Here is a 57,671-nt window from a genome sequence, read left to right on the forward strand (position 1 = left end):
ACAATATTGCCATCAAAATGCCGGTTAATTGGCCCTTGGTTAATCTCTTATAAATAACGGGAATGTTTGTTAGCATTGCTCAAAGTTTAATTTCCCGGTACCCCTGCAAAGCCTGATACGCTTCGCCATGCCCGGTTATGATAATCGTCTTTTGCGGACTTATTTTGTTTAAAATGGAGATAAAAGATGCAACACTTGCCGGATCGAGATGTGTGAACGGCTCGTCCAAAATGATTATCGGGGATCTTTTGACCAATGCCCTTGCCAAAGCTATTTTTTGTCGTTCACCTCCCGAAATTGATTTGCCATCTTCTGCAACCCTGGTATCAAGCCCGTCCGGTAACCTTTCTAAAAGCGAAATAAGGGAAACGGGCTCTAAAACCTGCTGAAAGAGGTCTTTTTCCGGTAATGAACGACCCATTAAAATGTTAGAACGGATGGTACCCTGAAAAATGCTTGTTTGCTGATTGATCAAAGATATCTCATTAAACAGTTCTGCTTCGCCGATTTTTTCAACTAAACGGTCTCCAATAAGTATTTGGCCGCTGCAAGGAATCTGCCAACCTAAAATTAATTCGATCAGTGTAGTTTTTCCCGATCCATTGGCGCCGGAGATTTTAATTTTCTCGCAAGGCCTTATCAATAAGTTAAAAGAACTAAAAAGATCCGGGCCGCCGGGGTAAGCAAAATTTACATCTTTGAAGATAATTGGTAGCGCTTGATATCCATCAAGGTGCGTTTCACCGCTGACGGCAAGCGTTTCCTCATTGTTGCCCTGGTTGATTTCTTCTTTTAAAACAGGGGCCTGAAAAAAGCCACATTCTTGCAAACTGATAACCGCCCCCAGGGCCTGGGCCCGGTCATGGTAAAAATTCCCCAGCGTTTTTAACGCTATAAAAAACTCGGGGATCAACAGCAGAATGATCAGACCATTTTTTAACGAAGTACCACCATCAGGTCCATAATGAATATAATGAATCATGTTCAGACCAATAAATACAGCGCACCCGGCAATAATTATGGCACTAAAGAACTCCAGTACGGCCGATGAAAGAAAAGCCAGCTTTAAAACACCAATGACCAAACGACCATATTCTTTGGAGAAGATGCGAACCTGATCTGACTGCCTTTTTAATTGATTGAAGAGGTATAGTGTTGTTATCCCCTGCAACCGGTCAAAAAAATAAGATCCCATCTTTGAAAGATTCTCCCATTGTTCCCTGCTTTTAGCTTCGGTTCCCTTTCCAATGATCATCATGAATAATGGAATTGCCGGTGCGCAGAACAGAACCAGCAATGCACAAACCCAATTAATTGTTGCCAGGTAAATCAGAACGGACAAAGGAGCAATAACACATAACAACATTTGCGGAATATACCTGGTAAAATAAGGCGATATCACTTCGGTCTTATTCAGGAAGCTTAATGAGATACCTGCAGAATATTGATTTCTGAATTTGGCGATATAACCTTTATGAATATCATTCATTATCTCCGAACGAATACCAACTGTTACTTTTTCTGTTACAGCAGCAGCCTTTAAATCACTTAAATAATTAAATAAGGCCCTGGCTATTGCGCACAAACCCAGCCAGGCTAATAACCGGTAGCTATCTATAGCCCCTGATTTTTTTAATGCTAAACTGCTTACCAATTCAGCAATTATGATTAATTGCAGATTGAATGCAAGAATCCCCGTAAATCTTAAGGCGGTGATTGCCCAAATCTCCTTCTTCCATAAGCCCTGAAGCGATTTTAAAAAGTCAGCCGCTTTTTGGGATGTTGCTTTATCAGCATATGAAACAGATGATAGCATGTTAAAAAATAAAGAAGCGGTTAATTTTTATATTTGAAACAAGCAACTAAAAATGCGATAACGAAAATACCGATGGATAGCAGCGCAGGAAGATCACCCAGACATCCGATGGCGACGAAGAAAAATATTATGCCGGCAATCGAAATGATGATCCGCAAGGGCCATGACATTGTCATCTGCTTTATTACCGAGTCCTTATGGTCATTCAGTTTGACCGGATCTAATGCAAGATCTTCCGCACGTAAAACAGGTTCATAGTCCTTCCCATTTACCTTTCCCTTAAACACGGAATAGGAGTAAATTAAATAACTAAGGATGACAGGAATGACAATAAATGAACTGACCAATAAAATCGTATTTCCGTAAGCAGGCGAGCCCGCATCAAAAATTGTAAGATCAGGTGGAATAATATAGGGCCAGAACCCTGACACAATGTATAGCGCGGAAACCACTGTCATCAGTATATTGAGAACGAACGGGATCCGTTCCCTGCTGAAATAAATAGTCTGATAAATCCCCGCCATTAGTGCTAAAGTCAGCACATACCATATGACAGATGCGGCCGATAAAATGCTGCGAATCCCATAGGCGCCATATCTTGGTGCGAATATGCCCCAATTAAACCGGCCCCAAATAATAACAGCAAATAATAAAACCAGGATGACTACGATCCGGCTGGCATATATTTTAAACCTGTGCTGGAGCAAGCCGGTTGTTTTCAGGTTCAGCCACGTTGTCCCGATAAGTGCATAGGTAATGACCAACGAAAAGCCGATCAGGATAGTAAAAGGGTTGAGAAAACTAAAGGCAGGAATAGGATAATTGAAATCTTTATCGATTTTAATCCCTTCCATCAAATTGCCCAGTATGATGCCCTGGCAAAAGGCAGCCATGATCGATCCCAGTGCAAATGTTATATCCCACCAGGTTTTTCTCGTGGCAGACATAAAACGGAATTCCATGGCTACCCCACGTAAAATCAAAGAGAGCAGCATTAGGGTCAGGGGGATATACAGCGCAGGCAGCAGCACACTGTAAGCCCTGGGAAATCCCCCAAATAATCCTACACCCATTAAAATCAGCCAGGTTTCGTTTCCATCCCAAATGGGAGTGATCGACTCCACCATCGTATCACGCTGATCTTCGTTCCGCACAAAAGGGATGAGTATACCAACGCCCAGATCAAACCCATCAAAAATGGTGTACATTACCGCGGAAAAGCATACTACACATGCCCATAATACATGAATATCCATATTCTATTTATTTAACAGATAATTTAATGGTTTCCGGTAACCCGGAAATGAAGTTGTCTTTCTTGTGTTCCTCCGTCTTACTTGTTTCCTGGATGGTTTCAGGTCCTTTTCTGACTATTTTGCGAACGAACAGAATATAAGCAGTTAAAAGGACGGCATAAACGATCACAAACAACCCAAAAGAAAAGATCACCTGAAAATTACTCAGTGACGAGGAAGCCGCGGCCGTTCGGAGAAACCCATAAATAACATAAGGTTGTCTGCCTGTTTCGGACGTAATCCATCCGGCCATGGTAGCGATCACCCCGGCAGGCGTCATCCATAGACAAAGTTTCAGGAACCATCGTGTTGTAAACAGTTTGCCGGTAAACCGTAAGGCAACACTGGTTACAGCGACGAAAAACATAACGATAGCTATTAAAAACATGATCCTGAAAAAATAAAAGGTCATGGCGATATTAGGCCGCTCTGCTGCCGGTGTCCTTTTCAATCCGGGCACAGTGCCATGAAGATTATGTACGACCAGGACGCTTCCCAGGTAGGGTATCCCTAACTGCGTTTTGTTCCGCTCATTTTTAGAGTCGGGATTGATGAAGAGCAGGTAGGGCGCAGTTGACTGATCTTCCCAATAGCCTTCCATAGCCTGCACTTTCCCAGGCTGATAAACCGACATCTTTGCGGCGAGCGTATCGCCCACCCAAAGCTGGATCGGAATTAAAATAGTTATAACACCGATTGCAATGGAGAAACAGGTACGGGCAAATCCCGTATATTTCCCCTTTAACAGGTACCAGGCTGAAATGCCGGCCACGAAAAAGCTGGCAGCAAACATGGAGGCCAATAACATATGGGGGTATCTGAAATAAAAAGATGGATTAAATAAGGCGTGCCACCATTCAGTAATAAAATACTGCCCGTTACTTACCTTATAACCTGCCGGCGTATGCAGCCATGAATTTGCGCCAAGTATCCAAGTTGCGGAAATCAGTGTGCCGAATGCTACCATCAGGGTAGCAAAAAAGTGAACTTTTTTATTCACCCGGTTCCATCCCAGTAACATAATCCCTAAAAAACCGGCCTCCAGAAAGAAAGCAGTCATGACCTCAAGTCCGATAATACTTCCTAGCACCGGTCCGGCTGCGTAAGAGAATTTAGACCAGTTAAGGCCAAATTGAAAGGACATAAAAATGCCGGTCACTACTCCAACTGAAAAGTTTAGTGCAAAAATTGAAGTCCAGAATTTATAAATCCTAAAGTAATCGGCTTTCCCGGTTTTAAGATACAGTGCGTGGATCAACACCAGGAACCATGCCAGCCCGATAGAAAGTGCCGGGAACATGATGTGATAACACGCTGTAAATCCAAATTGAAACCGGGATAAAAATTCCGCAAAATTGTTCATAGTTAAATGGATATAGTGTCTATTATTTAATTGTAATCCGCTATTTCGCTTGTGTTGACTTGCCTTTAAATCCTATTATGAGGTCTCACTGGTTTCGGTATAGTGGTCGATTAGCTTTTTAACCTGGGGATTTAAGATAAATCCTGTGGGGATAGAAATTAAACAGCCGTGAATAAAATCAGGTCTCCACATGATGAAAAATTCTCTGTCAATTTCGTGATGGGTCCATAAAATTCCGAAACTAAGTATTGCAGTCGTGGCAATAGATACCAAAATGACGAATGCTGGTGCTGCTTGTTTTTTTGTAAGTCTCATGTTTCTCAAAGTAAAAATGTTGTGTTTTATCAGTGTATTTTTAGTCAAATCTCAGCTTAGTGTTGCGGTTGAGTTTTAAAAAACTCGCCGTCTGCTTTGATCATCACCTCTGTACTTATGTCAAAAGGATCATTAGGGCCGATACCAAAATCAACCCTGCTAATTACCCCTGTTAGTTGAAAACCTACTTTGGTTTTTTGGGGCATTGCGTCATCTACAGTCCCCCGGAACCACAAATCCATTGTAACAGATTTGGTAATACCGTGCATAGTTAAATCGCCAGTGATCCTGAACCTGTTTTTCATGCCTGTAGTATTCACAATTGAAGTGGATTTAAACGTCATGGTGGGATACTTAGCCACGTTAAAGAAATCAGGGCTCCTTAAATGATCGTCCCGCATTTTGACCTCCGTATTGATAGATGCTACATCCGTAGAAAGTTCAAACACCGCATCGCTGAAATCGGGTTTCGAAGAGGTGACGCTTGCATCGAATTTTTGAAATAAACCAAAAATGGACGAAAATCCCCTATGTGTAACTATAAATGTCAGCTTGGAATGGTCTGGGTCATCTTTCCAGGTGGTAGTCTGGGCAAACGAGTAGTTAGCCCAAATTAAAACGAATAAAATAGCAAGTAACTTTTTCATGAATTGGTATTTTTAAAATGCTGCCTTTTTCAATGTTTAACATAGTAGTCGTTGAAAAACTTATCCAACATTTACAAAATGGACGCCATACCAATAAATATCTGTTATATAGATAGTTAAATATCAAATTGAAATGTTTTTTGTTAATGGTATTTCGCAAATTTGCGATAGCGATAGTATTAAAATCACCAAACAATCGTCCTCTTAAAGAGAAGATCGCCTGGTATTGTAACCCGAAGATCGGCTTTACATGAATTGTTTAACAATGATTGCCCAACAAATAAAACAGGCACACCGCCGGTAAAAAAGGGCACTCCTTACTACCATTTACTATCAAAATGATACTTTGCTGCTCTCATTTTGAAATTAACTTAATAGCCATTATTGTCGGATACGGTATTTCGAAAAGCCCCAAGAGGTTTAAAATAGGTTTTTGAGGCGAATCAATCATTTGGCATGACAATAGCTATTGCACTTAGCCATTGCTGCTAAACAACACTACGGCCATATCTGGAACCTATCTGCCTGCGCTTGCTGATATTAGGAATACGCCAGCATTTTTTTAATACCAAATGTTTACCGGCTGTTATATCCGGCATGCCGGATATAACAGCTTTAATTTTATACTATATGAATACACAATCTCCAATTTTATTGATCGATGATGAGAGAAGATCGGGCGGCTGGCTGGGGAGGATCCTGCGCCTGGCTGGTTATACCTGCCGGCAGGCGGAAAGCGGTTCAGAAGGGATCCGCTTGTTGGAAAGAGAAAAAATACAGGTGGTAATGAGTGACGTCGATCTTCCTGATATGGATTTTACGGATTTTGTCAAAACGGTCAAGAAAAAAAAGCCTTTCGTGGAAGTGATCCTGCTGACCACGCATCCCAGTGTCTTTGAGGCGATCAGGGCCATTAAAAGCGGTGCATGCGACTATCTGGTTAAAGGGAGAGACAACGATGTGATTTTAACCGTGCTTGCGCAAGCCAAAGAAAAGGCCCGTATATTTGCCCAATAGTTTCATATTCCGGAGACCTTGTAAGGGCTGACCTTTTTGGTCAGCCCCAGGCGGTGGATTCAGTTATGCACCTATAAAATTTGGCATTCGTTTTTCAATAAAGGCTTGAGTACCCTCCTTAAAATCAGCGCTCATTAACGCCAATTTTTGATTTTCAGCTTCTACGTCCAGTTGCCGGGCAAGGTCATTGGTCAGCGAGGCAATCAAAGCTTGTTTAGTCAGGGCCAATGCTTTTGTGGGCATTTTTGCCAGGTGCGCTGTCAGGTCGTCCCTTTTTTGTAAGAATTCCGCCTGAGGGAATACTTTATAGATCATACCCATACGTTCGGCATCGGCAGCCGGAAGTTTATCGGCCAGCAGCATAAGTGCGGAGGCCTTTTGCCAGCCCACTAACCGGGGCAAATAATACGTACCCCCGCTGTCAGGGATGAGCCCTATTTTAGTGAAAGCCTGGAGAAAATAAGCATTGTCAGATGCGATGACGATGTCGCAGCACAACGCAATATTAGCGCCTGCACCTGCTGCCGGACCGTTGACCGCCGCTAACACCGGCTTTTCGAGTTCTTGTATGGCTTTGATAACCGGATTATAAAGTTCTCCCACTTTTTTGCCTAATTCTGCAGGGCTGCTGGTGGTAGCCTCTTCTAAGTCCTGACCTGCGCAAAAAACATCTGATGCTCCGGTCAGGCACACACATCTGATTAAGGGATCTTTACATTTATCAAGACTTTTTAGAAGTTCTTCTGCCAGAGCTTTATTAATAGCGTTCATTGATTTCGGCCTGTTGAGGATGATTAATCCTATTCCATTGGAAACGGAAAAAAGAACCGGAGAAGAATCTGTTGAGTTGGTATTCATAATTGTTTTTTTATAGTTTTCTTGTTGTTTGTCATCAACTGCTGCAAACGACGTCCATCAGGCAATAACACCCGCCAATTTCAGCTGCCCGGTTTCGGCATCATCATATCCCAGTTCTTTCCATATCATACTGGCATGCTGTCCCGGTGCGGCTACTGCACTTAACAAAAGTATCCTTTTAGTTAGGGCAGGGTCTTTGATATACAAACAATATGCTTTGAGAAACAAATAAGGAAACTTGTTCAGGTTGAAAAATCGATTTAATTTGGTAAATTCACACAAGAAAGTCCATTTTTGGCGCAATAATTCATCGCAATATTCCTGATGCTTATCGCATCTATGTTTTTAAATAAGGACTTTTTTTACCTGCCATTATTCACGCTGTAACATTTTTCAAATGAGATAAGTTATATGAGAAAGCTATCTGCAGCTGTTATATTATTATTTGCGCTCTGTTTAAACGGCTGTTTGTGTTTTGAAACAAGAGCACAGACTACAGCATTTCATAAGCCATCTGAATACAAGACCTCCTGGCAGCGCCTGCTTTTGCAGCTCAGCCCGGCATTTTACACGGCGGCAAAGGAAAACCAGGTCGACCTGGACAGCAGCCTTATCTATTGCGCACATTCACTTGGGCTGAGCCGACTGCCGGTGATTGCTGAGGGGATAGACGCCCCCGACCTGGACGGTCAGCTACGATGGATAGATAAAAGGGATCCGAAAAGCGGGTTGCGTTTGTTATCGGCAACGAAAGGCAAAAAGCATCTTGAATTATTGGTGTTGCTGGGTGCTTATTATGCTTTTGAACCGGATAGCTACCATCGTTATAAAGACAGTGTTTTATATTATTTGAACAGGGCCATCAGCGAAAGTAAGACGCAGCACGAACAGCAACTGGGCAGGCAGGCACGTTTGCTTATCGGTAAAATGTACGTTGATGGTTATGATTTTCAGCATGGCGATCCCATCTTTGATCAGCTGACAAAAGACTGCCAGGCAGCAGGTGATCACATAACCGAGGCAAAAGTATGGTTTTACCGGGGCCTGTATACCGGGTTTACACTTCCGACAACCCCTAAACGGATAGCTTATCTGCAGCAGGCCCGGCTGCTCTATCATCAGCAAAAAAATACCGAAGGCGAAATAAGCGCGCTAACGGATATCAGTTACCTGAACGTGCCCCTTTATCAAATGGATAATGCTTATAAAGCCTCGCTCGAAGCACTCCGCCTGGCCCAATCGATCCAATTCCCTTTTATACACTACAATACTGATGCAATAGCCATGATAACCACTTTTCAAGGCAAGTTTGGCGAACCTTTGCGATATTCCCTGGAAACGGTACGCGTAGCTGAGGCAGTGCATGACAGTATTGGATTGGGCGTTTTTTACAACCGTGTCGGGGTATTATACAGTAACGAAGATCCGAAGCATAAAGAAGCCCAAAAATGGTTGGAGAAAGCGGTATATACCATGATAAGGACGGGCAACGACAATGTTTTATATTTAACTCTTGCCAATTTAGTCTATTCTCTCAGCGCAAATGGTAATCGCAATAAAGCCTGGAATGTCCTTCTTGAAGTTTCAAAAAAAATACCGCCGAAAACGCCTGTAGATAAACTAAATTATAATCTGGCCTATTCATCGTGTTATATCTTGTCTAAAAACTACGATATGGCCGAAAAATGTGTGTTTAGGGCTGATAGTATTGAGCGGCAATTGGAAAAAAATGGATATAGTTTCAGACGCGCGTATGTTACTGTGGCTGTTGGAGATTTATATTTTTTTAAAGGTGAGTATGGTAAGGCCCGTATTTTTTATGAACAATACCTCTCAGACCCTTCACGTGCAGGCTCAGGATTGCCGAGTGAGCTTTACGCCCTGGACAATTTGATAACGATCGACTCGATACAAGGAGACAATGCATCAGAGGTGCGCCACTCCAGATTGTACAAAAAATTAGCCGACTCCAATTATGTCATTTCAAAAACAAGACAGGCCGAGGAATTGCAGGTTAAATATGCGACCGAAGAAAAGGAAAATCAGATAGCATTACTGAACCAAAAGGCAAAGTTGGAGCGGGCCAATTTAAATAAAGCCACGTTAATAAAAAATGTAACCATAGGTGGTATTGTTTTGGTGGTGATCATTGCCGGGTTGCTTTACCGGCAAGGCAGGCTCAGGAAAAAGAGCAACCAGGTTATCACCTATAAAAACGAGTTACTGGAGCGTTTGCTGACCGAAAAAGAGTGGTTATTAAAGGAAGTAAACCACCGTGTAAAAAATAATTTGCATATGGTGATCAGCCTTTTGGAGTCGCAGGCTATTTACCTGGAAAACGATGCATTAGAGGCAATGCAAAGCAGCAAGCACCGGATATTCTCCATGTCATTGATCCATCAAAAACTCTATCAGTCAGAAGACGTGAAAACGATTGATATGTCCGTATGTCTTCCTGAATTGGTCAGTTACCTTCGCGATAGTTTTGATACAGGAAGGTATATTCATTTCAACCTTGAAGTTGAACCTATTCAACTTAGTATATCGCAGGCCATTCCCCTGGCACTGGTTTTAAATGAAGCCATCACCAATTCTGTTAAATATGCATTTCCCGGTAACAGATTGGGAGAGATCAGCATCAAAATGCGGCAAACAGGTGAAAATATTGAGCTTATCATCAGGGATAATGGTGTTGGAATGGTAAAAGCTACGGAAGATCTTGATTCCCTTGGTTTAAAATTAATGAGAGGACTTATCGAAGAGATCAGCGGTGAAATACAGTTTGAAAATAATAATGGGACGATCATTACGATTGCCTTTAAGACCGACCTCCTGGTTGAACTTGAAAAATGATTTTTGATTGATAGGCTGCCTGATTGAATGATTTTTGTCTGCAATTACCTTACAATATTTCAAGTATAAAAAGGTGGTTTTGATTCTGAAATTGTTTTAATTTGATGAATTCACATAACATAGTCTATTTGATCGTAAGAACTTATGGCAACACACCACTGGTGCTTATCGCCTATATTTTAAAATAAGGACTTTTTTGCCTGCCATTATCCAAGTTGTAACATTCTCAAAAAAGTAAGTTATGAGAAAACTATCTATAGTTGTTATATTATTATTTACGCTCTGTTTAAACGCGAAGGCCCAAAACACATCTTCAGCTGATTCGACACGGCAATTACTTTCCGATCTGAAAAAAACAACAGCCGGCAGCGAACGTCTTGAAATATTAATAAAACTCGGTAGCTTCTACCTCTATAAACTGGGAGAATTTAAAAGCGATCTGGATAGCGCAGATCTGTTTCTTAGCCAGGCACAGGAACTTAGTGCAAAGTTAAAGTCATCTAAATTTCAAAATAAGACTTCATTGCTGAAAGCTGACGTACTTATTGAAAGGGGAGACCTGCCGAAAGCCCGGATTGCATACTTGCAGGTAATTGATAGCTATATGCGATCCGGTGAGAAGGAAGAAGCTGCGCACATATGGTTGTCGATAGCCGTCAGGACAATGTATTTGGATGATAGCACGGCAATGCGGGGATTGCGCGGCTTTGAACATGCGCTTAAGATATACACCGAACTTCATAATAAAGAAAAAGAAGCCGGGGTACTTAAATATATCGGTGATTGGCTTTTGCGGCAAGGCAAATTGGATGGGTCCGAAAATGAATTATTGAAGGCACTAAGCATTTACAAATCCATTGGCTATAAAAAACTGCATTACACTTATGATCGGCTTGTCCAGATAAATAATATAAAAGGCAATTTTAACAAAGCATTATATTATTCGCTCGAAATGATTAAAAGTGTGCAGGCTACCCGTGATACTGGCCAGGCATATTTTTTATATGGCAGGATAGCCGATGTTTACAATAATTTAAACGAGGACGACAAAAGTAAATATTGGTATAAAAGGGCTTTGGTTAACGGGGCTAAAGATCCGGAATTATTTTATGATGTCAACAATTCCCTTATTTCCCTGATGATAAAGGAAGGCAAAAAAAAAGAGGCCCTGGAATTTTTGCTGAAACTTATCAAAAAAAGACCACCGATTGACGAGTCGGACAATCTAACGGTAGCAACAAGACTCGGCGAATGCTATAGCTTACTGGGGAAGGACGATCTGGCAGAAAAATATTATCAGCAGGCCGTTACCATTGCGGAAAGAGTATCATGGAAACGTGATGGACTAATGGCGAATAGGAGAATGGCCGATTTTTATTTTTCCCATAAACGTTATGTCCCGGCCAGTATTTATTTTCACAAAGTGTTGGCTATCCAACGAGGGATCGGTGAAGTGGACACAATAAGAAATACTTATCTAAAGCTATTTAAAACGGATTCTGCAACAGGTAATTATCTGTCGGCGATCAAAAACTATCAGCGATATAAATTATTGACCGATTCCATCTTCACGGTTGCCAAGGCCAGGCAAATTGCCCAACTGCAATTGCAATACGAAAAAGATCGGAAAGTGCAGCAACTTGAAAACAAGGGTAAGTTGCAACAGGCGGAATTACAGCATGCCGGTACCGTATGGGATTTTACCATTGCAGGCGCCGGCCTGCTTTTTATTTCCCTGGTGCTGGGCTACCGGCGCTATCGTCAGAAACAACATAGCAACCGGCTGCTGCAGAAGCAACAGCAAGAGATCAACCTGATTAATCAAAGCCTTCAGCTTACAGTCGCCGAGAAGGACAGCCTGCTGATTGAAAAAGATTGGTTGCTTAAGGAGGTAAACCACCGTGTAAAAAATAATTTGCATATGGTGATCAGCCTTTTGGAATCGCAGGCTATTTACCTTGAAAACGATGCATTAGAGGCAATGCAAAGCAGCAAGCACCGGATATTCTCCATGTCATTGATCCATCAAAAGCTTTATCAGTCAGACGATGTGAAAACGATTGATATGTCCGTATGTCTTCCTGAATTGGTCAGTTACCTTCGCGATAGTTTTGATACAGGAAAACACATTCATTTTAACCTTGAGGTTGACCCTATTCAACTCAGTGTATCGCAGGCCATTCCCCTGGCATTGGTTTTAAATGAAGCCATCACCAATTCTGTTAAATATGCATTCCCCGGTAACAGACTGGGGGAGATCAGCATCAAAATGCGGCAAACAGGTGAAAATATTGAGCTTATCATCGGGGATAATGGTATCGGAATGGTAAATGCTACGGAAGATCCTGATTCCCTTGGTTTAAAACTAATGAAAGGACTTATCGAAGAGATCAATGGTCAAATACAGTTTGAAAATCACAAAGGGACGAAAATTACGATTTCCTTTAAGATTGATCGCCTTGTTGAAAATTATTCTTTATTGGAATAACCAATTTATCATCCGGGCGGTCTGCCGAAAGATCATATTCAACATATTTGTGAGGTGACTGATAAGGGTGAATGTAATTATCACATGAGCGGCATTTTCCAATAAAATCGCATAGTTCATGCTTTGCCGGTCCCGTCAACTGGCATTCTTGTACACAAAGGGTACAATCATTCTTCCATATAAAATCCTGATCATTCATATTGATATTTTGTAGCATAATTTCAAAATATAAGCCGCTATTTATTGCATTGGATATCAGACAATTGAAAATATTGCAGTTAAAATTTATGATTACATTTCGCCATTTTGATGAAAACTTAAGCGAAATATAAATACTGACGGGCTGGAAGGGTGATGTTTATCGTTTTAGCCCTGAGGCATTTAATTACTAAAAGGCAAAAATGTTGGGACACCAAAGGTAATCCAAAGAGTCAATTGGACAGCTTGTTAAAAAGGTCAAACCATATTGTTTTAACGTTCACTTGAATAGCTTACGTCACGCAGATTAGCTATAAAAATTATAGAAATAGGACATTTACACTCCTTAAGATGATATTTTGGGAGAATTTTAAAACTGTTTTTGATTGAATATTCACGGGTTATCATCAGGAACCCGATAGAAATATTTATCCATGGTGTAATATCGAAATAGAATTTCGCCGTTTCGTTAAATATCGTTTAAATCAAATTCGTGAAAAATGGATAACTCATTCATTATCAGAATAACTTAGTTATGGCATCAGTTTGGGGTAAGACTCATCACAAACGGACACCACATGAAGATTAATTTTAACCGTTTAGCTTTAGTTCAGAATTTCGTACTACTTTTTTTTCTATTTGGTTTTGCGATACAAGCACGCAGCGAGGGTGATGAAACAGTGATTACAGGAACGGTCACTGATGCCCGCACAAAGCAAACACTGCCCGGTGTCAGCGTAACACTGGAAGGCTCTGGAATCGGTACAAGTGCTAACGCAGATGGTAAATACATACTTCGTACGACAGGCGGCTATTCCCGGATCAGATTTTCCTTTATCGGTTACCAGGCAGTGGTCAAAGACATCACTGCCGGGACGAACCAGGTAGTGAACGTGTCGCTGCCGGAGGATAAGCATCTGCTCAAAGAGGTTACGATCAAATCTGGCCCGAAAGTGCGGTATCGGAACAAGGGCAATCCCGCTGTAGAGCTGATTAGACAAGTGATTGCCCATAAAAAGTTCAATAATCTTGACAGCTATGACTATGCTGATTACCATCAATATGAAAAGATGGTGTTCTTCTTTAGCGATCTGTCTGATAAGTTCAAAAACAAGCGAATGTTCAAAAATTATCAGTTCTTATTTCGCCAGCAAGATTCAACAGCTATGGGGGGCAAAAATCTGCTGCCAATCTATATGGAAGAAAAACTTTCAGATAATTATTTCAGAAAGTCTCCCTACGCAAAGAAGCGGATCATCACTGCGAATAACCAGGTGAAATACGACGAAAACTTCATCGACAACGATGGTCTACAGTCGATTTTCAACAAGATGTACCAGGATATTGATATCTATAGCAACAACATCAATCTGCTAGGCAATCAAATGCTGAGCCCTATCGCTGATGAGGCTCCAACCTTCTATAAATTTTTCATCACGGATACGATAAAGGATGTCAGCCCGTCGCTGATTGAGCTCAGCTTTATACCACGTAATCCGGCAGATCTGCTGTTTACTGGTAAGATTTACATTACTATGGACGGCAGATACGCTGTTGAAAAAACCGCACTGTCCGTCAGCAATAGCATTAATATCAATTTTGTCCGGCAGATGCAGATCCTGCTGACTTTTGATAAAGATGATGCAGGCAAATATCATCTGAGTCAGAGTGACCTGAAAGCTGACTTCGGACTTAACAGGAAAAAAGGCGGTGGGCTTTATGGTGAAAGACTGGTCACCATAAATAATTTTGCGGTTGGCAAACCGCAACCTGACGCCGTTTATTCCGGCGCTGAGGAAATCAGCAAGCCTGGTGCCGACAAAAAGGATGATTCGTTCTGGAAACAGAACCGGCCGGACACACTGAATTCACGTGATGCAAATATATACGCGAACATTGACAGCCTTCAAACGATCCCTTCGTTTAAAAGAACGATGAAAATAGTCTCGCTCTTACTGGCAGGGTACTACGATACCGGGCCGTTTGAGATCGGCCCAACCAATACGTTCTATAATTTCAATCCCGTGGAAGGCTTCAGAATGCGTCTTGGAGGCAGGACTACTGCTGAGCTGAGTAAGCGCTTTTACTTCGAGACCTATGGTGCCTATGGTTACAAAGACGAACGTTTTAAATACTTTCTGAGCGGCACCTATTCGATCAACGACAAATCGATCTATAAATTCCCGCAAGAATATATCCGTGCCAGCTATCAGTACGATACTGCAATTCCGGGGCAGGAGTTGCAATTTGTGCAGGAAGACAATTTCTTCCTTTCTTTTAAGCGCGGCATTAATGAGACCTGGGTATACAATAATATTTTCCGGCTTGACTATGTGCATGAGTATGTTAATCATTTCTCCTACAAATTTGAATTCAAAAACTGGAAGCAGGTGCCTGCCGGCCAGCTGTACTTTGCCGACTCCCTGAACAATCAACTGAACAGCGTGCACGACATTACTACTTCTGAATTATCTACGGAACTGCGCTACGCTCCAAATGAAAAGTTTTACCAGGGCAAGCTTTATCGCACACCGATCCCCGACAAATACCCGATCTTTACCCTGCGTTATCAGCAGGGCATAAAAGGACTGTTTGGCGGGCAGTACAATTACGAGAATATCACGGCAAATATCACCAAACGCTTTTACCTTTCACAACTGGGTTTTGCCGACGTAAGCACTGAGGGCGGTTATTTATTCGGACAGGTCCCTTTTCCTTTGTTGGATATACACCACGCCAATCAGAGCTACGCATTGCAACTTCAATCCTATAACCTAATGAATTTTCTTGAATTCGTGAGCGACCACTACGCCGCCATCAATATTGATCAAAACTTCAATGGTTTTATCTTCAACAAGATTCCACTGCTGAAGGAACTTAAGCTGCGGGAGGTCGTTTCATTTAAAGCTTTATGGGGAGGTGTCCGGTCAGAAAACAACCCGGCTGACAATCCGCAACTGCTTCAGTTCAATAGCCACGGCGGCGTGCCAACCACTTATAGCCTCGACTCAGGTCCTTACACGGAAGGCAGCGTTGGTATTGCCAATATCTTTAAAATACTACGTCTCGATTATGTGAGACGATTTAACTACCTCGATCATCCTAATGTCGCCCGGAGCGGAGTCAGGGCCCTGATTATCCTACAATTTTAGATTATTGGGTGGATAATTCTGACCCCATATTGCTTATTCGCTGATGTTGTTACCCACACCAGGTATGTAGTCCTTTAATCCTTTCACTAAACTCTGTGAGCCCCGCTTTTTAAGAAATTAAAAAGCCCGTGAATAGTTAATTTACGGGCTTTTATCGGTTTTTGATGATTTTATCAGCGGAGAGCTAGGGATTCGAACCCCAGGAACCTTTCACAGTTCAACAGTTTTCAAGACTGCCGCAATCGACCACTCTGCCAGCTCTCCGGGGGCAAAAGTACAAAACCGGGCCGAAATGGCAAATATGATGTTAAGTTTTTTTAAATAAATTGAAAATACTGCACAAGGTATTGACAGTTAATTAGTTAATTTTTATCAGCCTTAGGTTTCTCGGTACGAAATGAATTAAAACGCGGTTCAACGATCTTAATACTGCGTTTACCGAGTTCAATACTGGCGTTTAATTCGAAGCCGATGAGGATAATTAATGAGTTTAGATAGAGCCATATCATGATCACGATGAGTGTGCCGATAGAACCATATATCTTGTTGTAAGATGAAAAATTATTGATGTAAAATGTAAAACCCAGTGAGGTAAGTACAGCCAGTCCGGTTGCCATTACAGAACCGGGGCTCAGGAACTTCCATCTTTGTTTATGAGCCGGGCCATAGCGATACAGCAGGGACACCGTCACAAAAAAGATAATGATCACTATGATCCATTTCAATAAGGCTATAGCAATAAACCAAGCATGCGCCTTACTGTAAAAATGATGTTGTAAAAAGATTAATATTTTATGCCCGGCTATCATAATACTTACAGCCACCAGCATTGAAACGCAAATTACCACTGTAAGCACCAGTGCTACCCATCGTCTTCGCAAATAGGTTCTGCTTTCCGTAATTAATGAGGATTTATTAAAGGCCTGCATTAACCTGTTCACACCATTTGTAGCAAAGAAGAGCGTAGTTAAAAAGCCAAATGAAAACAGCCCGCCGCTTTTCTTTTTGACGACCTCAATAATGGTATCATGAAAGGCTTCATACGCATCATTTGGCATTATTTGCCCCATAATACCGAGCAGGTTATCCTGGAAATGCCGGATAGGAATATAAGGTATCAGCGTAAATAAAAAGATGGTCGCCGGGAACAATGCCAGCATAAAATTATAAGCTAACGAGGATGCCTTATTGGCCAGCGTACCCTGCTTAATTTCGTTAAAAAAGAAAACTGCTACTGTATATAAAGATAGTGGCCTGAAACCGGGGAAAGCTATGTATTTAGCACCTTGAATAAGGTATCTGTAAAACGCAAACCGGCGTAAAAAACGGTGAAGCCATTCCATCTAAACCAAATCTACTCAAAAAATGGCTTCAGTTTATCAATAAATTCCTTTGATGGGAGACAGGGGCGGTTAGTTTTCATGTTGACGAAAACAAGTAAAGTCTCTCCGGTATTGATTAGTTCGTCATTATGGTTATATAATTCATATCTGAAATGAATTTTCACACCTGGCAGTTTATCCATTATTACCTTAACGCTGATCTCTTCGTCGTATAATGCTGGTTTTAAGTATTTGCAATGTAATTCCAGTACCGGCATCATAATACCCGACGCTTCCATGCCACTGTAGGTCATCCCGAGGCTGCGCAGCATTTCAACCCGGCCAACCTCGTAAAACTCGGCATAGTTGCCATAATACATGTATCCCATCTGGTCAGTTTCACCGTACCTTACGCGTATTTTGGTAGTATGTTCGAACATTATTTTTTGATATTTCTTTCGTTAAGGGCTTGTTGAAATTTGTGAGCATTAACCAAATGATCTGCCATATTGGTAGCGAATGCATGATGGCCAGAAAAATCTGCATTGGCACACATATAAATATAATCGCTCTGTTTGTAATCAAGAACCGAATTTAAAGCATTTACCGAAGGCATCATGATAGGGCCGGGGGGAAGACCTGTATGAAGATAAGTGTTATAAGGCGAATCAAAAGAAAGATATCTGTTCAATACCCTTTTAATAGTAAAATCATTCTTGGCAAATATCACTGTGGGATCTGATTCCAGTTTCATGCCTTTTTTAAGGCGATTTAAATACAAACCAGCTATGGTTGGCATTTCATCATCATACAAGGCTTCTGCGTCAACAATAGAGGCTAAAACCGATACCTGGACAGGGGAGAGGTTAATGGCAGCAGCTTTCTGCTTACGCTCAGGCGTCCAAAATTTCTCGTAGTTAGCATACATGCGCTTAAAAAGCTTTTCGGGCGTAGTATTCCAATACAACTGGTAAGTGTTCGGAATAAAGACTGCGTAAACATTGTCAGTCGTGAACCCGTATTGTTCAACAAATTTTGATGAATCAAGCAATGCAATGATCTTAGCAGAATCAGGCTCTATCTTTTTGGATACAAAACCTGCAAATTCTTCCTTTAGTCTTAGATTATGAAAAGAAAGCGTAACAGGCTCCTGTGAACCTGACGCCAGCATGTTGATCAATCTGCGATTACTCATACCACTTTTTAAACGATACCGACCTGCTTTCACACGATAGGTATAATTCATATGCCCGGCGGCCCAGTTAAAGCTGCTGGTGTCTTTTACAATCTGTTCATCTTTTATGGTTTTATAAACGTCCTGGTAAGTGGCGCCGGTGTGGATGTAGAGGTATTCTTGTTTGTCGGTTACATTAGGTCCGAAATACCTGAAATAATAAAATGCTCCGGTAAGTCCGAGGGTAATAATAATGATAACAACCAGGGCAATGACAAACTTTTTAATTACGCCTGATGACTTCTTTTTCTGTTCCATTGTTATTTAATGGGGTGTTATTTCTGTTGAGTTTTCTGAAAGGCGATCAATCCGCCGGTTAAATTCCTGACATTTTCATAACCATTCAATTCCAAAATTGATTTTGCTGTAGCGCTTCGCATACCAACTTTGCAAATAACGATGATCTCGTCAGTTTTATTCCAATCGATCTCATCTAAATTATTTTCTAAAAGGGGCAGGGGAATATTCTTTCCGCCCACGTTAAAGGTATGGTATTCCATTTCTCCGCGCACATCAAGCAGGTTCAAATGTTCACCGCTTTTAAGGCGTGTAAGCACTTCATTTGCACTAATATCGGTCATGGTGTTTTCTTGCCCTGCGTAACGGTAACATTGATACGTGTGCCGTTGCTTACTTTAGTTACGGAATCTGTTTTGGCAGGTGATTGTGCTACTATAATCAGGTTAGTAGAGTCTGTGATAGTACCCTGATAAGTAATGGTACCTAACACCACACCACTTTGTTTGAGTACAAATCTGGCTGCATCCAGGTCCTGGTTAATAAGGTCAGGAATTTCAACTTCACTGGCTCCAGAACCATCGCCAAGCACAAGATCAACCTTAGATCCCTTAGGGATTTTTGTTCCAGGTTGAATTTGCTGGCCAGCAAATTTTATTTCAAGCACATGATCACGGGCTATATCTGATTTATAGGTAGTGTCGCCAATTTTTAAGCCGTAGTTAGACAGCGTAGCCTCAGCAGAAATATAGGGTGCATCCAATATATCAGGAAGTGCCACATTAGGTGCCTGATTTTTAACAATTTTAAGATAAATGACACGACCTTCTTTAACATTTGTTCCAGCGTCCGGGTCCTGTTCAATTACCGTTCCGGGTGCCTGGTCAAGTACATATACCGAATCAATGCTCACACCAAAGCCCTGCTCTTTTAGAGTACTCAGGGCCCTGTCTATATTTATGCCTGTGATTTTTGGAACGGGGATACCCGAACCGTGACGTGTATAATAACCTAAACTATAAAATGCTATTAAAACAACAACTATTACGGAACCGATTGCGAAAAGAATAGTATTGCGAAACGATTTAGTTTTTAAGTAAGCTACAAAATTACTCATTTGAATTGATCAGGGTATTCAATGCCTATTCAGCAAACATAGGTCATTATTTCGAAATTTCGAAAAGCGTAATTCCTATTTTGGATTTAACGTATTTTCCGCGGCAATTGTTAAGCTAAAAAATATAATATTTCTTATTGCACGGACTTTATACTTAATTTCGAAATCGAAATTTCTAATAAAATATGTCAAGAAAAAACATAGCCCTTTTGGCCGGTGGATTTACCGGGGAATACGAAGTATCTGTTAACAGTGCAAAAAACATTGCTGCTAACCTTGATGCTGCTAAATATCAAGTATATACCATTTTTATTAACCGTGATAGCTGGTTTTATACATCCGATAAGGGGAATATACCTGTTGATAAAAATGATTTCAGTATAACCCTGGATGGACAAAAAATAAAATTCGATTTTGCCTTTATTACTGTACATGGCACACCCGGCGAAGATGGTAAACTGCAGGGCTATTTTGATTTACTGGGTATACCATACAATACCTGCGATGCTACCACATCAGCAATTACCATGAATAAGGCTTATACTAAAGCTATTGTGCATGGTATACATGGATTAAATACGGCGCGTTCTATTCAATTATTTAAAGGCGGCATACATGAAGCCTCAAATGTTGTCTCATCTTTAAAATTCCCTTTGTTTATTAAACCGAACAATGGTGGCAGCAGTGTTGGCATGAGCAAGGTGCAAAATGCTGCAGGCTTACACGATGCTTTTGAAAGAGCCTTTAAAGAAGATGACCAGATACTGGTAGAAGAGTTTATAAAAGGGCGTGAGTTCAGTATCGGCATAGCCAGACTGCATGGAAAAATAACAGTATTGCCTGCAACGGAGATCATTAGTTCAAAAGAGTTTTTTGATTACGAAGCCAAATATACTCCTGGTGTTTCAAAAGAGATCACGCCTGCAGAGTTGAGTGCAGATCAAAATGAAAAGATTGCCGAAATAGTTACGGAAGTTTACCTGAGACTGAATTGCCGGGGAATGGTAAGGGTTGATTTTATTTTGCTTGAGGGTACACAAGATTTTTATTTTATCGAGATTAATACCACACCGGGCCAATCAGCAAACAGCTTGATACCACAGCAGGTGAGGGCAGCGGGGATGAATGTGGGGGAGTTCTATGGTGATTTGATTGAAGGAGGAATGCATTAATGGTGTGCAAATTCCAAATGTGCAGATATGCGATGATTTTCATTTGCACATCTAAAATCTGCACATTTACACATCAAATCAGGTAATGCTCAATAATATCCTGAGGCACTTTAGCAGATCTGCCGGTTTGCATATCGATCATGGTATAATCAAACCAGCCATCGCAACAGATTTTTTTGGTTGCTTTGTTAGTGATTGTAAACTTTACGCGGCAGCCTTTTTCGTCGATAGTATCAATACCGGTTTTTACAATAAAATAATCGCCCATAGTTAGGGCACGTTTGTAATCGACATATGCCGTGCGTACCACCCAGCCAAAGCCACGTTCCATAAATTTCCCCATAGCCATGCCATAACAGCGTTCCATCTGGTCGTACCGGGCAGCCAACACGTAATCAAAATATTTGCTGTTGTGCACATGCTGAAACATATCTATATCATCCGGGCGTACACGAAATTCTGATTCAAAGGTGGCGTAGTTTGACATTTAGTGAATTATTGAATGAGTGAGTTAGTGAATTATACTTGCAAATCTATCAATTAAGGCTATTCCATTCAAATTCACTAACTCACTCATTCACTAATTATTCCTGCCCTTCTATCAACTAAGGCTATCCATTCAAATTCACTCATTCACTAACTCACTCATGCACTAATTATTCCTGCATTTCTACCAATTAAGGCTATTCCATTCAAATTCACTAACTCACTAATTATTCCTGCACTTCTATCAATTAAGGTTATCCCATTCAAATTCACTCATTCGCTAACTCACTCACGCACTAATTATTCCTACACTTCTTGTAATTATCCCAGAATAAAATTACCTTTGCACCTCAATTAACAAAAGTATAAACGCTTTAATATTATTCAGGTAATGTATTTAAGTAAAGAAGCAAAAACAGAGATTTTTGCAAAACACGGCAAAGCAGCCACCGATACCGGATCGGCAGAAGGACAAATCGCTTTATTCACAACACGTATTGCGCATTTGACCGGACATTTGAAAACCAACAAAAAGGATTTTTCAACCCAGCTTTCGCTGCAAAAATTAGTAGGTAAACGCCGTGCATTGCTGGCATACCTATACAACAAAGACATTGAAAGATATCGTGCTATTATCAAAGCCCTCCAGCTAAGAGATATCATCAAATAAATCTTTTCAGTTTTTAAACAAAAGCCATCCGCCAAGTCGGGTGGCTTTTTACTTTTGCTAAGTAAATTTGCACATATAAAAAAACCGGTGCGCTCCGAAAGATGAAAAGCGCATCACAACAAAAAAAAGATGAGTTTAAATGTAATTAAAAAGGTTATTGATTTAGGTGACGGCCGCACCATTGAGATCGAAACCGGTAAACTGGCCAAACAAGCCGATGGCTCTGTAGTAATTAAAATGGGTGATACCATGTTGTTAGCTACAGTAGTTTCGTCGCCCGAAGCAAAAGAAGGTGTTGATTTTTTACCATTATCCGTTGACTACCAGGAGAAATATGCTGCCACAGGCCGTATCCCGGGTGGTTTTTTACGCCGCGAAGCGCGTTTATCAGACTATGAGGTTTTGATCTCACGTTTGGTTGACCGTGCATTACGCCCGATGTTCCCCGAAGATTATCATGCTGATACACAAGTGATGATCTCGTTAATTTCTGCTGATAAAGATATTATGCCTGATTGTTTGGCAGGTTTGGCAGCATCAGCAGCTTTATCGGTTTCTGATATTCCTTTTAACGGGCCTATATCAGAAGTTCGTGTTGCTAAAGTTGATGGCAAATTGGTGATCAACCCAACTTTAAGTCAATTAGAAACAGCTACGTTAGAATTTATTGTAGCCGGTTCTGAGCATGACATTAACATGGTTGAGGGTGAATCAAAAGAGATACAGGAAGCTGAATTGGTTGAAGCAATCAAATTCGCTCACGAAGCAATCAAAATCCAGTGTTTAGTTCAAAAGCAGTTAGCTGCAGAAGTTGGTAAAACTGAAAAACGTGTTTACAGCCACGAAGATCATAATGAAGAATTGAAGAAAGCAATTTACGCTGCTACTTATGAGCAGGTTTATGCTATCGCATCTTCAGCTTCAGCAAAAGATGAGCGTGCTGCTAAATTCAAAGAAGTTCGTGATACGTATATCGAAACTTTAGGTGAGATCGATGATGTAACTAAGTTCCTCGCTAAAAAATATTATCACGATGTGGAATATGATGCTATACGCAACCTCGTATTAGACGAAGGCAAACGTTTAGACGGCCGCACTACAACACAAATACGCCCTATATGGAGCGAAGTTGGTTATTTACCATCAGCACACGGTTCGGCAATATTTACACGTGGTGAAACGCAATCATTAACCACTGTCACCTTAGGCGCTAAGGATGATGAGCAAATGATAGATGGTGCTTTCATCAATGGCTACCAGAAATTCCTGCTTCATTACAATTTCCCTGGTTTCTCAACCGGCGAAGTTCGTCCGAACAGGGGAGCGGGTCGTAGAGAAATTGGTCACGGTAACCTGGCTATGCGTTCATTGAAACAGGTATTACCATCTGATGATGAAAATCCTTACACTATTCGTATTGTATCGGATATTTTAGAATCAAACGGTTCATCATCCATGGCTACGGTTTGCGCCGGAACTTTGGCACTGATGGATGCTGGTATTAAAATTAAGGCTCCAGTAACAGGTATTGCGATGGGCTTGATCACCAATGAAATGGGTACTAAATATGCTATCCTGTCAGACATTTTGGGTGACGAAGATCATTTAGGTGATATGGATTTTAAAGTTACCGGTACTGAAAATGGTATTGTAGCTTGCCAAATGGACTTGAAGATCAATGGCTTATCATACGAAGTATTAACAAAAGCTTTAGATCAGGCTAAAGAAGGCCGTCTGCATATCCTTAACGAAATTAAGAAGACCATCAGCGCTCCACGTGAGGACTATAAACCACACGCTCCGCGTATCGTTACTATTAAGATCGATAAAGAATACATTGGCGCTGTTATTGGGCCCGGTGGTAAGATCATCCAGGAAATGCAACGCGAAACTGGTGCTACCATCTCGATTGAAGAAAAAGACAACCAGGGTATCGTACAGATATTCGCTGATAACAAGGAATCGATTGATGCTGCTGTTTCACGCATCAGGGCAATTGCTGCTAAGCCTGAAGTAGGCGAGATCTACGAAGGTAAAGTGAAATCAATTATGCCATTTGGTGCATTTGTTGAGATAATGCCAGGTAAAGATGGTTTATTGCATATATCTGAAATTGATCACAAGAGATTTGAGAGTATGGACGGCATCTTTAAAGTTGGAGATGAAGTAAGGGTTAAGCTATTAGAGGTTGATAAGCAAGGGAAATTAAAGCTTTCAAGAAAAGCATTATTGCCTAAGCCTGAAAAAGCTCAATAAAAACATAATCAGTTACATACAGAACCCTCATCAGATAATAATCGGATGAGGGTTTTTTATTTAAATATTTTTTCACTTTTTTAAAACAATTTTCACTTTTTAGAACTTTGAAACAATAAATGCGTATTATGACCCTATCTGACCCTAATAAACAATGACACCAGCTAAGAATGAATTATTAAGTTTTCTTAATTATAAATCTTCCCGGCTGCCAGACAATACACAAACGGACATTGTACAGTCGCTGCTGTATGAGATTGTTCGGGTTAAAGATTTGATACGATATTATGAATCCATCCCAAATGGAGGAGGTCGGCTTGGCGCGTCTATCCTGAATGAACTGGTGTCAGAAGCCTATAACTCACTCGTTAACTACGATATCGTCCTGATAAATAAATATTACGATCTGTTGCAGAATTGCGATTGATTTTTGTTTAGTGATCAGTTATCTGTTACTAGTGATCAGTTGATTTATTTAATGTCAAAATCCGTTTTCAACTCTAAATTTCTGTGTAACTAATCACCGATCTCTAATCACTAATTACTATCTTCGAAACATGAACCACCTCATATCCCCATCTATTTTGGCGTCCGATTTTGGTAATTTGCAGCGCGATGTTGAAATGCTGAACAAAAGCGAAGCCGACTGGATACACGTTGACGTTATGGATGGGCTATTTGTTCCTAATATTTCCTTTGGTTTTCCGGTGGTGGAGGCAGTAAAAAAACATGCTAAGAAGCCTTTGGATGTACATTTAATGATCGTTGACCCAGATAGATATTTAAAAGAATTTCAGGAAAAAGGTGCAAATGGTATTACTGTACATTTTGAAGCCTGTACACATCTTCATCGCACCATACAAGGTATTAAGGAATTGGGATGTCGTGCAGGTGTCGCATTAAATCCTCATACACCTGTCGCGATGCTTGATGATATTATCGAAGATCTGGACCTGGTGCTTATTATGTCAGTCAATCCCGGTTTCGGCGGCCAGAAATTCATCAATAATACCTATAAAAAATTGCACGATTTGAAATCGTTAAGTTCGTCGCGGAATCCAAACCTATATATCGAGGTTGATGGGGGAGTTGGAGATCAAAATGTGAAAAAGCTGGTAGATGCCGGGGCAAATGTTTTGGTTGCTGGTAACTCAGTTTTCTCAGCGGCAGATCAGCCATTAGCTATTAAAAATCTAAAATATCCCCTATAAATTAGTACAATTATAAATTGTACTGTTAATACTGGGTTAAAATTGCTTTTTTAATATTCTGTCAATTTGCGACATTAATTAAATTTGCAATTTTGATAAAAAAATTACAAATATTCTCTGTGAATATTGCCAAATTGATTAGCTTTGGCCCAACCAAATACAAAGTTGGCAATTGACCAATTAAAATATTATAACCAAAAATAAAATGAAACACAATTTCGGTGCCGGACCTGGCATTTTACCTCACGAGGTACTAAAGCAATCTGCTGAAGGAGTTTTAAATTTTAATGGCACAGGGTTGTCGATATTAGAAATATCACACCGCTCGCCTGAATTTGAATCTGTTTTGGATGAAGCAGTAAACCTGGTAAAAGAACTTTTTAATGTTCCCGAAGGTTACTCCGTATTATTTTTACAGGGAGGCGCCAGCACTCAATTTGCATTGGCACCTTATAACTTGCTACCAGAAGGTGGTAAAGCTGCCTATGTTGAAAGCGGAGTGTGGGCCAATAAAGCACTTAAGGAAGCAAAATTCTTTGGAGAAGTTGCTGTTGTAGCAACTGCAAAAGAAAGTAATTTCACTTATATCCCTAAGGATTTTGAGATACCTAAAGATGCCGCTTATATTCATATCACATCTAACAATACCATTTATGGTACACAGATGCACAAATTTTTTAAATCACCAATACCTGTAGTATGTGATATGTCATCAGATATATTCAGCCGTAAGGTTAACGTGGCTGATTTTGGTTTGATCTATGCTGGTGCTCAGAAAAACATGGGTCCTGCCGGTGTAACATTGGTTATTGTAAAGGATTCGATATTGGGTAAAACCAATCGTAAAATACCTTCCATGTTCAATTACCAGACACAAATTGAAGGCGGATCGATGTATAATACTCCACCTGTATTTGCAATCTACGTTTCTATGCTTACGCTGAACTGGCTTAAAGCCAAAGGCGGCGTTGAAGCCATTGAAAAAGAAAACGATGCAAAAGCAAAAGCTTTATACACTGAGATTGACCGCAACCCATTATTTAAAGGCGTTTGCGTACCTGAAGACAGGTCACATATGAATGTTTGTTTTGTGGTTGAAAACCCTGAACATGAAAAGCCTTTCCTGAAGTATTGTGATGAAAAAGGCATTGTGGGCTTAAAAGGTCACAGAAGTGTAGGTGGTTTCAGGGCATCTATTTACAATGCATTGCCGATCACCAGCGTACATGTGCTGATTGACGCCATGCAGGAATTCCAGGAAAAGAATAAATAAATCTGTCAATAGTCATTGGTCACTGGTCATTCTTGACTAAAACCAATGACAAATGACTTAATGACAAATGACTAAAACCATGATCAAAATATTAGCTAATGATGGTATCGATCCGATAGGCAAAAAAATGCTGGAAGATGCCGGGTTCTTTGTAGATACCAATAATATACCGCAGGATGAATTGCCTGTGAAATTGCAAAACTATGATGCTATAACCGTACGTAGTGCAACTAAAGTACGTAAGGCATTAATTGACGCCTGCCCTAATCTGAAACTAATTGGTCGCGGTGGTGTAGGGGTGGATAATATAGACGTTGATTATGCTAAAGAAAAAGGTGTAGGCGTTTATAACACACCAGCTTCTTCTTCTTTATCAGTTGCTGAGCTGGTGTTCGCACAATTATTTGGAGGAGTTCGCTTTTTAGCTGATAGCAATCGCAAAATGCCGATTGAGGGCAATACCAAATTCAATGATCTGAAAAAGGCGTATGCTAAAGGGATTGAATTACGTGGCAAAACCTTAGGTATTTTAGGTTTCGGTCGTATTGGGCGCGAGGTGGCTAAAATTGCTATTGGTGTTGGAATGGATGTATTGGCTTATGACCTGTATCCGTTTAATCCTGAAGTAGAAATATTATTAGGAGGGGGCATTGCAGTAAACGCAAAGGTTACCATTGCTTCTTTGGAAGAAGTTATTACCGAGTCTGATTTCATTACACTGCATACTCCATTTGTTGACAAGGCATTATTAGGCGCTGCTGAACTGGCTCAAACTAAAAAAGGTGTTGGACTGGTAAATATCTCGCGAGGTGGCTTGATCGATGAGCTGGCTTTAATAGATGCCTTAAACAGCGGACATGTTTCATTTGCAGCGTTAGACGTTTTTGATAACGAACCAACCCCACGCGAAGAAATATTGAAACACCCTAAAATTTCGTTAACGCCGCATATTGGTGCCGCTACTAATGAGGCTCAGGAGAGGATAGGGGTTGAACTAGCGAGTTTGATCATAGGACATTTTAAGAAGTAAGGGGTTCGAGTCCCTTCTTCCGCACAAAAGCCGATAGCTGTTAGTTATCGGCTTTTTTTATTTAATTCGCTGACTATTTCACGCGCTCAGTATATTCTCCGGTGCGTGTATCCACCTTTATTTTATCGCCCTGGTTTACAAAAAGCGGCACCCTTATCTCGATTCCATTTTCTGTCGTTGCAATCTTAAGAGCGCCGGAAGAAGTATCGCCTTTAACAGCCGGCTCGGCATAGGTAATCTCCAGTTCTACGAAGTTGGGTGCTTGCGCCATAATGGGTTCTTCACTCTCAAAGGAAACGATCACGTTCATTCCTTCCTTCAGGAATTTCACAGCCGGACCGAAGAGTGATTTTGGAATATTATGCTGCTCAAAGCTGGTGTTATCCATAATAACCATAAAATCGCCATCCTCGTACAAATATTGAAAATCATTCGTTTCTACGCGGCAAATCTCTACTTGCTCGTCAGTCCCCAAACGGGCCTCAACAATTTTGCCGGTTTTAATATTACGAAACTTGTCCAGGTAAAACGCTCCACCTTTTCCCGGTGTACGATGCATCACTTCGGTAACGGTTACCAGTTCGCCGTTGAAGCGTAGTATGTTGCCCACTTTAATTTCGGATGCTTTTGCCATGAAGATATAGTTATAAAATTTGAGCCCAAAGATAGATTAACTTATGATAAACCATCATCTAAATGAATAATGCCATAACTGTTGGTAGTAAGTAAATTTTCCGGCCGATACTGATCAGATTGGCATTGCTACCAATGAGGCCCAGGAGAGAATAGGGTTGAGTTGGCTAGTTTGATAATAGGGCATTTTAAGAAGTAAGGGTTTCGAGTCCCTTCTTCCGCACTGAGGATGTTTGTTAAAACATTTAAATGGTTTTTTTGAGATAAATAGGATTATTTATTATCTGATATTTTTATTTCGCCATTATTCAGGATTACTATAGTACGTTTTTTGGAACCTAAATATTCGGTTGTTTGGTTTCCATGTGAATCTTCGTCCCCGTCTGTCCAATTCTGGTCTATTAGATGAATAGCGTAATTTTTATCGATGAAAAAATTTCTTTCCCAATCAGAATCTATGTAAAAGCTATTACTAACGTTAAGAACGGTAGCGTTAAAAGTTATCGGATCAAATAGGATGATATAACCAAAATCACTATAATTCATATCGACGCATGTATTTTTCATATAGTCCAACAAAGCATCTTTTGCAGTTGCAGCGCTTTGGTGATACATATAGTAGACTTGATACTTATTTATATTGGGAAATTTATATTTGTATTGTGTAAGTTTCAGTAAACTACTATCAATCGGTTTACCACTTGTACATATATATCCGTGTATACTATCTAAGTTAATGTACCTTGTACTTTTAATGATGGGTAGTCGAAATATTTTATCTGTAGCTCGAAATATTTTACCGGGTTTTGGCCATCCTTTTGACCAAAATGGTAACGATGTTATTTCTGGAGCACCATTTGTAAATAAGGTGTCCGATGCATTTTGTTTTTTATTTCTAATAGCATCAGTTTGATTATGTGTTACTTTAGAAATTTGTGCAATAGATTTATTTACCTTCTGTTTTTTTTCCTTACATGATAAGATAAGAGCGGAGAAAGATAAGATGGTTATTAATAAGCGTTTAGTCATTTTTGGACATTGCTTTAGCAATACATAATATGATTATTATCAAGAGCGCCAGAATACAAAATTATAATAATATAGTCGAATTTCTAAAGGGTATAACTCACGTCCTTTTCCGGAATAGACACCGGATACCCTTCTTCCTCCAAAGCATCAGATAAAGCCTGCATACTGGCTTCTTCGCCATGTACCAGGAAAATGGTTCTCAGCTTGTTCTTATCTTGCTGACGGGCTACATTCATCAGGTCTTCATGGTCGCCGTGGGCACTTAAAACATCGGTTTGTTTAATAGTAGCATATACTGATAATTCACGGTCTTTGATGTGAACGATGGGATCGCCGCGTAATAAACGATGGCCTAATGTACCTTTGGCACAATATCCAATGAAAAGAATGGTACAGTAGTAGTTTTGTATGTTATTGTATAAATGATCCTGTATACGGCCGCCTTCGAGCATACCGGCAGAAGAAATGATGATACAAGGTTCAAAATAATTGGAAACCTGGCGGCTTTCTTTCAGATTTTCAACATACTCCAGGTTATCAAATTCAAACTCATCGCCTTTGGCCTGGTAGAATGCACGGGCATCTTCATTTACAAGGTTATGGTGTTTGCGGAATACTTCAGTAGCTGTAACAGCCATTGGGCTATCCACAAATACTTTAACAGGAGGAAGCAAACCCTCGGTAAATATCTTGTTTAACGAATAAACCAATGATTGGGTACGGCCTATACTAAATGCCGGAATAATCAAACGGCCAGATTCCTTGATACAAGCTTTATCAATAGTTTCTATCAATGACTGCTCAACCGATCTGTCTTTAGTGTGCAGGCGCCCGCCATAGGTTGATTCACATACCAGGTAATCCACTTGCGGCAATTCCTGCGGATCATCTAATACAGGGTAATTTTTACGGCCTATATCGCCTGTAAAAGCAATAGTCTTTTCTTCGCCATGTTCATTTATCTTCAATACAGCTGCAGCGGCGCCTAAAAGGTGGCCTACGGGTATAAATGTTAGCTCAATATCTCCATTAATCCGGAAGGGCCTGTTAAATCCAATGGTCACAAAACGATCCATCGTATCCATCACATGCTTTTGCAGATATAAAGGCTGCTGTACCCGATCCTGACGTTTACGGTTATGCTTACGGCCCTTTTCGATCTTGCCCATAAATATCCGGACCGAATCTAATAGTAATAGTTCAGTCAGGTCTGCCGTAGCCGGGGTGCAGAGTATTTGTCCCTCGAAACCGAGACGAACCAGTGTAGGCAGATTCCCGGAATGATCGATGTGTGCGTGCGTCAGGACAACAACATCAATTTCCGCCGGATCAAACGGAAAGTTTTCATTCGATTGTACACTGCGGTCTTTTTCATAATCCAGTCCGCAATCTATCAATATTTTATATTGGCCAACCTCGAGCAGGTGCATACTTCCTGTAACTTGCCGGGCTGCTCCGTGTATGGTTAATTTCATTGTAAGGTTTTACGTAGTACGTTATAAGTAATACGTTTTATTTATAATTTCTACTATGTTAATGTTTTGAAGGTTTTTCAACGTACAACGTATAACGTCAAACTTAAAACTTTTTTACACTTCAAATTGTAATTGGCTCAGGTAGCGATAAAGTCCCTTTTCATTGCCCAACAGCTCTTCATGACTTCCGCTTTCAATCACTGTTCCTTTTTCCAAAACTATGATTTTATCTGCTTCGCGTATAGTTGACAAGCGATGCGCAATAATAACAGATGTACGGTTTTTCATCAACTCTTCCAATGCTTCCTGCACTAAACGTTCGGATTCAGAATCCAATGATGAGGTAGCTTCGTCAAGGATCAATATAGATGGATTTTTTAGTAACGCCCTTGCTATTGCAATACGCTGACGTTGACCACCGGAAAGTTTAACACCACGCTCGCCAACCACTGTATCATAACCTTCGGGGAAAGACATGATAAACTGGTGTGCATTCGCACGCTGAGCTGCCTGTATAATTTCTTCTTTGGATGAACTTAGTTTACCGTAAGCTATATTTTCCTGTATCGTTCCGCCAAACAACATTACATCCTGGGGTACAATAGCTACCTGGTTGCGGATGTCTGTTAATGAATAAGTATCAGATGGTTGATCATCAAATAAAATGGTTCCGCTTTGCGGATGGTAAAACTGTAATATCAAAGCTGCCATAGTTGATTTACCGGAACCGCTCGGACCCACTATCGCGATCTTTTGACCTCTTTTTGCTTCGAAAGAAACGCCTTTTAATACCTCGATCTCTGAACGGGAGGGGTAATGAAAATTCACTTTATCAAAAGCAAGATCGCCCGTTATTTTTTGTGTGATGATATTATCAGCTTCATTTATTGAAACGTCTTCACTTTTTTCTTCTAATATTTCCAATACACGCTCGCTTGCACCAACAGCCTTTTGTACGTTAGCATATAGTTCGGGAAAACTTCCCATGGCGCTACCTACAAAAACTGCATATAAAGCAAATTTGAATAGTTCACCAACTGTAAGCTCGTTATGGCTCACCAATATGCATCCGTAGGCAATTACAGCCACAATAGCACCAAACATACCAAACACTATAAAAGAAGCGAACAGTCCACGGTATTTTGCGCCCTTGATGGCTATATTGGCAACATCCCTGATATTTCTACCATACCTCCCAGCTTCATAGGATTCGTTTACAAAAGCTTTGACGTTGGCTATTCCTTGTAAAGTTTCTTCAACGATTGTATTTGATTCAGCTAATTTATCCTGCGCTGTCCTCGATATTTTACGAATGAACCGGCCAAAAAATACTGCGGTAACGACTAATACCGGTAGTACGATCAATAAGGCTAAGGTAAGTTTGATGGATACAATTGCTAAAAATGCAACACCACCGATTAGTAAAACCATTTGCCTTATCATTTCTGCAAGGGTAGTGGTTAATGTATCCTGTATCTGCGAAAGATCGGCTGAGATGCGGCTGTTTAATTCTCCAACCCTTCGGTTAGAGAAGAAGTTCATTGGCAGTGTGATCAGCTTAAAATAAGTATTTCTTCTGATATCGGCTAATGACCTTTCTGCAACCTGTACAAACCAAAGTATCCTGAAAAAGGAAACAAATGCCTGCGAGAATAATACAACCAAAGCCAGTAAACCTATTCCCTGGATAGTTGCCGGCAATAATTTATTGGTATGCTTTCCTTGTGCGGCATCTATCAAAGCACCTAAAAATGAAGGAAATGCAAGGCCTACAAGGCTTGATAAAAATAAGAAAAGTAAAGCAGCTGCAAATTTTACCCGGTAGGGCCGGATATAAGAAAGCAACCTGGAAATATGAGTTAATGTTTGTCTGTTTAATTTAGCTTTAGGTAGTTCTTCGCCCTGTTTATTACCACTATTCAATCGTGCTCTTGCCATATTTTATTAAGTGCGGAATTTTACGGTTGCTAAATTAAGCCTTAACAGCGCGTTTTTTTAATATTAAATATAAAATTGACCCAAGCATGAGAACAAATACGATAATAAATATTTGCAACTGCTTCACCTGATGATCTTTTTCATTTTGGAGTTCTTGTTTTGACTGATCCGCCTGCATTCTTAACTTGTTGATCGTAGTCATAAAACCAAGATTAACATTCTCAGTTTCTGTCGAATGAGTCTGGGCCTGCTGCTGTTGAAAAACACGGTAATCCATCAGTATCTTAATTTCTCTGAAGAGATCATCATCAGTTTTAGCAATATCCATCAAAATATCATTTGATCTGCGGATATCTTTCTTAGTCTGCAACCCAAATATCCCGGTGTGTTTGCTCAGGCTCTCCTCATATTGTCCAAACTTTTGTCTCCGAACATCAAGCATTTGGTTGATCTTGGCGCGCTGAAGCTGGTAGGCAATAGAATCAACATTATTCTTTTGGGCAAATGTGTAAGTATATAATAAGCATAATAAACAGGCAGCAATAAGTTTTTTCATAGAAAATAGATTATTCAAAATCGATGATCACGCTGTCACCAAGATTCAATCCTAATAACCCACTTGCGTTACCTTTGTTTATAGCTATTTCCAAATGATCGCTTATACCGAATAAGCATAGTTTTTCACCTTCGGGCACCTCATTATAATGCCAGCTCAGGTGGTTGATAGTCTCGTTGCGTTTAAAATAGAGTACAAACCGCCTGCCTTCTTGTATTTTATTAAAGAACTCCTTTGTAATGTTGGTGATCACATTCTGAAAAGAATCAATATAGATCACAGAACCTTTGATCACATTTTTTTCAACAATGGGCTGCAGGTTCATTTTCTTTTCGATAGTGGTTACAGGCAAACCTATTTCAACTAATTTACCTCCGCTTGCCAAGTGACAGGCAGCCTTAACAAATATATCGGCCAGTGGAAAGTGTAGAAATTTAAGATCCTGCATAATATGGATCTCTACTATTTCGTCTGGCTCTGAATCAAACATCAGGGAAAATATACCATTATCGGAACCTACAAAATAATGATTCTTATAGCGTAGGGCCAGGTATTTTGTGTCTGAATTAAAAACTGTATCAATGCCAATCAGGTGCACGGTGGCATCCGGGAAATAATAAAAACTGTTTTTTAAGATGAATGCGGCTTGCTGTACATTAAATGCGGCAACGTTATGAGTAATGTCGACAATATTTACTGAAGGCAACAATTTTAAAATACTTCCTTTAAGCGCTGCCTGGTAAATGTCCTTATCGCCCAAATCAGTAGTTAAAGTTATTATTGCCATTAATTTATTAAATATTTATTGCTAATCTTGTGCTAGCTTTAGATGCTACAAATATTAAATTTTTAATTCATAAAATATTCTGCAACTATAAAATCATTTACTGTTGAACGAACTTAAAATATCCATAGATAATATCAATCCAGCCGTGCTGTGGGGACCGAATAACGATCATTTCGAGATCATTAAAAAACAATATCCCAAACTAAAATTAGTAGCACGCGGCAGTGAACTGAAAGTGTTGGGCGATGATCATGAACTGGCCATCTTTGATGAAAAGTTCACGCATTTGCTCAACCACGTTGAGAAATTCGAGAATCTGAATATCACTGATCTGGAAAGGATACTTGGTTCAAAAGCTTCTTTAGCACCAATTGCTGATCCAGCCGATAAATCGACAACAGGTGAGGTATTAGTATTTGGCCCCAATGGCATTTTAGTAAAAGCCAGGACCGCGAATCAACGACGCATGGTTGAGGGCATCAACAAAAATGATATCCTTTTTGCAATAGGCCCTGCCGGTACCGGTAAAACTTATACTGCGGTAGCATTGGCGGTGCGTGCGCTAAAGAACAAGGAAATAAAACGTATTATTCTTACACGCCCGGCAGTGGAAGCAGGAGAGAACCTTGGATTTTTACCGGGTGACCTGAAAGAAAAGATCGATCCATACCTGAGGCCTTTGTACGATGCACTGGATGATATGATCCCGGCTGAAAAATTAAAGGTATATCTTGAAAACCGTACCATTGAGATTGCTCCTTTGGCATTTATGCGTGGGCGAACACTGGATAATTGTTTTGTGATATTAGATGAGGCACAAAATGCTACCGATATGCAGCTAAAGATGTTTTTAACCCGTATGGGGCCATCCGCTAAGTTTATCGTTACGGGTGACGTAACACAAATAGATTTACCTAAAAAACAGCAATCAGGCCTGCATACCGCGTTGCGTATCTTAACTGATATAAAGGGTATCGAATTAATATATCTGACAGGAGAGGACGTAGTGCGCCACAAACTGGTAAGACGGATTTTAGAGGCTTACGGAGATATACAGTAAATAGATATGGGATATTAGATGTGAGATATGAGACAGGGATTGGTAAATCTCACATCTCATATCTCACATCTCAAATCTAAAACGGATGAATGCAATAAAAGAGACACATTTTCAATTTCCAAAGCAAACCGGCTTTTATAAGGGTAAAGTTCGGGATGTATATACAATAGATAATAAATACCTGGCAATGGTGGTTACAGACCGCATTTCTGCATTTGATGTAGTACTGCCGGAACCTATACCATATAAAGGACAAGTATTAAACCTGATAGCTGCCAAATTTTTAAAAGACACCAGCGATATTGTACCTAACTGGGTAGTTACAGTTCCAGACCCAAGTGTGACCATAGGGCGCATCTGTGAACCATTTAAGGTTGAAATGGTGATACGCGGTTATCTTGCAGGCCATGCATGGCGCGAGTATAGTTCAGGAAAAAGACAGGTATGCGGTGTAAGTCTGCCTGAGGGACTGAAAGAAAATGATAAACTGCCCAACCCCATCATTACGCCAACTACAAAAGCGTCAGTAGGGCACGATGAGGATATTTCAAAAGAGCAAATATTTGAAAAGGGAATTGTATCTGCTGCAGATTATGCCGAATTAGAAAAATATACTCATGCCTTATATCAGCGAGGTACAGAAATAGCTGCAAAAAGAGGTTTGATACTGGTGGATACCAAATATGAGTTTGGTAAGGTTGGTGATCAAATATACCTGATCGATGAGATACATACACCTGATTCTTCCAGGTACTTTTATAAGGAAGGATATGAAGAACGTCAAAAAAATGATGAACCTCAAAAGCAATTGTCAAAAGAGTTTGTTAGAAAATGGCTGATCGAAAACGGATTTCAGGGCAAAGAAGGCCAATCGGTACCGGAAATGACTAAAGATATAGTTAAGTCGATATCAGAACGTTATATTGAGCTATTTGAACAAATCACAGGAGAAAATTTTGTTAAACCTGAAAATGACAAAGTTTTAGATAGGGTAGAAGGGGCAATAAACAAAGCATTAAGCATAATGTAATTTTTTTATTAGTATGTAAAAAAGTTATATCTTAGTAGCATAAATAATAAAAAATGAAATTTACTGTTGATAAGCACGAAAAATACGTTTTGTTGAAACTAAATGAATCAAAGCTAAATTCGTTAGTTACTCCGCAATTAAAATCTGAGTTGATATTGATCAATACCGAAGGGCAAAGAAATATCATCATGGATCTTTCGCAGATAAAATTTGCTGATTCATCAGGTTTAAGCAGCCTGCTTGTAGGACATCGTTTATGCAAAAATGCCGCTGGTGTATTTATACTATCGGGATTAAATGATGCCGTTTCGCGTTTGATCGCCATCTCTCAATTAGACAGCGTACTTTCCATTGTTCCGACTACAGAAGAAGCAATTGATCTTGTTTTTATGGAAGAGGTAGAAAAACAATTGAAAAAAGAAGCAAAATAAACCCAATTATTGTTTACCGATATGAGATTTGAGGTAACAATACTTGGCAGCAGTTCAGCAACCCCCATTTTTAACAGAAACCCCTCTGCCCAGGCGTTAAATATAAATGAGCATCTATATTTAATTGATTGCGGCGAGGGTACGCAACAGCAAATGCTGCGTTTTGATGTTAAAGCCAGCCGCATAAATCATATTTTTATTAGTCATCTTCATGGTGATCATTACCTGGGCCTTGTAGGACTCCTTTCGTCCATGCATCTGAACGGACGCATCAAAACCCTTAAATTATATGGCCCGGTTGAATTAAAAGAAATCATAGACCTTCAATTAAAATATTCCGACACTGAATTGCAATATGCCATTGATTTTGTGCCCACACATGCAGACAGATCTGAAGTAATTTTAGAGAGCCAGGATATTACTGTCGAAACTATTCCTCTTGATCATCGCATTGCTTGTACAGGATTTCTGTTCAGGGAGAAAAAAAGACTTAAAAAAATAATCAAAGAGAAAATAGCAGATCTGAACATACCAGTTGAATATTATTCGGCTATAAAAAAAGGTGCTGATTATGTATCGCCCGATGGTACTCTTTATAAAAATACGGACATAACTACTAGTCCCCAAGAGCCCAAGACTTATGCTTATTGTTCAGATACTTTATATAATGAAAGCTATTTTCAGCAGATAAGTAATGCCGACATGCTCTATCATGAGTCTACCTTTCTAAATAATATGCTCGAGCGGGCACAAAGCACTTTTCATACCACTGCTTTGCAAGCGGGTGAGGTCGCGCTCAAAACACATGCTAAAAAATTATTGATCGGACATTTCTCTGCCAGGTATAAAACCTTAAATGAGCTATTGGACGAGGCTCGCAGTGTTTTCCCGGATACCGAATTAGCTGTTGAAGGAAAAACCTTTCTAATTGGAGACTGAGGTTAACTTGCTTGAAACCGCACAGGCTATCTCAATAAGTATAAAGTATTTGATCTTTTATCATTAAAGAACTATTCCTCTCAGGTTCATTTTGTTTCTTTTTTCTCTTCACTTGAGGCATATTTGCGTATTTTAGTCGGGTATGCAATCGTTTGAAATAAATAAGGAAGATCTTGAGCGCGTTAAAACCGCTCTTGAAAGCGATGATGCTGAATTAGAGAAAGTTCTGCAGGAATATCACGCTTCTGAGATTGCCATACTATTTGAAAAACTTCCCGTTGAAGCAAGGGAAAAGATCATCAATATTCTCCCGTCTGATATTGCATCCGAAGTTATTGCTGAAATGCACGAGGAACAGGACGCCGGGGAGCTGTTAATAAGCCTGGACCCTGAGAAACGTTCTGAGATTATTGAAGAACTGGATTACGATGATGCGACAGATATTATCTCTCAGCTTGACGAAGACGAACAGCAAGAGATATTAGAAGACCTTGATCACGAAGATGCTACCAATATCCGGGCGCTGTTAAGCTACGCTGAGGATACGGCTGGTGGTTTGATGAACTCCGAAGTCATCAAGATCAATATCAAGCTTAATAAAAAAGAAGCATTAGACGAGATCATTCGCCAGTCTGAAGAGATGGAAGAGTTTTACACCATTTATGTGGTGGATGATGCAGATATTTTACAGGGAATTTTATCCATCAAATCTATTATAAAGGCCCCCGCATTTGCCAAAGTAAAAGACTTGTTTGTAGATGATTTTGTATATGTAAGGGCTGAACTTGACCAGGAAGAGGTTGCCGGATTGATCTCTCAATACAATTTAACTACAATACCCGTTGTTGACGACAAAATGAAATTGCTGGGCCGCATCACGGTCGACGATATCATGGACGTAATGGAACAGGAAAGTACGGAGGATATCTTGAAGATATCCGGTGTATCGGAAGATGAAGAACTGAGCGGTAACTGGAAAGACGCGATAAAAAGTCGTTTGCCCTGGCTGGTGATCAACCTGGGCACCGCTTACCTGGCTGCTTCTATTATCCGTCACTTCGACTCAACCGTTGCATTGCTTCCGCAAATAGCCGCTTATATGACCATTATTGCCGGGATGGGCGGTAATGCCGCCACACAATCACTTGCGGTTACGGTAAGGCGTATCTCATTAAGTGACCTTACCGATGCACAGGCATACAATACTGTAGTAAAAGAATTCCTGGTGGGATTGTTAAACGGAGCTGCAAACGGGCTCATTGTTTTCATAATAGCCTTATTTTATGACGCAGACCCAATGCTGGGATTGGTATTATTTTTAGCCATGACCGGTAACCTGGTAATTGCAGGTTTAACCGGCTCATCCATACCATTGGTGTTGAAAAGAGTAGGTATTGATCCTGCTGTGGCTTCATCTATCATTATCACCACCTTTACTGATTGTGCAGGGTTTTTATTACCCCTTTGGCTTGCTACCAAGCTTTTATTGCATCATCATTAAATAACATAAAGCTTTTCTATAAATTTGAAAAATAAACAGAAACGAATGACAGAGATCAGAAACAACTGGACAAAAGAAGAAATTGCCGAGATATATCATAAACCCTTACTTGATCTTATCTACGAAGCTGCAACTGTACACCGTGAGAATAAAGATTACTCAGAAGTACAGATCAGCTCGCTTATCTCTATAAAAACTGGTGGTTGCCCCGAAGACTGTGCATATTGCCCACAAGCTGCACGCTACAACACCGGTGTGGACGTTCACGCTATGATGCCTAAAGATGAAGTAATTGCCGCTGCCGAAAAAGCAAAAGCAGGTGGCGCATCAAGACTTTGTATGGGGGCTGCATGGCGCGAGGTACGTGACAACCGCGATTTTGACAAAGTGATAGAAATGGTAAAAGCTGTGAATGAACTGGATATGGAAGTATGCTGTACTTTAGGCATGCTGACCGAAAGCCAGGCACAACGCTTAGCCGATGCAGGTTTATATGCTTATAACCACAATTTAGATACTTCTGAAGATGATTATAAACGTATTATCACAACTCGCACTTATGATGATCGTTTGCAGACATTAGAACACGTGCGTAAAGCCAAAATAACTGTTTGCAGTGGTGGTATTATTGGTTTGGGAGAAACGGTTGAAGATCGTATCTCAATGTTGAAAACACTTTCAAACTTGCCTAAACATCCAGAATCAGTACCAATTAATGCATTGGTTCCGATTAAAGGTACACCATTAGCCGATCAGCCAAGAGTTTCTGTATGGGATATGGTGCGTATGATCGCAACAACACGTATTATCATGCCTAAAACAGTTGTGCGTTTATCAGCAGGTCGTACGGAAATGAGCACCGTTGAACAGGCGCTTTGTTTTATGGCCGGGGCTAATTCATTATTTGCAGGGGAGAAACTTTTGACCACTCCAAATCCTTCGTTTGATACTGATATGGCAATGTTTGAATTACTAGGGCTGAAACCGCGCGCTGCATTTAAGAATGGCAGGCCGGGGGTTACTAAAGAAGTTGTAGAAGCATAGTTATAAAACCAATAGCAATGAAAAAATATACCCGTCTCATTTTACTAATCTTGATTACCTGTGTTTCATTTACCACAGGCTCGTGTCAAAATGCGGGTAGCTTAAAGATCGTCATCATCAGGCATGGTGAAAAGCCTGCTGATGGCGATAATTTGAATTGCCGTGGGTTAAACCGTTCACTTGCGCTACCAAAAGTTCTGTATAGCAAATTTGGTGTTGTGTCGGCCATCTATGTTCCGTCTATCAATGTGGGTAACAGTACAAAATCGGGCCGTATGTTTCAAACAATAACGCCATATGCTGTTAAATATAACTTGCAGATCAATAGTAGCTTTGATGAGAACGATTACAAAAAGACAGCTAAGGAAGTGTATAATCGCACTGGTACCGTACTCATGGTGTGGGAACATAGCGCCATAGCGCACCTGGCTAAGGCTTTGGGCGTAAAAGGTGACATTAGAGACTGGCCAGATAGCGATTTTGATAGTATATGGATCATTACTTACAATAATGGCAAGGCAGTTTTATCAGCGGATAAGGAAGGCTTGAATCCATCTTCAAATTGTCCTTTTTAATTAATTCAATATCGAACATCGAATTTTAAATATCCAATAATGAAGTATTAGAGGATGGGGATTCATTATTAGATATTAAGTCTAGACCTTCGCACTGAGCAGCCAGCGCCATGCCCATCGGGTTGCCCGGTTAAAACCTTTCCATTCATGGACAAATTCAATAATATCATCAAGGCACTTTTCTGCAAACTTATTTTTAAAATCCCTGGCGGCTATCTTAAATACCTTGTCAGGATTTTCAAGGCCAATACGTTCAAATATTTCTTTTTTTACATACATAGTCCGCACAAATAAAATATTGAACAGGATCACATAGCTGTATAATGTGCGTTTAACGTAGCCGGCTTTTGCAGCATAGGTTTTTAACAGGCTTTTTGTGAAAAGTATATGTCGGGCTTCTTCAATATTGTGCAAATCGAACATCTTTTTTAGAACAGGATAGATGTTTGGTGATTTACGGGCATAGTTACCATAAACATCTGTTACCAACTCAACAGACACACTACCCATAAAAAGATAGTCAGCCGGTAAGTATTTATTGCTGAATTCGCCTAAAAATTTATGAACGCCTGTTTGCTTTATCGGCTTGCCACCCAATTTACTGATTGCCTGCCCGAACATTTCCTGGTGACGGAATTCTTCTATCAATTCCCTTAATAAAAAACGATGTTCCACATCATCTAACGGCAAAGTCAATATATGCCTTGTCATAAAAAGGCAGAATAAACATTCGCCCCAGGCATAAGATGCAATTACCTGTACAAGCTCGTGCCGACCAAGCTCCAATTTCTGAACGGGAGTTAAGGTATCATATATTTCGAGCCCATACAGTGAAGTAAGTAATTCAGGCAAAAAGATATCATCAGCTTCCGGTTCCTGTTGCCAGGGAATATAAGTCTCAGGCATTAAGGGCCTTTCCTTACTGATCTTGATCAAGCGTTCAATTTCCTGTACTTCCATTTCGATTTCCGGATGCTCTAATTTATCATATAAAAGTAAAATACCTATTACACCAAACTACATAACAATTCGCAACGTTATTAGTTCGTGATAAGGTTTAGGTTAGCATGCCCTTGATAAAGGCATGCTGAGCCCCCGCCGCCTGGCGGGGGCTTTTTTTATTACTAGTGACGGGAAAGTTTGAAGAAAGGTTGCTTAGTTAAGCAGGTATTTAACTACCCTGTATACAGGATAGATAATGATTGGTGCTGCTATAATATCAATAGTATAGTGCACATGTTGCACCAGCAGTAAGCAAGCTACAATACATGTACCGGTAAGTGCCAGTATTTTATCCCATTTTCTTTCTAAACATAAAAATGCCAGGAACAGGATAGAGGTGTGACCAGAAAAGAATAAGTCTTTAGTAATGGTACTTCTTCCGTAGAAGACTGCAGTTAACGGATCGGTTAAAACAATAAGTCCTGCCGGGGGATTAAGTGGAACCAGGGTAATGGCCAATACCCTAAGTATGGTAATGAATATAAATGTCCATAAGTAGGTAATATAAATAGTCGGCTTTTCAATAGCACGCCATAAAGCGTAAAATCCGATACCCCAGATTACTGTAAAAATAGCCCATGAAACATTATGAGCTGGGATCGATGCTAATACAAAGTCCTGAATAACCGGCCCATCCCTTTTTTGAATCAGGTTAAAAAAGGGGGGAAGCATGAAAGAAATGATCATCATCAACAGGGAACCAACGATTAGCTGAATCCTTTGCAGAGATGAACTCCAGGTTTCTTTCCAGTTATTTTTTAATGCAATCGCAATTGGTCGAGCCACTTTTATATGATATTATATTAATTTTAATGGGGTCGCAAAAATACATAAGATAAATGAATTGTTAAATTTTCTTTAATCCTAAATTAATACTTAGGACGTAATAGAGAAATTTTTGTTACAATTTTGATTTTTTTTATACGCTCAATCGTCTTACCCGAAAATTTCTTGTAACTATTTTGTTCTACTATAAGTCTTTAAGTATCTAAAGGGGATACATCCCTCATTAGAAATTTATTTACTGATAATCAATAATTTATAAAAAATACTAATTGATTAGTTGCAATACTAATCAATTAGTACTACTTTAGTTCTATAATTTATTTCATCATGCAAAAACTGGCTAAAAGAGAAGAACAAATAATGCAGGTATTCTGGACATTGGAAAAAGCATTTATAAAGGAGATCATACCCGAGCTACCGGATCCTAAGCCACATTATAACTCAGTAGCAACTATGGTAAAAATTTTAGAAGATAAGGGGTTTTTAGCGCATGAGGCGATTGGTAATATTTTCCGGTATTACCCTATCATCTCAAAAGATGAATACCAGGGGCACGCCATGAAGGATATTGTGAGCCAATATTTTAATAATTCTTATCCAAGCATGCTAGCCTATTTTGCCAAGCAAGAAAAATTGTCCGAGTCTGAACTAAACGAAATAATAGAAATCATTAAATCAACCAAAAAATGATACCCTATATCCTGCACGTTGCATTACTCATTTCAGTATGCTTGTTGTTCTACAAGATATTTCTGCAAAAGGAGACTTTTTACCATTTAAACCGGGTGGTACTGCTTATCTGTTTAGCCTTATCATTCGTGTTACCATTGATCTCTATTCCACAAGCATGGACATTAAGAAACGCACCGGTGGAAAAGGTTGTGAATACACCGGAACAAATAGCACCAATCGTTAAGCAACAAATGGTGCCGGATAAAGAATCTATTAAGCAAGAGGTGCTTGCAAGACAGCAAATTTTAAAAACTCAGGCCGTTAACAACGATCAGGACAAGCCATTTTTACCGATCGCTATTAAATGGATGTTCTATCTGTATTGGGCCGGTGTAGCAGCTTTTGGATTGAATTTGCTTTTACAAGTTGTGGTTTTACTAATCAGGGCTTATTCAAACCCGGTTATAAAGGATGGAAAATTCAGGATAATTGAAGTTAAGGGTGATAAAGCCCCATGCTCGTTCGGCAATAACATTTTTATCAACCCTGAAAAATACGACTGGGACACCTATAACCAGATACTGATGCATGAAAAAGTGCACATACAACAGGGGCATAGCTTTGATATACTGTTGGCAGAGATAGTGCTTGTTTTCCAATGGTTTAATCCATTTGCCTGGCTTTATCGCGGTGAGTTAGAAAATAATCTGGAGTTTTTAACCGATGAGGCTGTACTGGATCAAAATTCAGTCGAAAAATCAAGCTATCAAATGAGCTTATTAAAAGTATCGGCGCCGCACTTAGCGTTGAGCGTTACTACCAATTACAACCAATCACTCTTAAAAAAACGTATAGTTATGATGAATGCCAAGAAATCAAACATCCATACGATGTGGAAATATTTTATACTGGTACCGATAATGGGTGGGTTGGCCTGCGCGCTTAATCAGACCATTGCTTATAGCCAGGCAGTAAAAAACACAACTGCTAAAGCGCATACGAATATCAAGCAGGCTCAGAAGAACTGGGGATCGACAGACCGTACTGTGGGATCATGGTTTGCAACTATAAAAGGTGAAAGAGTTCGAATGGAATTCAGAGGCGACGATAACGACCACGATTGGAACAGCAGTTCGGATGATTTTAAACTGAGTGAATTATCATCAGTTCCAAAAGATCAGAAAGGAGATTTTACCATTACCCGGGATGCTGGTACGATGAAATTTAATGGAAAATTTGATGGTAACCAGGGCTATGGGCATTATAAATTTGTTGCCAATAAGGAGTTTACAGATTATGCAGGCAATGAAGGTATAACTGATATGGATTACCAGGATGAATTTGCCTTTTTCATTATCAACATCAATAAAGCTTATGTACACATGTTAAAGAATAATGGTTATGGGCATATCAGCAAAGATGAGATGATATCAATGGCTGCATTAAAAGTGGATGAGCCTTTTATTAAGTATTGGAAACAAAATGGTTATCCTGATATTTCTGCAAATGAACTGGTTTCTGCAAAGGCATTGGGCGTTGATGGTGAATATGTAAAGGAAATACATGAAGCCGGCTATCCAAAGATCAGTTATGATCAATTGATCAGCTTTAAGGCACAGGGTATAACCGGTGCGTACATCCGGGGATTGAAAAAGGCAGGGAAGGTTGAAGGAAAAGACAATGGCGAAAACGGCCTTCCGTCGCCGGACGATATATCATCTTATAAAGCATTAGATGTTGATTCGACCTATATTGAAGGGTTAAAAAATGCAGGGTATGCCAATGTTTCTTTTAATGAGCTGACCAGCATGAAAGCACTGGGCATTACACCTGAATACATAAAAGAATTTTCGAAGATAGGCTATAAGGATATGTCAGCTGATGAGCTTCAATCTTTCAAATCATTGGGTATAACCCCTGAATTTGTGAAAGGATTTGAAGATATCGGCTATAAAAATATTTCAGGAAATGAGTTGCAATCATTAAAAGCATTGGGTATTACGCCTGAATATGTTAAAGGCTTCGAAGCATTAGGATATAAGGATCTTTCGCCGGATCAACTATCTTCCTTTAAAGCTTTAGGTGTTACTGCAGAATATGCAAGGGGAATCCAGGCACTGGGTTATAAGCAAATATCGCCTGACGAATTGGGCTCTTTAAAAGCGCTTGGTGTAACCCCGGGCTTTATTAAAGGGTTTAAAGATATTGGATTTACGGATGTCTCCCTGGATGAAATTTCTTCGCTTAAAGCAACAGGTGTAACCCCGGCATATGTATCATCGATGAAGGCAAAAGGTTTTAATTCTAAAGATCTTGATAAGTATATCCAGATGAAGAACGCTTTCAACTAATCAATTATAAAAAACTTACGGAGTCCAAAAAACTTCGTAAGTTTAATCTGTCTTTCACCAGTATATAACATCCTGGAATAATTAGCTATTACCTAAGTTTTACAGTCATTTAATAAAATAACCAATAAAATATGTGGGTATTAATTGCAGTTGTTATATTGATTTGTGCAGTGGTAACGATGATCACCATGCAAAATGCGAGGCATTAATAATCCAGTTCCTGGCAATTAAAACCCGCATTATGTAGCAGTGATTCAACCGAGCCGGGATTTAGGTCTTTGGCCACTACGCGCAACACTTTATCGCAATCATCCAGATCGAAATTCCATTGCTCAATAGCCGGAAAAGAAGTCAGCAAGGCACTTACCTTACTGACTTTTTTCTTGCTGGTCACATTTGTTTTGAAAACTAATACTTCCATAAGACTTTATTAATTTAAACCTAATAACTATCGACCCTGTTAAAATTGGACATCTATACTGAATTTTTTATTCGACAGGCTTAGAAGTATCTTCTGCGGGCTTCTCCGTGTTTTCTGCCGGCCTGTCCCAATCAAAACCACCACGATTTCTTCCCCATTTGCCACAGCGTGAGCGCATTTCCTCCCTGAAACGTTGCTGCTCTTCCGGGCTCATGTTCTTAAAGCGTTCTATTTTATGCATCCATGGAGAGCCCCCACGTCCGCGCCCGCCAAATCCGAAAAGTATTTTGGATAAAACAAGTACCCCCATGGCTTGCCAGTAAGTAATTGTGCTTGCGTGCAATATATCCGGCAGTAGGTTGTTCCATAACAACATTACGATGTAGGTAATGAGGAATAAAGCCCCCACAGCTAAAAATGGTATTAAAATGAATTTCTTCCTGAAGCCAAACCTTTGTCTGTAGGCTGAATCTTCAAAACTTCTATTTCTCATATCTTTAATTTTTTTAATATTCCATCAATTCTTCATACAATTGTTTAAGCCTGTTACGCAGATGAAGTACTGCATACCGCTTTCTTGATACCAGCGTCTGTACATTTTCGCCGGTACGTTTTGCTATTTCGCCAAAGGGGATTCCATCAAGTTCCTGCCATATAAAAACCTGCTTTTGATCTTCGGGCAATTCATCCAGTGCAAAAAATAACTGTTCCCAAAAAAGGTTACGGATATATTCTGTTTCGGGGGTAGTGCCTTCGGTCAATAGGATAGCTCTGAAGTCGGGGCCATCGCCTTCGTCCTCATCGTCAGACAGGTTCAGGTCGAATAGTTCTTCTGTTTTTTTCCTGTTCTTATCGATGATCTTATTGGTGGCTACCCTATATAACCAGGCGCCCGTTTGTTCTATCGGCTCAGCGTTTACTACGGCGCTTAGCTGGTACCAAACATCCTGCAGAATGTCCTCGGCATCGGCATCGTTTTTAACTCTCCGGCGGATAAAGCCCAGCAAGCCTTTACCATACTCTTTAATTGTTTGTATGATATGCTTGTTTTTTTCTTCGGGCATTACGGCTGCGATCAATTTATTTCTCCTTTAAAGGTAGAGACGATTGACCCAAGAAAACATTTTAAAAAAAATAAAAATTCTTTGGACGGGCTTGTATGGATTATGTGGGTATAGCTTTATCCGCTTTGATTAGCTGATTTTAATATTTAATATTGACCCGTTTATATAATTAAAATGAAGAACAATTCTAGACGATACGCTTTCCTGTCATTCCTGTTTCTTGCTGTATTTACAATGCAGGCCAGGGCACAGAGTACTCAATCAAAGGAAGCTGCGATAATTGCAGCAATGAAAAATTCTGCAAATGACTGGAATAAGGGCGACCTGGATAGTTTTATGAAGATGTACACCGAGTCGTCTACGATGATGATGCCGACCGGCCCTGTCGGGGTAGGTTCGATAAGAGAGCTTTACGAAAAAAAGTATTTTAATGGCAAAATGCCCAAGCAAAATTTGTACTATGATGAAATGAAAGTAACCTTGTTGGGAGAAAACTATGCGCTTTTAACAGGGAAATTTACTTTATCCGGCAATAATTTACCAGAGCGTTCGGGGCGTTATTCATTGGTGATGGTTTACACTAAAGACGGCTGGAAAATTTTGCATGACCATTCGGGATAATACACAATTTCTTTAAGTCTTAAATTATTATTTACAGTCAATCAGATCTTCATCCGGGTAACGATAATATTTGCCATCATCTGTAGTAACTGCTACAAAGTAATAATCATCATACGAATCATGCCAACTCATTGAGTCAACAGTTACGTGAGCAGAATGATTATTATCATCCCGACCAAGAGCATTTGGCGAAATGGTACATTTTGTACCGGCTGATAAAATTCTTGTCTTGAATTCAGGTTCAATGTTATTCTTTACGCAGGCACTTATAAGTATTGAAACTGCTAAAATTACCTTTTTCATTCTTTAAGTTTATATAAATAACTATACCTATTGATGCTATTTTAGTTGCATCAAGTACATCTAACGATACCTAAACCTTACGATCTGTTTAAAAAAAATCCTGAGCCTCGCAATTGGTAACTGTTGCAAAAAACATCATTAAAAATATTGTCTTCACTTAAATATTGATAAGATTGGGTTGTTTAGAATATTGGCAGGTAGATTTAGTTATGAGATTGATAAGTTTTAATACTTTGCTCAATAGCATACGCGTAAACAGTTTACTTGTCAAACGCATAAATTGCAAAGTATTATTTCCCAATAATTAAATTCAATTGCCGTAACTATTGATATGAAGAAACTTTATCAATAGTATTTAACCAAAAAGGGGTAGGAAACAGGTTAGATAAAGGACGTAATTTAGGAGTTTATTTTAATATTAAAAAATAAGTGGCAATTTTTATACGCAAAAAGAGTAACTAAAGAGAAATTTGAGCATGGGAAAGCGTTATTAATATGAGTATTTATCATTTCTCAATAATTAAATAATAGACTTTCCTATTAAGAAATATCAATTACGTCCTTGATCCTGTAAACCCGAAAGCTGCTATAGTCAAAAAGTGGGGCTAAATAAGTTCCTTTGCAGCCGGAAAATCTATAGGTACCTGTATAAGGCGAAAAGTGTAGTTAGTAAAACTCATTACGTTGATCAATACCATCAAGTCAATTATAGCGGCTTCGTGATAACCTAAGGCATAAAATTCATCCAGCAATTCGTCACTTACCTTTCCTTTTTGCTCTATTATGGAATGGATCACCTTGTAAATAACCTGCCATTTTTGTTCAGGATAGTTGCCGGCACGCAGAGCAAGCGTATCATCCTCGCTCCAGCCGTTTTTTATAGCCGATTGTGTATGTGATGCCAGACAATATTCGCAGCCATTAAATTGGGATACGATGAGGTAAATAGCTTCACGCTCCTTTGCGTGGAAAGTGCCGCGGGCCTGCTCATTTACGTAAGCAAGATAAGAGTTGAGCGCATTAGCCGAATAGCCGATGGTTGCATACAGATTGGGCATTTTACCCGTGAGCTTGGTGAAACGATAAAAAGCAGGCTTGGCGGCGTCCGATACCTGGTCATAAGTGGGTACGGTAAATGGTTTCATAGTAAGAAGATTTGGAAGAGTAAAATTAGTAAGATTACCAGGCAATTTGAGTGGAAAAAAAAATATAAACAGGTATGCGTTAAAGCGGGGATAGCTATTAAAAATTAATAAAAACTTTATGTTGTAGTCATTTGTAATCCATTCAAGTCTTATAAATTAGATCACCCATCCCACCGATCGCAGTTATTCTATCAGTTGCTTATTCAACCAGTACGATTAATAAGAAGTATATTTTTTTAAACCATAAAAAATTAAAGTCATGGAAAACAAAGATTTAACCATCATCCTGGTTCACGGAGCATGGGGAGATGGGTCACATTGGCAGCATGTAATTCCGGCACTGAGCAAGGAAGGATACAAAGTCAGAAGCGTTCAGAACCCGCTGACCTCGTTAGCAGATGACATTAATAAAACAAGGGATTTAATTGATGCACAGGAAGGTAAAGTACTGTTAGCAGGGCACTCTTATGGCGGAGCAGTTATCACAGGTGCCGGCAATCACGACAAAGTTGCGGGCCTGGTTTATATAGCTGCATTTGCACCGGATGAGGGTGATAGTTTAGGAAGTATTTTTGCACGCCGGGAACAACCATCAGGCGGGGCGAGTATCTATCCTGATAACAAAGGCTTTTTATGGATCAAATATGATGAATTTCATCAATCCTTTTGCCAGGATTTGGGAGAAGACGAAGCCTTAGTGATGTCATTATCCCAAAAACCGATACATGGTACATGTTTTGGTGATATGTCTGGTGTACCTGCCTGGAAAACCAAACCAAGCTGGTACCAGGTTTCCGACCAGGACCACATGATCCCACCTGAAACAGAACAAGAAATGGCGGATCGGATAAATGCAAAAAAAATAATTCACTTAAATGCAAACCATGCTTCATTAGCTTCCCATCCACAAGAAGTAATTGAATTAATTTTAGAAGCGGCAACAAATGTGGAACAAACATTACACATTCCACACGAATTTGTTTAGCGTAAAGTATATAAGTAAAAAAGATTGATAAATTTTCACCATCGTTTTTAAGGTGATTTGAAATTTTTAATTTTTTTGGAATATAAAGCCTGATACTCTTGTATCGGGCTTTTACTTTGATACAGCCAACACCAATAAATATTGAGTAGATACATAAAGCATTGCGTCTCTGCGTTCCATCGTTCCATATGTATTCCCTATCGGTATTCTCCACCCATTCATCTATTAAATTTTGGATATATCATTTATATACTTACATTTAGTTGTGTCATAATTACACAATCAATTTTAAACCTGTTATTTGTTAGTTGATTAGGTTGATTGAGTGAATAGTTGATTATGTTAAAAGCAAACATAGTTCATACTTAAAACTCAATCAACCTAATCAACCACTCACTAAGTTAAATATGAAAAAAAACTTTACCCGTCCGGTTATTTATTTTATCGGTTCACTGTCCTTACTTGCGTTTGCAGTGACATTGAGCAGTAGCACCAATCAGCCCGAAAAATGGACAGCCACTGATGATGGCGATGGCATTGTATTGGTAAAAAATCAAAATGGGCCCACTTTGGGCTATTCGTCAAAGTCAGGCCTAAAAATACTAACTGTTGACGGTCTTGCCTTTAAAGACCTGAACCGGAACGGCAAACTGGATAAATATGAAGACTGGCACTTGCCGGTTGAGGAGCGGGCAAAGGACCTGGCATCGCAAATGTCGCTGGAACAGATTGCAGGACTAATGTTGTACAGTGCTCACCAGGCAATTCCTGCAATGGGGGGAGGAGCGTTTGCATCTGGTACTTATAACGGCAAAAAATTCAGCGAAGGCGGGATTGATCCTTCTGAACCCACTGACCAGCAAAAGAGTTTTTTATTGAAAGATAATTTAAGGCATGTGCTGGTTACTTCGGTACAAAGTCCGGAAGTGGCTGCCAAATGGAACAATAGCGTACAGGCATTAGTGGAAGGTGCGGGTTTAGGCATACCGGCAAATAATAGTTCGGACCCAAGGCATGGCACTTCGTCGGGTGTAGAATATACTGCTGGAGCAGGTGGGAAAATATCACAATGGCCTGATCAATTGGGTCTGGCAGCTACGTTCGATCCTGAAGTGATAAAGGAATTCGGGCATATAGCTTCACAGGAATACAGAGCTTTGGGTATCGCTACGGCATTATCACCGCAGATCGACCTAGGATCAGAGCCACGCTGGGTACGTATTAACGGTACTTTTGGAGAAGACCCGCAATTAGACGCTGATATGGCCCGTGCATATGTAGATGGTTTTCAAACGTCGACCGGGGAAAGTGAGATCAAAGATGGCTGGGGCTATCACAGTGTGAATGCCATGATGAAGCATTGGCCGGGCGGCGGTCCGGAAGAGGGTGGAAGGGATGCGCATTTTGCTTACGGCAAGTTTGCCGTGTACCCGGGCAATAATTTTGATGAACATTTAATCTCCTTTGTTGATGGTGCGCTTAAGCTTGACGGCAAAACCAAAATGGCTGCTGCAGTGATGCCTTATTATACCATATCATACGGCAGGGATGTGAAGAACAAGGAAAATGGCGGTAACGGTTACAGCCAATACCTTATAACTGACCTGTTAAGAACAAAATATCATTATGACGGCGTAGTTTGTACCGATTGGGGTGTTACGGCTGATGAGGGCAAAACACCGGATCTGTTCATGGGAAAGTCGTGGGGAATGGAAACCAAAACTGTTGCCGAAAGACACTACAAGATCCTGATGGCTGGCGTAGACCAGTTTGGCGGCAATAATGATTCGGCCCCGGTAATTGAGGCTTATAAGATGGGCGTAAAAGAACACGGTGAGCCGTATATGCGCGCACGTTTTGAAAAAAGCGCTGAAAGGTTACTAACCAATATCTTGAGGACCGGGCTGTTTGAAAATCCCTACCTGGACGTAAATAATTCTAAAGCAACGGTAGGCAAGGCGGAGTTTATGACGGCGGGATATAATGCACAGCTAAAATCCATTATCCTACTGAAAAACAGCAACAATGTATTGCCGCTGAAAAAACAAGTAACCGTTTACCTGCCTAAAAAATATACGCCATCTATGCAGGGATTTTTCGGTCCTCCGTCAAAAGAGCGTTGGGATGATGCTGTAGGTCCTGAACTGTTCGGCAAATATTTTAAATATACCGACGATCCATCCAAAGCAGACTGCGCAGTTGTATTTGTAAGCAGTCCCTATGGTGGCGCGGGTTATGATAAGGCAGATGTAGCTAAGGGTGGTAATGGATATGTACCGATCACCCTGCAATACGGAGAATATACTGCAACCCATGCACGGGTGCACAGCATTGCCGCTGGCGATCCTGTTGAACCGGGTGTTGATAACCGCTCGTACAAAGACAAAACCATCACCGCTGGAAATTATAACGATCTGAAGACCATCCAAGAAACCAAAGCCGCGATGAAAGGCAAACCGGTAATAGTGGTGATCACTTTATCCAAACCTGCTATCCTGGCAGAATTTGAAAAGGATGCGGATGCCATTGTAGCCAGCTTTGGTGTGCAGAACCAAGCGATACTGGATATTTTAACGGGCGTTGCCGAACCAACGGGTTTATTGCCTTTCCAGATGCCCGCTAATATGAAAACAGTTGAGTTGCAGAATGAGGATATTCCGCATGATATGACCTGTTATAGCGATGTTGCCGGACACACATATGATTTCGGTTTCGGCATGAACTGGAAAGGGGTGATCCATGATGCGCGTACAGAGAAGTATGTTGACCTGATCAAGAAGCCGGTTATCAGTATAAAAAGAGGGATGGTAAGCCTTGCCTGTGCAACGCCGGGCGTCAAAATATACTATACGACAGATGACTCAACACCTGCTTTTATTGAAGGCAATGAGTATTCAAAACCCTTTAAAGTTGCAAAAGGTAAAGTGGTAAAAGCGATAGCTAAGATTTACGGTAAGAATAATAGTAGTTTGGTTGAGGAAGTGGTGAAATAATATAGAATAAATATCGAACATCGAATTTTGAATGTCGAATATTGAAGTATCTAAATTATAATTGACTTAAAATAAAGTATTTACGAGGGTTCACAGGTGCTCATGCAGTGAACGTGAACACTCGTTATTTATTTCTTAGAGGATTTGGCAATGGGATTATAATCCAGGGCCAGTTTGATCCAATGATCAAAATCCTTTTTATTACGAAAACGTTCCTCGCTGATGTAGATAAAACCTTTCATGTGCTTGCCGCCATGAATCATGGGGCGGGTACCATTTTCTTCCACTAATTGCTCGGTTATTTCGGGGTCGAGGCGGAGCATTAGTTCGTCACCGCTTACACTTACACACATCTTATCATCGACCATAAAAGTAACTCCGCGAAACATTTTCTTTTCCTCAACATTTGGCGCGTCAGCTAATGCTTCGCGTACACGGTTAGCGAGGGTTTCATTGTATGCCATAGGTCTATATGTTATGCTGTTAAATTAAATATTCTTTACCTTTTTCAGTTTGATGATCTTACCCTTTATTACTTTTTTATCAGCAGCTGAGCGGGATAGTTTTATAGCCAGTTCAAAATGTTCAATTGCCATATTTGTATCTATTGTACTATAAAGTTCGCCTAATAAAGTGTGATATAGATTATTATTGCCCAATTCCAGTTTTTCAGCTTCTACGATAGCTTCTTCATTGCCATAAACTTTGGCCAAAGCGTATGTACGGTTCAAAGCCGCTATGGGCGAATACTCTGTGATCAGCAATTGGTTATACAGGCTGAGTATTCTGGGCCACTTATCCGCATCTTTGCCGGTTACTGTGTGCCAGTAAGCGATAGCTGCTTCCAGGTGATATTTAGACAGGTAATTTCCGGTAGCTGCTTTATTTAAATAATATTCGCCACGCAAAATCAGCTCTTGGTTCCAGAGTGAAGTATCCTGATCTTCATATAATATCAGTTCATCATTAGAGTCGATCCTGGCTTCAAAGCGCGAGGCATGAAAACACATCAGGGCGAGCAGTGCGCTTACATAAGGCTTATTCGTATTTTCATTTTCAGTAAGCATATGGGTAAGGCGCATAGCTTCGAGGCAAAAGTCTTTCCGTAGCACGGAATTACTGCTTGACGAATAATACCCTTCATTAAACAGCAGGTAAAGCGTCGTCAACACATTCTCAATTCTTTTATCTATTTCGGTATCAGATGGTAATTCGATCTTTACCTTATCTTCTTTTAGCTTTTCTTTAGCACGATATAACCTTTTGTTTATAGTTTCTTTATTCGTCAGGAAAGCATCTGCGATCTCATCGATGCTGAAACCGCAAAGAATACGAAGCGATAAACCTATCTGCGCCTCGGATGATATACCCGGGTAGCAAATGGCAAACATCATCTGCAACTGGCTGTCTTCGATGTTTTTCACGGACAGATCTATTTCTATCTCGTGTTTCTCATCGGTTGTGTATTGTATATGCGGAGAGACTTTCTGCGAAAAGATTGCATCGCGCTTTAACAAGTCTTTTGCTTTATTTTTTGCTACTGTATAAAGCCAGGCAACAGGATTTTGCGGTATGCCTTTTAGCCCCCAGGTTTCAGCAGCCAACAGGAAGGTGTCACTCACTAAATCTTCGGCTACTTCGGTATGTTCCATACCAAAGGTTTTAGCCAGTACAGATGTAATTTTTCGGAATTCCGTCCGGTATAAATGAGGGATCAGCTCTTTTTCCTGCATAAAAAATATAAAAGCTTCTGTTCTGTAAATATAAGAACAGAAGCCTGTTTAAAAATTTAGCCGTTCATCGGGATGATATATCTCACCTCAACGTTGCCGCCGATTTTAAGAATAGGACACCCTTTGGCTATATCGGTAGCTTCTTCAACAGATTCAGCCCGTATGATGTGAAGTCCGCGTAAAACTTCCTTAATTTCGACGTAAGGGCCTGAGGTAATTACTTTTCCCGGTTTAACCGTCTTGCCATCAAAGCCCAGGCGTACGCCCGGATCAGCTAGTTTTCCCTGCGCGGCAATGCCGGTCATCCATTCCTGCCATTGTTTGCCGAGGTCCTGCACATCTTCGGGGGTAAGTTTATTCTCGTTAACTGCGTCGTTTCTGAAAAGCAATGCAAATTCTTTCATTTCTTTTAATTTTTAAGATTAGCAATTAAATTAAGCGTTCATTACGATAATATCCCTTACCTCCACATTGCCCCCGACATTCAGTATGGGGCAACCTTTGGCTATTTCGACAGCTTCATCAATAGAATCAGCCTTAATAACACTGTAGCCGCCGATAAATTCCTTAATCTCCGAATAAGGGCCATTGGTAACAACATTTCCCGGTTTAATACTACTGCCTTCTGATCCCAACCGGTTACCAATGCTGGCCAGCTTATTTTGTGCTGCTATACTGCCCATCCAGTTTTCCCATTGCTTTAAAATGCCTTGCATTTCCTCAGGTGAATACTTGTTTTCAGGCATCGTTTCATTTCTGTAAATCATTACAAATTCTTTCATGGTTTTAATTTTTTGTTTTAATATCCTTATGACGACTGATCTGTTTATTATTGGACAAGGTCTCTGATTTTTTTTAAATTTTTATCAGAATACAAGCCACGTATTTCTATACTGCCGTTACCAACAAGCGGTGCACTTTTGGCAATTTCAGTAGCCTCATCAATGGAATTGGCCCGGATGATAAGGTACCCGCCAATAATTTCCCTGATCTCGGCATACGGACCATTGGTTATTACTTTACCATTTCTAATAGTTCTGCCATCATTGCCTAAACGGTTACCTCTGCTAACCAGGGTATTACTAGCGATAATACCATCGACCCATTTTTCCCAAACCGTCATTCCGGCCTGCATTTCTTCTGGTGAATACTTTACCTCAGGCAGTTCTTCCAGCCTGATGATCATTACAAACTCTTTCATAGTTTTAGTTTTTTGTTTTTAGGTTAATGACGATCTGAAAAACTAAATTGGACAAACCCTTTCAATTTTTTTTCGCTGATATAAAATTTAGTACTTAATTTATACTTTTAACCAATTAAACCTGCCATTGTGAAGAAACACCTCATTATCCTTATGCTTGTGGTATCTGGCATGCAAGCCGTATATGCACAGAAAAAATCAAACCCTAATTCTGTATTAAAAATAATGAATAAAGTTGCTGATTGGCAGCTTAAAGATTGGAAGGATCATGGCCCCAGGCACGAAAAATGGCATTGGACAATGGGTGCATGCTACGCAGGGTATATGGCGCTTAATCAAGTAGGTCATAACTCCATTTATTTCAATGCGATGCGTAACATCGGAGATAGTCTAAAATGGAATACCGGTCCAAACCGTCAAATGGCCGATGATTATTGCGTAGCGCAGATGTATTCACAAGTATATCTTAAAGATAAACGGCCTGTAATAATCGCACATTTTAAAACTTTGGCTGATAGTATTATAGCGCGGCCGCATATCGAATCATTGGAATGGAAGAACAATATAGCCAGCAGGGAATGGGCATGGTGTGATGCCTTATTTATGGGGCCTCCCGCTTTTGCTTACTTATCATCTGCCACAGGGGACAAAAAATACATTGACTTTGCCAGTAATATGTGGTTCAAAACAACTGATTACTTGTTTGACAAGGATGAAAATTTATATTTCAGAGATGGTCGTTTTTTTACGCAAAAGGAAGCCAATGGTAAAAAAATATTCTGGTCAAGAGGAAATGGCTGGGTGATGGGTGGATTGGTAAGGATGCTGGATAATATGCCTGCAAATTATCCGGAACGCGTCCGCTTTGAACAGTTATACCGTAAAATGGCTGAGAAAATAGTCAAACTGCAAAATAGTGATGGGACCTGGCACGCGGCACTACTCGACCCGAATAGCTACCCGGTTAAAGAAACTAGTGGCACTGGGTTTTATTGTTATGCGTTGGCCTACGGCATCAATCACGGGCTATTGCCTTATGACAAGTACCACGAAGTGGTAGAAAAAGCATGGGCTGCATTAACCTCATCCGTACATCCAGATGGCAAACTGGGCTATGTACAGCAGATTGGTGAAAAGCCCGAAAAAGTCACCGATGATGATACAGAAGTATATGGCGTTGGTGCATTTCTGTTGGCAGGATCAGAAGTTTATAAGTTGATGCTTAAGCATTCCTGATTATTGTAACAATCAGCTAACAATTAGAAATTGAGTTCAAATTATCGGATTCAATTTCTAAATTAGATGCCAGTTACCCCAAGAGCGCCCTTACATCTAAATCAAACCTAAATTGAAAACAGGTATTTTAACATTTACCCTGATTTTGCT

The 57,671-nt window shown here is 40.1% G+C and carries 58 protein-coding genes and 1 tRNA gene (2 of these 59 running past the window's edge); 25 read left to right on the top strand and 34 right to left on the bottom strand.

Going from position 1 to position 57,671, the window contains the following annotated elements:
- The 6 genes from ACPPVU_RS15520 to ACPPVU_RS15545 all read right to left on the bottom strand — a co-directional run.
- Nucleotides 1-76 carry the beginning of an amino acid ABC transporter ATP-binding/permease protein gene (locus ACPPVU_RS15520; protein ID WP_426667433.1) on the bottom strand. 1,556 nt of this gene lie to the left of the window's left edge, so 76 of the gene's 1,632 nt are visible here — the first part of the coding sequence; it begins with the start codon at nt 74-76; its stop codon lies beyond the left edge, outside the window.
- 3 nt (nt 77-79) lie between these two features.
- Entirely contained in the window at nt 80-1,816 is a 1,737-nt protein-coding gene (locus tag ACPPVU_RS15525; RefSeq protein ID WP_426667434.1) for an ABC transporter ATP-binding protein/permease, read from the bottom strand.
- Between the two features lie 20 nt (nt 1,817-1,836).
- Complete coding sequence (gene cydB / locus ACPPVU_RS15530) at nt 1,837-3,072, bottom strand: cytochrome d ubiquinol oxidase subunit II (protein ID WP_426667435.1); 1,236 nt, start codon at nt 3,070-3,072, stop codon at nt 1,837-1,839.
- Between the two features lie 7 nt (nt 3,073-3,079).
- A complete protein-coding gene (locus tag ACPPVU_RS15535; RefSeq protein WP_426667436.1) occupies nt 3,080-4,474 on the bottom strand; it encodes a cytochrome ubiquinol oxidase subunit I in 1,395 nt (464 codons plus the stop codon).
- A 75-nt stretch (nt 4,475-4,549) separates the two neighbouring features.
- Nucleotides 4,550-4,789 (bottom strand): DUF2798 domain-containing protein, encoded by a 240-nt coding sequence (locus ACPPVU_RS15540; protein ID WP_426667437.1) that lies wholly within the window; start codon nt 4,787-4,789, stop codon nt 4,550-4,552.
- Between the two features lie 56 nt (nt 4,790-4,845).
- Nucleotides 4,846-5,436: a YceI family protein gene (locus tag ACPPVU_RS15545; RefSeq protein ID WP_426667438.1), complete on the bottom strand. Its 591-nt coding sequence runs from the start codon at nt 5,434-5,436 to the stop codon at nt 4,846-4,848.
- 630 nt (nt 5,437-6,066) lie between these two features.
- On the opposite strand from ACPPVU_RS15545, the gene ACPPVU_RS15550 reads away from it, so the two are divergent.
- Nucleotides 6,067-6,453: a response regulator gene (locus ACPPVU_RS15550; RefSeq protein ID WP_426667439.1), complete on the top strand. Its 387-nt coding sequence runs from the start codon at nt 6,067-6,069 to the stop codon at nt 6,451-6,453.
- A 63-nt stretch (nt 6,454-6,516) separates the two neighbouring features.
- Here ACPPVU_RS15550 and ACPPVU_RS15555 read toward each other — a convergent pair whose 3' ends face one another.
- The gene (locus ACPPVU_RS15555; protein ID WP_426667440.1) at nt 6,517-7,311 is read right to left on the bottom strand and encodes an enoyl-CoA hydratase-related protein; all 795 of its coding nucleotides are present in this window, start codon (nt 7,309-7,311) and stop codon (nt 6,517-6,519) included.
- Between the two features lie 57 nt (nt 7,312-7,368).
- Nucleotides 7,369-7,518, bottom strand: coding sequence for a hypothetical protein (locus tag ACPPVU_RS15560; RefSeq protein WP_426667441.1), 150 nt, complete (start codon nt 7,516-7,518; stop codon nt 7,369-7,371).
- A gap of 204 nt (nt 7,519-7,722) precedes the next feature.
- Between ACPPVU_RS15560 and ACPPVU_RS15565 the strand changes: the two genes are divergently transcribed.
- Both ACPPVU_RS15565 and ACPPVU_RS15570 read left to right on the top strand, forming a co-directional pair.
- Nucleotides 7,723-10,164 (top strand): sensor histidine kinase, encoded by a 2,442-nt coding sequence (locus ACPPVU_RS15565; protein ID WP_426667442.1) that lies wholly within the window; start codon nt 7,723-7,725, stop codon nt 10,162-10,164.
- A gap of 241 nt (nt 10,165-10,405) precedes the next feature.
- Entirely contained in the window at nt 10,406-12,652 is a 2,247-nt protein-coding gene (locus ACPPVU_RS15570; RefSeq protein ID WP_426667443.1) for a tetratricopeptide repeat-containing sensor histidine kinase, read from the top strand.
- Here the strand turns inward: ACPPVU_RS15570 and ACPPVU_RS15575 are convergent.
- Nucleotides 12,609-12,869, bottom strand: coding sequence for a hypothetical protein (locus tag ACPPVU_RS15575; RefSeq protein WP_426667444.1), 261 nt, complete (start codon nt 12,867-12,869; stop codon nt 12,609-12,611). The two genes, ACPPVU_RS15570 and ACPPVU_RS15575, sit on opposite strands and share 44 nt — an antisense overlap.
- A gap of 559 nt (nt 12,870-13,428) precedes the next feature.
- Between ACPPVU_RS15575 and ACPPVU_RS15580 the strand changes: the two genes are divergently transcribed.
- Nucleotides 13,429-16,002 carry a DUF5686 family protein gene (locus ACPPVU_RS15580; protein WP_426667445.1) on the top strand — a complete coding sequence of 858 codons (2,574 nt, stop codon included), beginning with the start codon at nt 13,429-13,431 and terminating at the stop codon, nt 16,000-16,002.
- A gap of 177 nt (nt 16,003-16,179) precedes the next feature.
- On the opposite strand, the gene ACPPVU_RS15585 is transcribed toward ACPPVU_RS15580, so the two are convergent.
- The 6 genes from ACPPVU_RS15585 to ACPPVU_RS15610 form a co-directional block, all read right to left on the bottom strand.
- Nucleotides 16,180-16,266, bottom strand: a tRNA-Ser gene (locus ACPPVU_RS15585).
- 98 nt (nt 16,267-16,364) lie between these two features.
- Nucleotides 16,365-17,345, bottom strand: coding sequence for a YihY/virulence factor BrkB family protein (locus ACPPVU_RS15590; protein WP_426667446.1), 981 nt, complete (start codon nt 17,343-17,345; stop codon nt 16,365-16,367).
- Between the two features lie 11 nt (nt 17,346-17,356).
- Nucleotides 17,357-17,764, bottom strand: coding sequence for an acyl-CoA thioesterase (locus ACPPVU_RS15595; protein WP_426667447.1), 408 nt, complete (start codon nt 17,762-17,764; stop codon nt 17,357-17,359).
- Nucleotides 17,764-18,816, bottom strand: a complete 1,053-nt coding sequence (gene mltG / locus ACPPVU_RS15600; RefSeq protein WP_426667448.1) for an endolytic transglycosylase MltG — start codon at nt 18,814-18,816, stop codon at nt 17,764-17,766. The genes ACPPVU_RS15595 and mltG overlap by 1 nt, the downstream gene beginning before the upstream one ends.
- A gap of 17 nt (nt 18,817-18,833) precedes the next feature.
- A complete protein-coding gene (locus ACPPVU_RS15605; protein WP_426667449.1) occupies nt 18,834-19,139 on the bottom strand; it encodes a rhodanese-like domain-containing protein in 306 nt (101 codons plus the stop codon).
- Nucleotides 19,136-19,912 carry a PASTA domain-containing protein gene (locus ACPPVU_RS15610; RefSeq protein ID WP_426667450.1) on the bottom strand — a complete coding sequence of 259 codons (777 nt, stop codon included), beginning with the start codon at nt 19,910-19,912 and terminating at the stop codon, nt 19,136-19,138. The genes ACPPVU_RS15605 and ACPPVU_RS15610 overlap by 4 nt, the downstream gene beginning before the upstream one ends.
- Nucleotides 19,913-20,097: 185 nt before the next feature.
- Here ACPPVU_RS15610 and ACPPVU_RS15615 point away from each other — a divergent pair, with 185 nt between their 5' ends.
- Complete coding sequence (locus tag ACPPVU_RS15615) at nt 20,098-21,084, top strand: D-alanine--D-alanine ligase (RefSeq protein WP_426667451.1); 987 nt, start codon at nt 20,098-20,100, stop codon at nt 21,082-21,084.
- Nucleotides 21,085-21,157: 73 nt separating this feature from the next.
- Here ACPPVU_RS15615 and ACPPVU_RS15620 read toward each other — a convergent pair whose 3' ends face one another.
- A complete protein-coding gene (locus ACPPVU_RS15620; protein WP_426667452.1) occupies nt 21,158-21,571 on the bottom strand; it encodes an acyl-CoA thioesterase in 414 nt (137 codons plus the stop codon).
- Between the two features lie 390 nt (nt 21,572-21,961).
- On the opposite strand from ACPPVU_RS15620, the gene rpsO reads away from it, so the two are divergent.
- The 6 genes from rpsO (at nt 21,962) to ACPPVU_RS15650 (ending at nt 28,010) form a co-directional block, all read left to right on the top strand.
- On the top strand, nt 21,962-22,240 hold the full coding sequence (rpsO, locus tag ACPPVU_RS15625) for a 30S ribosomal protein S15 (protein ID WP_426667453.1): 279 nt from the start codon (nt 21,962-21,964) through the stop codon (nt 22,238-22,240).
- A 129-nt stretch (nt 22,241-22,369) separates the two neighbouring features.
- Nucleotides 22,370-24,496 (top strand): polyribonucleotide nucleotidyltransferase, encoded by a 2,127-nt coding sequence (gene pnp / locus ACPPVU_RS15630; RefSeq protein ID WP_426667454.1) that lies wholly within the window; start codon nt 22,370-22,372, stop codon nt 24,494-24,496.
- A gap of 154 nt (nt 24,497-24,650) precedes the next feature.
- Entirely contained in the window at nt 24,651-24,923 is a 273-nt protein-coding gene (locus tag ACPPVU_RS15635) for a hypothetical protein (RefSeq protein ID WP_426667455.1), read from the top strand.
- Nucleotides 24,924-25,053: 130 nt separating this feature from the next.
- On the top strand, nt 25,054-25,707 hold the full coding sequence (gene rpe, locus ACPPVU_RS15640; RefSeq protein WP_426667456.1) for a ribulose-phosphate 3-epimerase: 654 nt from the start codon (nt 25,054-25,056) through the stop codon (nt 25,705-25,707).
- A 205-nt stretch (nt 25,708-25,912) separates the two neighbouring features.
- Nucleotides 25,913-26,980 (top strand): 3-phosphoserine/phosphohydroxythreonine transaminase, encoded by a 1,068-nt coding sequence (gene serC / locus ACPPVU_RS15645; protein WP_426667457.1) that lies wholly within the window; start codon nt 25,913-25,915, stop codon nt 26,978-26,980.
- Between the two features lie 79 nt (nt 26,981-27,059).
- Nucleotides 27,060-28,010: a D-2-hydroxyacid dehydrogenase gene (locus ACPPVU_RS15650; RefSeq protein ID WP_426667458.1), complete on the top strand. Its 951-nt coding sequence runs from the start codon at nt 27,060-27,062 to the stop codon at nt 28,008-28,010.
- A 73-nt stretch (nt 28,011-28,083) separates the two neighbouring features.
- Here the strand turns inward: ACPPVU_RS15650 and efp are convergent, their stop codons facing one another.
- The 6 genes from efp to ACPPVU_RS15680 form a co-directional block, all read right to left on the bottom strand.
- The gene (efp, locus tag ACPPVU_RS15655) at nt 28,084-28,644 is read right to left on the bottom strand and encodes an elongation factor P (RefSeq protein WP_426667459.1); all 561 of its coding nucleotides are present in this window, start codon (nt 28,642-28,644) and stop codon (nt 28,084-28,086) included.
- A gap of 272 nt (nt 28,645-28,916) precedes the next feature.
- Nucleotides 28,917-29,672: a hypothetical protein gene (locus ACPPVU_RS15660; RefSeq protein ID WP_426667460.1), complete on the bottom strand. Its 756-nt coding sequence runs from the start codon at nt 29,670-29,672 to the stop codon at nt 28,917-28,919.
- Nucleotides 29,673-29,755: 83 nt separating this feature from the next.
- Nucleotides 29,756-31,147 (bottom strand): MBL fold metallo-hydrolase RNA specificity domain-containing protein, encoded by a 1,392-nt coding sequence (locus ACPPVU_RS15665; protein WP_426667461.1) that lies wholly within the window; start codon nt 31,145-31,147, stop codon nt 29,756-29,758.
- A 114-nt stretch (nt 31,148-31,261) separates the two neighbouring features.
- The gene (locus ACPPVU_RS15670) at nt 31,262-33,085 is read right to left on the bottom strand and encodes an ABC transporter ATP-binding protein (RefSeq protein ID WP_426667462.1); all 1,824 of its coding nucleotides are present in this window, start codon (nt 33,083-33,085) and stop codon (nt 31,262-31,264) included.
- A gap of 34 nt (nt 33,086-33,119) precedes the next feature.
- Entirely contained in the window at nt 33,120-33,641 is a 522-nt protein-coding gene (locus ACPPVU_RS15675; protein WP_426667463.1) for a hypothetical protein, read from the bottom strand.
- A 10-nt stretch (nt 33,642-33,651) separates the two neighbouring features.
- On the bottom strand, nt 33,652-34,428 hold the full coding sequence (locus tag ACPPVU_RS15680) for an SAM hydrolase/SAM-dependent halogenase family protein (protein ID WP_426667464.1): 777 nt from the start codon (nt 34,426-34,428) through the stop codon (nt 33,652-33,654).
- Between the two features lie 103 nt (nt 34,429-34,531).
- Here ACPPVU_RS15680 and ACPPVU_RS15685 point away from each other — a divergent pair, with 103 nt between their 5' ends.
- From ACPPVU_RS15685 to ACPPVU_RS15715, 7 genes are all read left to right on the top strand, one after another.
- The gene (locus ACPPVU_RS15685) at nt 34,532-35,488 is read left to right on the top strand and encodes a PhoH family protein (protein ID WP_426667465.1); all 957 of its coding nucleotides are present in this window, start codon (nt 34,532-34,534) and stop codon (nt 35,486-35,488) included.
- Nucleotides 35,489-35,573: 85 nt separating this feature from the next.
- Entirely contained in the window at nt 35,574-36,518 is a 945-nt protein-coding gene (locus ACPPVU_RS15690) for a phosphoribosylaminoimidazolesuccinocarboxamide synthase (protein WP_426667466.1), read from the top strand.
- A 53-nt stretch (nt 36,519-36,571) separates the two neighbouring features.
- Nucleotides 36,572-36,949 (top strand): STAS domain-containing protein, encoded by a 378-nt coding sequence (locus tag ACPPVU_RS15695; RefSeq protein WP_426667467.1) that lies wholly within the window; start codon nt 36,572-36,574, stop codon nt 36,947-36,949.
- Between the two features lie 21 nt (nt 36,950-36,970).
- The gene (locus ACPPVU_RS15700) at nt 36,971-37,888 is read left to right on the top strand and encodes a ribonuclease Z (protein ID WP_426667468.1); all 918 of its coding nucleotides are present in this window, start codon (nt 36,971-36,973) and stop codon (nt 37,886-37,888) included.
- Between the two features lie 142 nt (nt 37,889-38,030).
- Nucleotides 38,031-39,389 carry a magnesium transporter gene (gene mgtE, locus ACPPVU_RS15705; protein ID WP_426667469.1) on the top strand — a complete coding sequence of 453 codons (1,359 nt, stop codon included), beginning with the start codon at nt 38,031-38,033 and terminating at the stop codon, nt 39,387-39,389.
- 45 nt (nt 39,390-39,434) lie between these two features.
- Nucleotides 39,435-40,433 (top strand): biotin synthase BioB, encoded by a 999-nt coding sequence (bioB, locus tag ACPPVU_RS15710; protein ID WP_426667470.1) that lies wholly within the window; start codon nt 39,435-39,437, stop codon nt 40,431-40,433.
- Nucleotides 40,434-40,450: 17 nt separating this feature from the next.
- Nucleotides 40,451-41,008, top strand: coding sequence for a histidine phosphatase family protein (locus ACPPVU_RS15715; protein WP_426667471.1), 558 nt, complete (start codon nt 40,451-40,453; stop codon nt 41,006-41,008).
- Between the two features lie 81 nt (nt 41,009-41,089).
- Here ACPPVU_RS15715 and ACPPVU_RS15720 read toward each other — a convergent pair whose 3' ends face one another.
- The gene (locus ACPPVU_RS15720) at nt 41,090-41,968 is read right to left on the bottom strand and encodes a diiron oxygenase (protein WP_426667472.1); all 879 of its coding nucleotides are present in this window, start codon (nt 41,966-41,968) and stop codon (nt 41,090-41,092) included.
- Nucleotides 41,969-42,163: 195 nt separating this feature from the next.
- The gene (locus tag ACPPVU_RS15725; RefSeq protein WP_426667473.1) at nt 42,164-42,796 is read right to left on the bottom strand and encodes a phosphatase PAP2-related protein; all 633 of its coding nucleotides are present in this window, start codon (nt 42,794-42,796) and stop codon (nt 42,164-42,166) included.
- Between the two features lie 327 nt (nt 42,797-43,123).
- Here ACPPVU_RS15725 and ACPPVU_RS15730 point away from each other — a divergent pair, with 327 nt between their 5' ends.
- Together ACPPVU_RS15730 and ACPPVU_RS15735 are read left to right on the top strand one after the other, a co-directional pair.
- Nucleotides 43,124-43,486 (top strand): BlaI/MecI/CopY family transcriptional regulator, encoded by a 363-nt coding sequence (locus ACPPVU_RS15730; protein ID WP_426667474.1) that lies wholly within the window; start codon nt 43,124-43,126, stop codon nt 43,484-43,486.
- The gene (locus ACPPVU_RS15735) at nt 43,483-45,819 is read left to right on the top strand and encodes a M56 family metallopeptidase (RefSeq protein ID WP_426667475.1); all 2,337 of its coding nucleotides are present in this window, start codon (nt 43,483-43,485) and stop codon (nt 45,817-45,819) included. Before ACPPVU_RS15730 ends, ACPPVU_RS15735 begins: the two co-directional genes overlap by 4 nt.
- Before the next feature lie 205 nt (nt 45,820-46,024).
- Here ACPPVU_RS15735 and ACPPVU_RS15740 read toward each other — a convergent pair whose 3' ends face one another.
- The 3 genes from ACPPVU_RS15740 to ACPPVU_RS15750 form a co-directional block, all read right to left on the bottom strand.
- Nucleotides 46,025-46,240 carry a hypothetical protein gene (locus ACPPVU_RS15740; protein ID WP_426667476.1) on the bottom strand — a complete coding sequence of 72 codons (216 nt, stop codon included), beginning with the start codon at nt 46,238-46,240 and terminating at the stop codon, nt 46,025-46,027.
- A gap of 67 nt (nt 46,241-46,307) precedes the next feature.
- On the bottom strand, nt 46,308-46,733 hold the full coding sequence (locus ACPPVU_RS15745; protein ID WP_426667477.1) for a hypothetical protein: 426 nt from the start codon (nt 46,731-46,733) through the stop codon (nt 46,308-46,310).
- Between the two features lie 13 nt (nt 46,734-46,746).
- Entirely contained in the window at nt 46,747-47,304 is a 558-nt protein-coding gene (locus tag ACPPVU_RS15750; RefSeq protein ID WP_426667478.1) for an RNA polymerase sigma factor, read from the bottom strand.
- Nucleotides 47,305-47,478: 174 nt separating this feature from the next.
- On the opposite strand from ACPPVU_RS15750, the gene ACPPVU_RS15755 reads away from it, so the two are divergent.
- Entirely contained in the window at nt 47,479-47,925 is a 447-nt protein-coding gene (locus ACPPVU_RS15755; protein WP_426667479.1) for a YybH family protein, read from the top strand.
- Nucleotides 47,926-47,952: 27 nt separating this feature from the next.
- On the opposite strand, the gene ACPPVU_RS15760 is transcribed toward ACPPVU_RS15755, so the two are convergent.
- The gene (locus ACPPVU_RS15760; protein WP_426667480.1) at nt 47,953-48,228 is read right to left on the bottom strand and encodes a hypothetical protein; all 276 of its coding nucleotides are present in this window, start codon (nt 48,226-48,228) and stop codon (nt 47,953-47,955) included.
- A 605-nt stretch (nt 48,229-48,833) separates the two neighbouring features.
- Entirely contained in the window at nt 48,834-49,373 is a 540-nt protein-coding gene (locus tag ACPPVU_RS15765; RefSeq protein WP_426667481.1) for a carboxymuconolactone decarboxylase family protein, read from the bottom strand.
- Between the two features lie 259 nt (nt 49,374-49,632).
- Here ACPPVU_RS15765 and ACPPVU_RS15770 point away from each other — a divergent pair, with 259 nt between their 5' ends.
- Together ACPPVU_RS15770 and ACPPVU_RS15775 are read left to right on the top strand one after the other, a co-directional pair.
- Nucleotides 49,633-50,358 carry an alpha/beta hydrolase gene (locus ACPPVU_RS15770; RefSeq protein WP_426667482.1) on the top strand — a complete coding sequence of 242 codons (726 nt, stop codon included), beginning with the start codon at nt 49,633-49,635 and terminating at the stop codon, nt 50,356-50,358.
- Nucleotides 50,359-50,765: 407 nt separating this feature from the next.
- Nucleotides 50,766-53,351, top strand: a complete 2,586-nt coding sequence (locus tag ACPPVU_RS15775) for a glycoside hydrolase family 3 N-terminal domain-containing protein (RefSeq protein ID WP_426667483.1) — start codon at nt 50,766-50,768, stop codon at nt 53,349-53,351.
- 128 nt (nt 53,352-53,479) lie between these two features.
- Here the strand turns inward: ACPPVU_RS15775 and ACPPVU_RS15780 are convergent, their stop codons facing one another.
- The 5 genes from ACPPVU_RS15780 to ACPPVU_RS15800 are packed head-to-tail and all read right to left on the bottom strand — an operon-like array spanning nt 53,480 to nt 56,285.
- Nucleotides 53,480-53,815 carry a TfoX/Sxy family protein gene (locus ACPPVU_RS15780; RefSeq protein WP_426667484.1) on the bottom strand — a complete coding sequence of 112 codons (336 nt, stop codon included), beginning with the start codon at nt 53,813-53,815 and terminating at the stop codon, nt 53,480-53,482.
- Nucleotides 53,816-53,839: 24 nt separating this feature from the next.
- Entirely contained in the window at nt 53,840-55,084 is a 1,245-nt protein-coding gene (locus tag ACPPVU_RS15785; protein WP_426667485.1) for an RNA polymerase sigma factor, read from the bottom strand.
- A 56-nt stretch (nt 55,085-55,140) separates the two neighbouring features.
- Entirely contained in the window at nt 55,141-55,488 is a 348-nt protein-coding gene (locus ACPPVU_RS15790) for a YciI family protein (RefSeq protein ID WP_426667486.1), read from the bottom strand.
- 30 nt (nt 55,489-55,518) lie between these two features.
- Entirely contained in the window at nt 55,519-55,866 is a 348-nt protein-coding gene (locus ACPPVU_RS15795; protein ID WP_426667487.1) for a YciI family protein, read from the bottom strand.
- Nucleotides 55,867-55,913: 47 nt separating this feature from the next.
- Complete coding sequence (locus ACPPVU_RS15800) at nt 55,914-56,285, bottom strand: YciI family protein (RefSeq protein ID WP_426667488.1); 372 nt, start codon at nt 56,283-56,285, stop codon at nt 55,914-55,916.
- Nucleotides 56,286-56,414: 129 nt separating this feature from the next.
- Between ACPPVU_RS15800 and ACPPVU_RS15805 the strand changes: the two genes are divergently transcribed.
- Together ACPPVU_RS15805 and ACPPVU_RS15810 are read left to right on the top strand one after the other, a co-directional pair.
- Nucleotides 56,415-57,521, top strand: a complete 1,107-nt coding sequence (locus ACPPVU_RS15805; protein ID WP_426667489.1) for a glycoside hydrolase family 88/105 protein — start codon at nt 56,415-56,417, stop codon at nt 57,519-57,521.
- Between the two features lie 112 nt (nt 57,522-57,633).
- Nucleotides 57,634-57,671, top strand: partial view of a glycosyl hydrolase family 28-related protein gene (locus ACPPVU_RS15810; RefSeq protein ID WP_426667490.1) — the 5' end (the start) only. It continues 2,965 nt past the right edge of the window; the window shows 38 of its 3,003 coding nt (coding positions 1-38); it begins with the start codon at nt 57,634-57,636; the stop codon falls past the right edge of the window.

The sequence above is a fragment of the Mucilaginibacter sp. McL0603 genome (genome assembly GCF_049992945.1).
Classification (GTDB): Bacteria; Bacteroidota; Bacteroidia; order Sphingobacteriales; family Sphingobacteriaceae; genus Mucilaginibacter.

Excerpts from the sequence above, each read along its gene's own strand:
- ACPPVU_RS15775 (WP_426667483.1), top strand. The coding sequence starts at position 50,766 with ATGAAAAAAAACTTTACCCGTCCGGTTATTTATTTTATCGGTTCACTG.
- ACPPVU_RS15555 (WP_426667440.1), bottom strand. The coding sequence starts at position 7,311 with ATGAATACCAACTCAACAGATTCTTCTCCGGTTCTTTTTTCCGTTTCC.
- ACPPVU_RS15785 (WP_426667485.1), bottom strand. The coding sequence starts at position 55,084 with ATGCAGGAAAAAGAGCTGATCCCTCATTTATACCGGACGGAATTCCGA.
- ACPPVU_RS15770 (WP_426667482.1), top strand. The coding sequence starts at position 49,633 with ATGGAAAACAAAGATTTAACCATCATCCTGGTTCACGGAGCATGGGGA.
- pnp (WP_426667454.1), top strand. The coding sequence starts at position 22,370 with ATGAGTTTAAATGTAATTAAAAAGGTTATTGATTTAGGTGACGGCCGC.
- bioB (WP_426667470.1), top strand. The coding sequence starts at position 39,435 with ATGACAGAGATCAGAAACAACTGGACAAAAGAAGAAATTGCCGAGATA.
- ACPPVU_RS15660 (WP_426667460.1), bottom strand. The coding sequence starts at position 29,672 with ATGACTAAACGCTTATTAATAACCATCTTATCTTTCTCCGCTCTTATC.
- ACPPVU_RS15595 (WP_426667447.1), bottom strand. The coding sequence starts at position 17,764 with ATGTTCGAACATACTACCAAAATACGCGTAAGGTACGGTGAAACTGAC.
- ACPPVU_RS15535 (WP_426667436.1), bottom strand. The coding sequence starts at position 4,474 with ATGAACAATTTTGCGGAATTTTTATCCCGGTTTCAATTTGGATTTACA.
- ACPPVU_RS15795 (WP_426667487.1), bottom strand. The coding sequence starts at position 55,866 with ATGAAAGAATTTGTAATGATTTACAGAAATGAAACGATGCCTGAAAAC.
- ACPPVU_RS15605 (WP_426667449.1), bottom strand. The coding sequence starts at position 19,139 with ATGACCGATATTAGTGCAAATGAAGTGCTTACACGCCTTAAAAGCGGT.
- mltG (WP_426667448.1), bottom strand. The coding sequence starts at position 18,816 with ATGGAACAGAAAAAGAAGTCATCAGGCGTAATTAAAAAGTTTGTCATT.
- ACPPVU_RS15580 (WP_426667445.1), top strand. The coding sequence starts at position 13,429 with ATGAAGATTAATTTTAACCGTTTAGCTTTAGTTCAGAATTTCGTACTA.
- ACPPVU_RS15745 (WP_426667477.1), bottom strand. The coding sequence starts at position 46,733 with ATGAGAAATAGAAGTTTTGAAGATTCAGCCTACAGACAAAGGTTTGGC.
- ACPPVU_RS15765 (WP_426667481.1), bottom strand. The coding sequence starts at position 49,373 with ATGAAACCATTTACCGTACCCACTTATGACCAGGTATCGGACGCCGCC.
- ACPPVU_RS15715 (WP_426667471.1), top strand. The coding sequence starts at position 40,451 with ATGAAAAAATATACCCGTCTCATTTTACTAATCTTGATTACCTGTGTT.
- ACPPVU_RS15575 (WP_426667444.1), bottom strand. The coding sequence starts at position 12,869 with ATGCTACAAAATATCAATATGAATGATCAGGATTTTATATGGAAGAAT.
- ACPPVU_RS15615 (WP_426667451.1), top strand. The coding sequence starts at position 20,098 with ATGTCAAGAAAAAACATAGCCCTTTTGGCCGGTGGATTTACCGGGGAA.
- ACPPVU_RS15800 (WP_426667488.1), bottom strand. The coding sequence starts at position 56,285 with ATGAAAGAGTTTGTAATGATCATCAGGCTGGAAGAACTGCCTGAGGTA.
- ACPPVU_RS15760 (WP_426667480.1), bottom strand. The coding sequence starts at position 48,228 with ATGAAAAAGGTAATTTTAGCAGTTTCAATACTTATAAGTGCCTGCGTA.
- ACPPVU_RS15675 (WP_426667463.1), bottom strand. The coding sequence starts at position 33,641 with ATGAAAAAACTTATTGCTGCCTGTTTATTATGCTTATTATATACTTAC.
- ACPPVU_RS15695 (WP_426667467.1), top strand. The coding sequence starts at position 36,572 with ATGAAATTTACTGTTGATAAGCACGAAAAATACGTTTTGTTGAAACTA.
- cydB (WP_426667435.1), bottom strand. The coding sequence starts at position 3,072 with ATGGATATTCATGTATTATGGGCATGTGTAGTATGCTTTTCCGCGGTA.
- serC (WP_426667457.1), top strand. The coding sequence starts at position 25,913 with ATGAAACACAATTTCGGTGCCGGACCTGGCATTTTACCTCACGAGGTA.
- ACPPVU_RS15790 (WP_426667486.1), bottom strand. The coding sequence starts at position 55,488 with ATGAAAGAATTTGCATTGCTTTTCAGAAACGACGCAGTTAACGAGAAT.
- ACPPVU_RS15650 (WP_426667458.1), top strand. The coding sequence starts at position 27,060 with ATGATCAAAATATTAGCTAATGATGGTATCGATCCGATAGGCAAAAAA.
- ACPPVU_RS15540 (WP_426667437.1), bottom strand. The coding sequence starts at position 4,789 with ATGAGACTTACAAAAAAACAAGCAGCACCAGCATTCGTCATTTTGGTA.
- ACPPVU_RS15670 (WP_426667462.1), bottom strand. The coding sequence starts at position 33,085 with ATGGCAAGAGCACGATTGAATAGTGGTAATAAACAGGGCGAAGAACTA.
- ACPPVU_RS15550 (WP_426667439.1), top strand. The coding sequence starts at position 6,067 with ATGAATACACAATCTCCAATTTTATTGATCGATGATGAGAGAAGATCG.
- ACPPVU_RS15665 (WP_426667461.1), bottom strand. The coding sequence starts at position 31,147 with ATGAAATTAACCATACACGGAGCAGCCCGGCAAGTTACAGGAAGTATG.
- ACPPVU_RS15680 (WP_426667464.1), bottom strand. The coding sequence starts at position 34,428 with ATGGCAATAATAACTTTAACTACTGATTTGGGCGATAAGGACATTTAC.
- ACPPVU_RS15635 (WP_426667455.1), top strand. The coding sequence starts at position 24,651 with ATGACACCAGCTAAGAATGAATTATTAAGTTTTCTTAATTATAAATCT.
- rpsO (WP_426667453.1), top strand. The coding sequence starts at position 21,962 with ATGTATTTAAGTAAAGAAGCAAAAACAGAGATTTTTGCAAAACACGGC.
- ACPPVU_RS15545 (WP_426667438.1), bottom strand. The coding sequence starts at position 5,436 with ATGAAAAAGTTACTTGCTATTTTATTCGTTTTAATTTGGGCTAACTAC.
- ACPPVU_RS15780 (WP_426667484.1), bottom strand. The coding sequence starts at position 53,815 with ATGGCATACAATGAAACCCTCGCTAACCGTGTACGCGAAGCATTAGCT.
- ACPPVU_RS15720 (WP_426667472.1), bottom strand. The coding sequence starts at position 41,968 with ATGGAAGTACAGGAAATTGAACGCTTGATCAAGATCAGTAAGGAAAGG.
- ACPPVU_RS15690 (WP_426667466.1), top strand. The coding sequence starts at position 35,574 with ATGAATGCAATAAAAGAGACACATTTTCAATTTCCAAAGCAAACCGGC.
- ACPPVU_RS15740 (WP_426667476.1), bottom strand. The coding sequence starts at position 46,240 with ATGGAAGTATTAGTTTTCAAAACAAATGTGACCAGCAAGAAAAAAGTC.
- ACPPVU_RS15620 (WP_426667452.1), bottom strand. The coding sequence starts at position 21,571 with ATGTCAAACTACGCCACCTTTGAATCAGAATTTCGTGTACGCCCGGAT.
- ACPPVU_RS15565 (WP_426667442.1), top strand. The coding sequence starts at position 7,723 with ATGAGAAAGCTATCTGCAGCTGTTATATTATTATTTGCGCTCTGTTTA.
- ACPPVU_RS15735 (WP_426667475.1), top strand. The coding sequence starts at position 43,483 with ATGATACCCTATATCCTGCACGTTGCATTACTCATTTCAGTATGCTTG.
- ACPPVU_RS15590 (WP_426667446.1), bottom strand. The coding sequence starts at position 17,345 with ATGGAATGGCTTCACCGTTTTTTACGCCGGTTTGCGTTTTACAGATAC.
- ACPPVU_RS15610 (WP_426667450.1), bottom strand. The coding sequence starts at position 19,912 with ATGAGTAATTTTGTAGCTTACTTAAAAACTAAATCGTTTCGCAATACT.
- mgtE (WP_426667469.1), top strand. The coding sequence starts at position 38,031 with ATGCAATCGTTTGAAATAAATAAGGAAGATCTTGAGCGCGTTAAAACC.
- ACPPVU_RS15700 (WP_426667468.1), top strand. The coding sequence starts at position 36,971 with ATGAGATTTGAGGTAACAATACTTGGCAGCAGTTCAGCAACCCCCATT.
- efp (WP_426667459.1), bottom strand. The coding sequence starts at position 28,644 with ATGGCAAAAGCATCCGAAATTAAAGTGGGCAACATACTACGCTTCAAC.
- ACPPVU_RS15525 (WP_426667434.1), bottom strand. The coding sequence starts at position 1,816 with ATGCTATCATCTGTTTCATATGCTGATAAAGCAACATCCCAAAAAGCG.
- ACPPVU_RS15750 (WP_426667478.1), bottom strand. The coding sequence starts at position 47,304 with ATGCCCGAAGAAAAAAACAAGCATATCATACAAACAATTAAAGAGTAT.
- rpe (WP_426667456.1), top strand. The coding sequence starts at position 25,054 with ATGAACCACCTCATATCCCCATCTATTTTGGCGTCCGATTTTGGTAAT.
- ACPPVU_RS15730 (WP_426667474.1), top strand. The coding sequence starts at position 43,124 with ATGCAAAAACTGGCTAAAAGAGAAGAACAAATAATGCAGGTATTCTGG.
- ACPPVU_RS15755 (WP_426667479.1), top strand. The coding sequence starts at position 47,479 with ATGAAGAACAATTCTAGACGATACGCTTTCCTGTCATTCCTGTTTCTT.
- ACPPVU_RS15570 (WP_426667443.1), top strand. The coding sequence starts at position 10,406 with ATGAGAAAACTATCTATAGTTGTTATATTATTATTTACGCTCTGTTTA.